General features: G+C 59.4%; 41 protein-coding genes (2 of these 41 running past the window's edge). 24 read left to right on the forward strand and 17 right to left on the reverse strand.

All coding sequences use genetic code 11. From position 1 onward, the window contains the following. Together M9Q49_RS35820 and M9Q49_RS25420 are read right to left on the reverse strand one after the other, a co-directional pair. Nucleotides 1-555, reverse strand: the 5' end (the start) of a protein-coding gene (locus M9Q49_RS35820; RefSeq protein WP_254512098.1) for a D-arabinono-1,4-lactone oxidase. The gene continues 861 nt to the left of window position 1, outside the view; the window shows 555 of its 1,416 coding nt (coding positions 1-555); the start codon lies at nt 553-555; its stop codon lies off the left edge, out of view. A 3-nt stretch (nt 556-558) separates the two neighbouring features. Beyond that, nucleotides 559-1,896, reverse strand: a complete 1,338-nt coding sequence (locus M9Q49_RS25420) for a Gfo/Idh/MocA family protein (RefSeq protein ID WP_254512099.1) — start codon at nt 1,894-1,896, stop codon at nt 559-561. 126 nt (nt 1,897-2,022) lie between these two features. On the opposite strand from M9Q49_RS25420, the gene M9Q49_RS25425 reads away from it, so the two are divergent. Further along, nucleotides 2,023-3,570 (forward strand): ABC transporter permease/substrate-binding protein, encoded by a 1,548-nt coding sequence (locus tag M9Q49_RS25425; RefSeq protein ID WP_254512100.1) that lies wholly within the window; start codon nt 2,023-2,025, stop codon nt 3,568-3,570. A gap of 2 nt (nt 3,571-3,572) precedes the next feature. Beyond that, the gene (locus M9Q49_RS25430; RefSeq protein WP_254512101.1) at nt 3,573-4,283 is read left to right on the forward strand and encodes a phytanoyl-CoA dioxygenase family protein; all 711 of its coding nucleotides are present in this window, start codon (nt 3,573-3,575) and stop codon (nt 4,281-4,283) included. Nucleotides 4,284-4,301: 18 nt separating this feature from the next. Here M9Q49_RS25430 and M9Q49_RS25435 read toward each other — a convergent pair whose 3' ends face one another. Beyond that, nucleotides 4,302-6,725: a VIT domain-containing protein gene (locus M9Q49_RS25435; protein ID WP_254512102.1), complete on the reverse strand. Its 2,424-nt coding sequence runs from the start codon at nt 6,723-6,725 to the stop codon at nt 4,302-4,304. 717 nt (nt 6,726-7,442) lie between these two features. Between M9Q49_RS25435 and M9Q49_RS25440 the strand changes: the two genes are divergently transcribed. The 3 genes from M9Q49_RS25440 (at nt 7,443) to M9Q49_RS25450 (ending at nt 13,486) form a co-directional block, all read left to right on the forward strand. Continuing rightward, nucleotides 7,443-9,044, forward strand: coding sequence for an OprO/OprP family phosphate-selective porin (locus tag M9Q49_RS25440; protein WP_254512103.1), 1,602 nt, complete (start codon nt 7,443-7,445; stop codon nt 9,042-9,044). A 74-nt stretch (nt 9,045-9,118) separates the two neighbouring features. Continuing rightward, nucleotides 9,119-9,817 carry a hypothetical protein gene (locus M9Q49_RS25445; protein WP_254512104.1) on the forward strand — a complete coding sequence of 233 codons (699 nt, stop codon included), beginning with the start codon at nt 9,119-9,121 and terminating at the stop codon, nt 9,815-9,817. 486 nt (nt 9,818-10,303) lie between these two features. Further along, the gene (locus M9Q49_RS25450; protein WP_254512105.1) at nt 10,304-13,486 is read left to right on the forward strand and encodes a S8 family serine peptidase; all 3,183 of its coding nucleotides are present in this window, start codon (nt 10,304-10,306) and stop codon (nt 13,484-13,486) included. 10 nt (nt 13,487-13,496) lie between these two features. Here the strand turns inward: M9Q49_RS25450 and M9Q49_RS25455 are convergent, their stop codons facing one another. Further along, nucleotides 13,497-14,558, reverse strand: a complete 1,062-nt coding sequence (locus M9Q49_RS25455; RefSeq protein ID WP_254512106.1) for a phosphotransferase enzyme family protein — start codon at nt 14,556-14,558, stop codon at nt 13,497-13,499. Between the two features lie 281 nt (nt 14,559-14,839). Here M9Q49_RS25455 and M9Q49_RS25460 point away from each other — a divergent pair, with 281 nt between their 5' ends. After that, entirely contained in the window at nt 14,840-17,494 is a 2,655-nt protein-coding gene (locus M9Q49_RS25460; RefSeq protein WP_254512107.1) for a zinc-dependent metalloprotease, read from the forward strand. A gap of 171 nt (nt 17,495-17,665) precedes the next feature. Then, nucleotides 17,666-19,180: a CehA/McbA family metallohydrolase gene (locus M9Q49_RS25465; RefSeq protein WP_254512108.1), complete on the forward strand. Its 1,515-nt coding sequence runs from the start codon at nt 17,666-17,668 to the stop codon at nt 19,178-19,180. Nucleotides 19,181-19,195: 15 nt separating this feature from the next. Here the strand turns inward: M9Q49_RS25465 and M9Q49_RS25470 are convergent, their stop codons facing one another. The 4 genes from M9Q49_RS25470 to M9Q49_RS25485 all read right to left on the reverse strand — a co-directional run bounded on the left by M9Q49_RS25470 (nt 19,196) and on the right by M9Q49_RS25485 (nt 25,887). Further along, nucleotides 19,196-19,495 carry a hypothetical protein gene (locus M9Q49_RS25470; RefSeq protein ID WP_254512109.1) on the reverse strand — a complete coding sequence of 100 codons (300 nt, stop codon included), beginning with the start codon at nt 19,493-19,495 and terminating at the stop codon, nt 19,196-19,198. A gap of 29 nt (nt 19,496-19,524) precedes the next feature. Then, entirely contained in the window at nt 19,525-21,474 is a 1,950-nt protein-coding gene (locus tag M9Q49_RS25475; RefSeq protein WP_254512110.1) for a DUF1549 and DUF1553 domain-containing protein, read from the reverse strand. Between the two features lie 263 nt (nt 21,475-21,737). Continuing rightward, the gene (locus M9Q49_RS25480; RefSeq protein WP_254512111.1) at nt 21,738-23,147 is read right to left on the reverse strand and encodes a DUF1501 domain-containing protein; all 1,410 of its coding nucleotides are present in this window, start codon (nt 23,145-23,147) and stop codon (nt 21,738-21,740) included. A gap of 94 nt (nt 23,148-23,241) precedes the next feature. Further along, nucleotides 23,242-25,887: a hypothetical protein gene (locus M9Q49_RS25485; protein WP_254512112.1), complete on the reverse strand. Its 2,646-nt coding sequence runs from the start codon at nt 25,885-25,887 to the stop codon at nt 23,242-23,244. A 376-nt stretch (nt 25,888-26,263) separates the two neighbouring features. On the opposite strand from M9Q49_RS25485, the gene M9Q49_RS25490 reads away from it, so the two are divergent. The 3 genes from M9Q49_RS25490 to M9Q49_RS25500 all read left to right on the forward strand — a co-directional run bounded on the left by M9Q49_RS25490 (nt 26,264) and on the right by M9Q49_RS25500 (nt 30,568). Next, nucleotides 26,264-26,800, forward strand: a complete 537-nt coding sequence (locus tag M9Q49_RS25490) for a shikimate kinase (RefSeq protein ID WP_254512113.1) — start codon at nt 26,264-26,266, stop codon at nt 26,798-26,800. Then, nucleotides 26,797-28,098, forward strand: coding sequence for a prepilin peptidase (locus tag M9Q49_RS25495; RefSeq protein WP_254512114.1), 1,302 nt, complete (start codon nt 26,797-26,799; stop codon nt 28,096-28,098). The genes M9Q49_RS25490 and M9Q49_RS25495 overlap by 4 nt, the downstream gene beginning before the upstream one ends. A gap of 1,348 nt (nt 28,099-29,446) precedes the next feature. After that, nucleotides 29,447-30,568 carry an SGNH/GDSL hydrolase family protein gene (locus tag M9Q49_RS25500; protein WP_254512115.1) on the forward strand — a complete coding sequence of 374 codons (1,122 nt, stop codon included), beginning with the start codon at nt 29,447-29,449 and terminating at the stop codon, nt 30,566-30,568. A 135-nt stretch (nt 30,569-30,703) separates the two neighbouring features. Here M9Q49_RS25500 and argF read toward each other — a convergent pair whose 3' ends face one another. From argF to M9Q49_RS25520, 4 genes are all read right to left on the reverse strand, one after another. Further along, nucleotides 30,704-31,624, reverse strand: a complete 921-nt coding sequence (gene argF / locus M9Q49_RS25505; protein ID WP_254512116.1) for an ornithine carbamoyltransferase — start codon at nt 31,622-31,624, stop codon at nt 30,704-30,706. A 51-nt stretch (nt 31,625-31,675) separates the two neighbouring features. Continuing rightward, nucleotides 31,676-32,908, reverse strand: coding sequence for an aspartate aminotransferase family protein (locus tag M9Q49_RS25510; protein WP_254512117.1), 1,233 nt, complete (start codon nt 32,906-32,908; stop codon nt 31,676-31,678). Nucleotides 32,909-33,076: 168 nt separating this feature from the next. Continuing rightward, nucleotides 33,077-33,958 carry an acetylglutamate kinase gene (gene argB, locus M9Q49_RS25515; protein WP_254512118.1) on the reverse strand — a complete coding sequence of 294 codons (882 nt, stop codon included), beginning with the start codon at nt 33,956-33,958 and terminating at the stop codon, nt 33,077-33,079. A 291-nt stretch (nt 33,959-34,249) separates the two neighbouring features. Continuing rightward, complete coding sequence (locus tag M9Q49_RS25520) at nt 34,250-34,477, reverse strand: hypothetical protein (RefSeq protein ID WP_254512119.1); 228 nt, start codon at nt 34,475-34,477, stop codon at nt 34,250-34,252. A gap of 390 nt (nt 34,478-34,867) precedes the next feature. Between M9Q49_RS25520 and M9Q49_RS25525 the strand changes: the two genes are divergently transcribed. Next, complete coding sequence (locus M9Q49_RS25525; protein WP_254512120.1) at nt 34,868-35,281, forward strand: hypothetical protein; 414 nt, start codon at nt 34,868-34,870, stop codon at nt 35,279-35,281. A 17-nt stretch (nt 35,282-35,298) separates the two neighbouring features. On the opposite strand, the gene M9Q49_RS25530 is transcribed toward M9Q49_RS25525, so the two are convergent. Both M9Q49_RS25530 and bioB read right to left on the reverse strand, forming a co-directional pair. Continuing rightward, nucleotides 35,299-36,504, reverse strand: a complete 1,206-nt coding sequence (locus M9Q49_RS25530) for a serine hydrolase domain-containing protein (RefSeq protein WP_254512121.1) — start codon at nt 36,502-36,504, stop codon at nt 35,299-35,301. 118 nt (nt 36,505-36,622) lie between these two features. Next, on the reverse strand, nt 36,623-37,651 hold the full coding sequence (bioB, locus tag M9Q49_RS25535) for a biotin synthase BioB (protein ID WP_254512122.1): 1,029 nt from the start codon (nt 37,649-37,651) through the stop codon (nt 36,623-36,625). Between the two features lie 138 nt (nt 37,652-37,789). Between bioB and M9Q49_RS25540 the strand changes: the two genes are divergently transcribed. Beyond that, nucleotides 37,790-38,341, forward strand: a complete 552-nt coding sequence (locus M9Q49_RS25540) for a PSP1 domain-containing protein (protein ID WP_254512123.1) — start codon at nt 37,790-37,792, stop codon at nt 38,339-38,341. Between the two features lie 109 nt (nt 38,342-38,450). Here M9Q49_RS25540 and M9Q49_RS25545 read toward each other — a convergent pair whose 3' ends face one another. From M9Q49_RS25545 to M9Q49_RS25555, 3 genes are all read right to left on the reverse strand, one after another. Further along, the gene (locus M9Q49_RS25545; protein WP_254512124.1) at nt 38,451-39,506 is read right to left on the reverse strand and encodes an Ldh family oxidoreductase; all 1,056 of its coding nucleotides are present in this window, start codon (nt 39,504-39,506) and stop codon (nt 38,451-38,453) included. A gap of 145 nt (nt 39,507-39,651) precedes the next feature. Beyond that, the gene (locus tag M9Q49_RS25550) at nt 39,652-40,266 is read right to left on the reverse strand and encodes a 3-keto-disaccharide hydrolase (RefSeq protein ID WP_254512125.1); all 615 of its coding nucleotides are present in this window, start codon (nt 40,264-40,266) and stop codon (nt 39,652-39,654) included. 239 nt (nt 40,267-40,505) lie between these two features. Further along, nucleotides 40,506-41,066 carry a M50 family metallopeptidase gene (locus M9Q49_RS25555; RefSeq protein WP_254512126.1) on the reverse strand — a complete coding sequence of 187 codons (561 nt, stop codon included), beginning with the start codon at nt 41,064-41,066 and terminating at the stop codon, nt 40,506-40,508. A 180-nt stretch (nt 41,067-41,246) separates the two neighbouring features. On the opposite strand from M9Q49_RS25555, the gene M9Q49_RS25560 reads away from it, so the two are divergent. The 12 genes from M9Q49_RS25560 to M9Q49_RS25615 form a co-directional block, all read left to right on the forward strand. Then, a complete protein-coding gene (locus M9Q49_RS25560; protein ID WP_254512127.1) occupies nt 41,247-42,494 on the forward strand; it encodes an ABC transporter permease in 1,248 nt (415 codons plus the stop codon). Further along, nucleotides 42,494-43,840, forward strand: a complete 1,347-nt coding sequence (locus tag M9Q49_RS25565; RefSeq protein WP_254512128.1) for an ABC transporter permease — start codon at nt 42,494-42,496, stop codon at nt 43,838-43,840. Before M9Q49_RS25560 ends, M9Q49_RS25565 begins: the two co-directional genes overlap by 1 nt. An 82-nt stretch (nt 43,841-43,922) precedes the next feature. Then, nucleotides 43,923-44,807: an FAD binding domain-containing protein gene (locus M9Q49_RS25570; protein WP_254512129.1), complete on the forward strand. Its 885-nt coding sequence runs from the start codon at nt 43,923-43,925 to the stop codon at nt 44,805-44,807. A gap of 94 nt (nt 44,808-44,901) precedes the next feature. Then, nucleotides 44,902-45,369 carry a (2Fe-2S)-binding protein gene (locus M9Q49_RS25575; protein WP_254512130.1) on the forward strand — a complete coding sequence of 156 codons (468 nt, stop codon included), beginning with the start codon at nt 44,902-44,904 and terminating at the stop codon, nt 45,367-45,369. A 60-nt stretch (nt 45,370-45,429) separates the two neighbouring features. Further along, nucleotides 45,430-47,694, forward strand: coding sequence for a xanthine dehydrogenase family protein molybdopterin-binding subunit (locus M9Q49_RS25580; RefSeq protein WP_254512131.1), 2,265 nt, complete (start codon nt 45,430-45,432; stop codon nt 47,692-47,694). A 6-nt stretch (nt 47,695-47,700) separates the two neighbouring features. Continuing rightward, the gene (locus M9Q49_RS25585; protein WP_254512132.1) at nt 47,701-47,964 is read left to right on the forward strand and encodes a MoaD/ThiS family protein; all 264 of its coding nucleotides are present in this window, start codon (nt 47,701-47,703) and stop codon (nt 47,962-47,964) included. Nucleotides 47,965-48,168: 204 nt separating this feature from the next. Continuing rightward, nucleotides 48,169-51,294 (forward strand): DUF2309 domain-containing protein, encoded by a 3,126-nt coding sequence (locus tag M9Q49_RS25590; protein WP_254512133.1) that lies wholly within the window; start codon nt 48,169-48,171, stop codon nt 51,292-51,294. Nucleotides 51,295-51,300: 6 nt separating this feature from the next. Continuing rightward, nucleotides 51,301-52,752, forward strand: coding sequence for a proton-conducting transporter transmembrane domain-containing protein (locus M9Q49_RS25595; protein WP_254512134.1), 1,452 nt, complete (start codon nt 51,301-51,303; stop codon nt 52,750-52,752). Further along, a complete protein-coding gene (locus M9Q49_RS25600; RefSeq protein ID WP_254512135.1) occupies nt 52,749-54,230 on the forward strand; it encodes a proton-conducting transporter transmembrane domain-containing protein in 1,482 nt (493 codons plus the stop codon). The genes M9Q49_RS25595 and M9Q49_RS25600 overlap by 4 nt, the downstream gene beginning before the upstream one ends. 213 nt (nt 54,231-54,443) lie before the next feature. Then, nucleotides 54,444-55,751 (forward strand): homoserine dehydrogenase, encoded by a 1,308-nt coding sequence (locus tag M9Q49_RS25605; RefSeq protein ID WP_254512136.1) that lies wholly within the window; start codon nt 54,444-54,446, stop codon nt 55,749-55,751. Nucleotides 55,752-55,870: 119 nt separating this feature from the next. Beyond that, the gene (locus M9Q49_RS25610) at nt 55,871-57,079 is read left to right on the forward strand and encodes a cofactor-independent phosphoglycerate mutase (protein ID WP_254512137.1); all 1,209 of its coding nucleotides are present in this window, start codon (nt 55,871-55,873) and stop codon (nt 57,077-57,079) included. A gap of 104 nt (nt 57,080-57,183) precedes the next feature. Beyond that, nucleotides 57,184-57,671: the start of an aspartate kinase gene (locus M9Q49_RS25615; protein ID WP_254512138.1), read on the forward strand. Its footprint extends 1,291 nt past the window's final position; only the first 488 of its 1,779 coding nucleotides appear in the window; the start codon lies at nt 57,184-57,186; its stop codon lies off the right edge, out of view.

The raw sequence follows: 57,671 nt of genomic DNA on the forward strand, positions 1-57,671 counted from the left end.
GATGAAATACTGCGGCCGAGGCCGAATGGTCAAGGCGACGATGATTCCGAGGCAACCGAGCGAACAACGCGCCGCTGCGAGTTCGACATCGCCGCTGACTTCGGTGATCGTCGGTTCGCCATCGGCGCCATAGTGCGCGATGCGAACTGTTTCGAGATAGTGCGACAAGCAATGCCGGCCCGATCCATGTGTGCCGGTGGCGGTCGATCCTGCGATCGTTTGTTCGCTGATCAGGCCGACGGCGGGAAGGGTCAGGCCCTGCTTATCGAGTTCCGCCAGAGCTCTTTTGATCTGGCAACCAGCGCCGAGGGTAGCGATGGGTTCGCCGGAGTCGCGCGAGACTTCGACCGAGTTCAGATGTTCGAGCGTGAGGTAGATGTCATCGCTCTGGGCTGCGGCGCTCCAGGCGTGCAAACTGCCGGAAGCGTGAATCCGCTGGCCGCGATGCTTCTTCAAAATCTCCAGCACTTCGGCTTCACTCCGCGGCGAATAATGCTGCCGCGGAGTAAAGGTTATGTTGCCGCCGAAGTTGGAAACCGTGGCAGGATCAGCCACGGATTACGACACCTTGGCGATCTCGAACCCAGCCCGCTGCTTGCGAGCCAGGAAGGCCGCGGCTTCATCGTCGCCGGTGATCTGCTCGGCCTTCGGGTTCCACTTGATCGCACGACCCAAGCGCGACGAAATCGCCGCGAGGTGGCAGGTGTTCATCATCTGCACGTGGCTGAAGACGTCCGACACTGGCAAGCCCCCTTCGCGGATGCAGCGGAAGAAGTTCGCCTTGTGCCCTTCGTGCGGCTTGCCTTTGAAGAGCTTCTGGACATCGGCGTCAGCGTACGTGTCCTTGTCCCAGTTCTCTTCGATCGGCTTGCCGGTGATTTTGCCGCGGTTCACGAAGATCCGGCCCTTCGTTCCTTCGAACAGCACGCCGTTGTCCCCTTCGCTGGTGATGATCATCTCGGTGCCGCTGGCGAACTTGCACTTGGTGGTGAATTCGTGCGCGGTGTTGTAGCGATCATCAACCGTCGCATAGCCCTTTTCATACGGGCAGGGATGCTTTGCGTTCGTACCATCGACCTCGATCGGGCCTTGGCCTTCGCCGTTTTCATTGATCGCCCAGGTGGCGATATCGACGTGGTGAGCACCCCAGTCGGTGAACTTGCCGCCGGAGTATTCGTACCACCAGCGAAATTCATAGTGGCAGCGCTTCTCGCGGTAATCGACCTTCGGAGCCTGGCCGAGCCACATGTCCCAGTTGAGATTTTTCGGCACTTCGGCCACCGGGAACGGTCCGCCGGTCGGGCTGCCGTTGATGCCGACGGTGATCGTCTTGATATCGCCGAGCAAGCCCTTCTGCACCATGTTTACCGCGCGGAGGAACAACCCCTTGGCATCGCGCTGCTGCGTGCCGACGGTAAAGATCTGCTTGTCGTACTTCTTGCACGCATTGCGGATCAGCTGGTTCTCTTCGATCGTCAGCGTGAGCGGCTTTTGGCAGAAGACGTGTTTGCCGGCCTGCAGCGCTTCGATGGCGATCTTCACGTGCCAGTGATCGGGCGTGACGACGCTCACCACGTCGATGTCTTTCCGCTCGAGCACCTTGCGATAATCTTCATACACGTCGGCTTTGCCCTTGCCGATCTTGTCGTCATTCTTGGCCCGTTCGGCATGCTTCGAATCGACATCGCACACTGCGATGATATCGCCGAAACCAGAGTGGCCGTGGGCATCGCCAGTTCCCATGCTGCCGGTGCCGATGCAGCCGATGGTGGGGCGGTCGTTCTTGGCTTGATTGGCAAAAGCCTTGGGCGACGACATGAAATAAGGAACGGCAGCCACCGCGGCGAGCGCGGACGACTGCTGCAGGAACCGACGACGTGACGACTTACTTTGCATGAGCGAATCCAGAGTGGAAAGGAGGGAGCAGGAGCAGGAACGCAGCCCAAAGTGTAGATGGTGGAACGAGCGATTTCGATAGTCGCCATATCGGATTTATGTCCGAGGGAAGCTATCTTTGTCGTCATGAAATGCCCCACCCGTTCGAGCCTATTTGTATTTCTGGCGGCGTCGCTGGCTGTTTGCTTTTGCGCTACAGAAGGAATCGCGACCGAGCGGATTGTCATCGGCAGCAAGTCTTATAACGAGCCGATCATTCTTGGTGAGATGGTTGCGTACCTGGCGCGACATGCCGGCGCTGAGGCCACTCATCGGGCAGAACTTGGCGGCACACGCATCGTCTACAACGCGCTCCTCAAGGGGGAGCTCGATTTCTATTTCGATTACACCGGCACCCTGGCCAAGGAAATTTTCTCAGGCGAAGAGATCAAGGATGACGAACAACTGCGCGCTGCTCTCGAGAAGAAGGGCGTGCGCATGGGAGAGCCGCTCGGCTTTAACAATTCATATGCACTGGGCATGCGCGAGCAACGAGCTGCCGAACTCGAGATTCAGACCATTTCTGATCTCCGTCGCCGAGCGGCAGAGTATCCCGCCGCGGCCAGGCTCAAATTCGGCGTGAGCGATGAATTCATTCATCGCAACGACGGCTGGCCCGGTTTGCAGGCGCGCTACGGTTTGCCCTTTGTCGTCCGCGGGATGGATCACAACCTGGCCTACCGAGGTTTGCAGAGCGGCCGACTTGATGTGACCGATGTTTATTCGACCGATGCCGAAGTGCAGTACTACAAACTGCGGGTGCTGGAAGATGATCTCGGCTACTTCCCCGTCTACTACTGCGTGCCGCTGTATCGCATCGATCTGGAAAAGAAAGCCCCTCAAGCTCTCGCCGAAATTAGCAAGTTGACCGGCAAGATCGACAATCCCGCAATGACTGCCATGAACGCCCGCGTGCAAATCGACCGCGCAAGTGAATCGGTCGTCGCCGCGGAGTTTATTAATGCTCAACTGGGCATGACCGTTCCCGTGCCGGTCGACAACTACTGGCAGAAGACCGGAGCGAGTCTCGTCCGCAACACCCTGCAGCACTTGCTGCTGGTGTCTGTTTCGCTGGCTGCGGCGATTTTGATTGCCGTGCCGCTGGGCATCATCGCCTTCCGTCGGCCGCGGATCGGCAGCATCATTCTTGGCGTGGTGGGCATCGTACAGACCATTCCCTCGCTCGCCGTGCTCGTGTTCATGGTGCCGCTGCTTGGCCTCGGAGCTTTGCCCGCAATTACGGCTCTGTTTCTGTACAGTTTGCTGCCGATTGTGCGCAACACGTATCAAGGGCTGAAGGACATCAGCGGCAATCTGCGTGAATCGGCGACCGTGCTCGGCTTGGACGATTACGCGCGCTTACGATTAGTCGAACTGCCGCTGGCTTCGCGGTCGATTCTCAGCGGCATCAAAACGGCCGCCGTCATCAATGTCGGCGCGGCGACGATCGGCGGTTTGATCGGCGCCGGTGGTTATGGCCAACCGATCATGACCGGCTTGCGGCTCAACGACACCGCGCTCCTGCTGCAAGGCGCCATTCCTGCCGCGTTGCTCGCAGTGGTAATCGACGGCTTCTTCGGTTACCTCGAACGTTTCTTCGTGCCGGCCGGTCTGCGGATCAAGGCAGGAGCCTAGCGATGTCTGTGGAGCAGATCGAAGCTCAAGGCTTTGCGCTGATCGAGCAAGTGATCTCCGCGGAACGAGCCGCTGCGCTGGCAAACCAGCTGACCGCGGCGTTGCAAACCGATCAGGAGCAAGGTGCGCCGCTCGCTAGTCGCGGTGCGGTCTATGCGGCTCGCAATCCGCTGGAGGTGATCGACAATGTCGCATCACTCTGGCGCGAAACATCGCTCGGGCCGTTGTTGACCAGCGTGCTCGGCACAGAATTCGGTCTCGTGCGCGGGCTTTTCTTCGACAAACCGCCAGGCCGAAGTTGGTGGTTGCCGTGGCACAAGGATCTGACGATTGCGGTTAAAGACAACCAGTTGCCGAGTCAGCACTTCAAAAGTCCCACCAACAAAGCGGGCGTGCCACATGTCATCGCGCCGATGGAGTTATTGCGAGAGATGCTGACCATTCGTCTGCACCTGGATGATGTGACGCTTGAGAATGGCCCGCTGCGAGTCATTCCAGGTTCACATCATTCTGCCGCCGAAATCGATAGCGGCCGCGAACCGGTAACGATACTCGCCCGGGCCGGCGATGCTCTCGCGATGCGGCCGCTGCTGAGTCACTCCAGCGGCGATTCGGCGCCGGAGACGAAACTGCATCGGCGCATCTTGCACTTGGAGTTTGCCAAAAGCGAAACGCTGCCCGACGGTTATGCCTGGCAGCGTTTCATTCGCTAGTTACTCTCGCCAGTAAACTTACTCAATCTGATACGCCTGCCCTCGCAGCGTGATGAGGAGCTCTTCCCCTTCGCGCTGATTGGCGAGCACCGCGTTTTCATCAGCCGTGTTGGCCTTCACCAGCGTGAAGTAGTCATCGCTGAAGCGTTTGACCTTCTTGATCTTGGCTTGATCCTTTTCCGGATCGATCGTTTGAGCATTCGCGGCGATCCACAACTTGCCGCGGCGATACACCGTTTGGCTGCCGATGTTTTGCACCGCATCGGCGGCGATTTCTCGATCGCTGTCGATGTCGCGATACTTGTTCACGCCCGGCGTGGGAGCACCGCCACCAGCCAAGCCGTATCCGCCGGCAGATGAACGGGGAGCCGCACCAACTGCCGCAGGTCCACCGGCTGGTTGTGCGCTCGGCGGCAGCGGGGCCGATTCGGCCTGTGCTCCGCGATACTCACGCACGCTGTTGGCGGCGAGATCTGCCGTTTGCAACTGCTTCTTTTCGGCCCGTTGCGAGACACCTGCCTTGCCTTCGGCTTCACGCAGGCGATCGACAGCGCGGCCCGCTTGTTCAAAGTGAGTTCGCGTATCGGCGAGCTGACCAGGCCGAGCCAGATCATCGGCGAGGAAAGATGTATACGGCGTGAGGATGCCGTGCTTTGTGGCCAGACCGACGAGTTCTTTCACCAGCTCGTCGTTCTTTCCTTTGAGATCGATCTCGTCGATGATCTCGCCGACGCGCCGCAGGGCCCAGAGCTTTTCGACGAACGCATACGTTTGATCGCCGCTCTTTTCGACGAGCGTGGCAGGGAAGTCGTACTTCTTTTCGTCGCTGCCGACCTTGCCGGTGATGCTCACCTTGGCATTGCCGGGCTTCTTATAACGGCCGACCATCACCAGCTGTTCGCCAGCGAAGAGGTCGTACACTTCCTTGGGATAAACGCGATTGACCGACGGTCCCGATTCGGTCGTGGCTGCATCGACTTCCACTTTCACGACCACGTTGTTCATGATCGGCGAGCTCATCTTGGCATACAGTCGGCCGACGCTGGTTTCGATGTTCTCATCGGGCCGCACGTATTCGCTTTGGCCGAAGTTCTCGCGGCCCAGGCGATCGAGCAGCCGGCTGTTCACGTCGTAGCCCACGCCGAAGTTGATGATCCGGGCGCGAATGTTGTTATTCGCCTTGGCATTCGCGGCGATCTTCCCTTCGTTCGTCTCGCCCGCGGTCGGCAGACCATCGGTGAGGAACAGAATGTAGTTCGGCCGCTTGTCGTCCTTGATCATCCCGAGCGCGGTGGTCATCGCGCCGTCGATATTCGTGCTGCCGCCAGCGTACAAACCTTCGACATAACCGAAGGCTTGTTTCTTGGTCTCGTCGTCAAACTTCTGCAGCTCTGGCTTGAACGATTCCACCGCGCTGTCGTAGGCGATGATGTTGAAGGTGTCTCCCTTGTTCAAGTTGTTCAGCACAAACTTGATGGCTTCCTTGGCTTGTTCGATCTTTTTGCCGCTCATGCTTCCGGATCGATCAGCGACCACGATCACCGTTTTCGCAGGGCGTTCGGTGTTCTCGGTCTTGATCTCGGGGCTGGCCAGCATCAGGAAAAAGCCCTCGTCACCTTCGGGACGATAGCTGATCAGGCTCGCGCCGAGTTTGCCGTCGATCGTGTTGAAGAAGAGGCGGAAGTCGGTGGCGGGAATTGTGTTGGTGGCTTCGTACTTCACCACGGCGTGAGTACTGTCGGGACGCTTCACTTCGATCGGATACGTCGGGCTGAAGACGCTCTTGATTTCGACATTCGATTCGATCGCAACATTGACCGAGACCTTCTCAATGGCCTGGCTGGTGTACTTGGCAGTGGCGAGCGGAATGAGGAAGTCGGTCAGCTGATGATCTTTGCGCAATAGCTGGCTGAACTTCAGCGACACCTTTCGTTCGGCGCCGGCGGGCACAGGAAAGACGCTCGTCTGAAACATGCCGGTGCCGACCCATTCGAGCAGGGCGGGATCTTGATTGCGGCGGACATAGCCCTCGTAAATCTCGCGGGCCTTTTTCGCTTCGAGCAGCTTGGCTTCAAATTCCTTGCCGTCGACCATGAAGGTCATGCGGTCGATGGCCCCTTCGTAGGGAATCGGGAAGACGAACTGCACCTGAGCCTGTTGGCTGCCGGTGTTCACAAAGGTCTGCTCGACCTGCACCTGGGCGATCTGGTCAGTGATCTTGGCGTTGTAGGCCAGCGACTTCACCTTGTACGAAACGGGCGGAGTCGGCGCGGGGCGCGAGATCGGCGGATGAGGCCAAGGTCGCGGCAGCGGCACTGGCTGGGGATGGTCAATAATGACCAACACCCCCTGGGCGAACGCAGCCGGCTGAACCGACGCCGCATAGGCCACGATCACCGCGAAAGAGCACAACCAAGACGCAACCTGCAGCACCCGTTTCATATCCTGCTCCCTATCCGCAAACCCCACCCGCCCAAGACGATCCGCTTCGGCGAGGTTTCCCTGTAGGTATGACGAATGACCCTGCCAGTCAGTTTCACGCATTCGGCGGCAGGAACAAGCCGTTGTGACCCGCTTGTTACGGTGTGAATTTGGGCAGGTTGGCAACGCCTCGGCGGCTCGCTGCTTTTACAACAGTGGTGGCGAATTTTAAAATGGCGCAAGACCTTACATCAAAAGACCTTGTGCTAAATTTACTCCGAAATACAACAACAGTTCGCTTTTTGCCCTCAATTCGTCGCAACCATCTGAAATAAAACGGCTTGTGAAAAATACTGTCGTCAATTCCAACAACAGATCACAACAGCGAGGGACAACAACTCCGAAGTAGGACGAACCATTGGTTCGTCCAAGAGCTGCGAAGGTAGAAAACCTGGCGCTGTACCCGCCTCATGGACGGACCAATGGTCCGACCTACGAAAGACAAGCCTCTCACGCCTCGCCGCCTCAATGCCTGGCAAGATTTTCTAATTATGACGATTCTGCCACGTCGATGAACCTTGCAGGTGGTAGCGATCGTTCTCGCTAGCCAAAGTCTGCGGCCGTCGGCTCAGACCGGCCTGCCTACCCGCAGCCCCAGAGAAACCAGACGGAATCAATTTCGCGTCGCCGACGGGAAACACCCGAGGCAACCGACCGCGATCATCACGGAGCGGATCGATGACACGGATCGTTCGTTGCCGGGCCAGTTTTCTGGTCCTCTTCACAACACTACTCACCTGCGCGCTCGCGCCTGGAGTGAGTCTAGCGCAAGGACAGTACGGCCCATCGCCGGGCCTGTATGCGCCGCCGGGAGCCTATGGTCCGCACCCGACCTACGGTCCGCCAGGCTACGCGCCGCCACCGAGTTATGCGCCGCAACAACCCGGCTATGCAGCGCAACCAGCTGCCTATCCGCAACAACAGCAGCCGCAGCAAACCGAAATCGAAGCCATTTTTCAACGGCTGCAACAGCAAGACAACGAGATCGAGCGCTTGCGGTCGCAGATGCAAAGCAATCAACCGTCAGCCGAAAATCCCGACGCTTCGCACGTCGAGCAAGCCAACTTGCTGCAATCGGGCACGCCCAATCCAAAGAAAGAAGAAAAGAAGGACGCCGGCTGGAAAGACATGTCGACCGACAAGTGGACCGTCAAGCTCGGCGGCCACGTGCAGCTCGACTACATCAACTGGGCCGATGCCAGTCCGCAAATCGTTGGCGACGACAACTACTTCAGCTATCGCCGTCTCCGCCTTGTCGCCGACGGCAGCGGCTATGGCCAGTTCGATTTTCGCTTGCAGATGTCGCTCGAGCCAGGATCGGGTTCCGATACCAATCCGTTGGCTTCGCCCGACGTCAAAGACGCTTACTTCTCGATGAACGACATTCCCTGGCTGGGCCGGGCGCGCATCGGTAACTTCTTCGTGCCGTTTGGTCTCGAGCAGGTGACGAACGATACGAACAACATGTTCAACGAGCGTTCGATTCCGACGCAAGGCATTTTTACTGCCGACCGCGAAGTTGGTTTTGCGTTCTACAACTGCAACGAAGCCCAGAACGTGACCTGGACCTGGGGCATGTTCTTTGACGACATCAGCGATACCGTCAAGAGTCGCCTCGACGACAACCAAGGCTATCGCCTGAGTGGCCGTCTCACCTGGCTGCCGTACTACGACGAGCCGTCGAACGGTCGTTACTTGGTCCACACCGGCATCGGCGGTTTGCACACCGACGACTACGACGATATCGCTCGCTTCCGCGCTCGGCCGCAAATCCAGCGTGGCCCGTTTCTGATCGACAGCGGCAACATCGGCGCCGACACCTACGACATCGGCAACGTCGAAGGAGCCGTAGTGTGGGGACCGGTGACGGTGCAAGGCGAAGCATATGTTTGCAATATCAACCGCAACGTCGGCGGCCCTGTGACGATCGGCGGTGCTTACACGCACATGAGCTACTTCGTCACCGGCGAAAACCGCATCTTCGAACGCTTCGGCCAACACGGCCCGCAGTTCGGCCGCAACCAACCCATCACCAACTTCTTTGCGGTGCCCGGTTGCTACGGCTCGGGTGCTCTCGAGCTCAAAGCCCGCTGGTCCTATCTCGATCTCACGCCGCTCGATCGCGGCGAATACAACGACTTCACGTTCGGCTTTAACTGGTATCTGACCGACCGCACCCGCGTCATGTTCGACTGGATTCATCCCTTCACGACGGCCGACGCCGTCTTCGGCACGGCGAACGCCGACATCATCGCCATGCGTTTTGACTTCAACTGGTAATTCATGCGTGCTTCGAAAGGCGAACCCGCATTCGCACTTTCCGAGCCACACAAACCCGACTCAGGAACCGACCCATGTTGTCTCGATTCTCCTTGGCCGCTCTGGCGGTGTTAGCCGTCGTGGCTGCCCACTCGTCAACCGTCTTTGGTTGCGATCACTGTGGCTGTGTCGACGCCTGTCAGAAGACTTGCCGTCTCGTTTGCGAAACCAAGAAGGTGGAAATCACCTGCTGGGGCTGCAAGTGCGAAGACTTCTGCGTGCCTGGACCGAGCAAGCTCTGCTCGCAACACTGCGAGATGGTTTGCGAAGAGTGCGACAAGACTCCCGATGCCAAGGGCGTTTGCTATCAGCCGCACAAGTTCGTCTGGAACGAATGGATTCCCGGCTGCTGCGCCAAGATTCACACGCGCAAAAAGCTGATGAAGAAAACCATCACAAAGACCATCCCCAGCTACAAATGGGTCGTCGAAAACCTTTGCCCCAACTGCCAGGCCCACGCGCAATCGGTCGCGGTACCACCTGGCACCGAACTGCCGCAGCTGCCGGTCGTCGCTGCCATGACCGTCAAACCGGTCGGCACGTTGCCGCCGAGCGCGATCGCACAAGTTTCGGCCGAGCTCGAAGAAGACGAGCTCTACAGTGTGCAACCCGCCGCCATGCACGCCGCGCCGCCGCTTCCGACGCCCCGCGCTGTTCCCGCGCCTGTTCCGGTTGCCGCACCACCAGCGCCCAAGAGCTGGAGCGATTCGGTCCGCGGTCTGTGGCTGCGGTAGCTGACGATCTGTCGCTGCCGATGAAATCGGTGCGCGATGATGGATTGTTGTGATCACTGCGGATGGACCTATGACAACCTGTGTCGTCCGTCCGCGAATCGGCGAGCTATTTCTTTAGCAACATAGCTCGTTCGGCGTAGTCGCTTATAAAACATGTGAGCGAATCTTTGATTGCCTCCCACTCTCAGGGAGCTGCCGCCATCGCAAATTTCGCGGCAATCGCACGGCGATTCAATCAAAAAAACTTCATCCGTTCATGTGTGAGATGGATCTTGCCTGCGCATGACAAACAATGTCATGACCCTGATGGACTAATAAGTTTTCCAATAAATAAATATTATAAGAATACCGCCCTCTGCTAATTGATTTTTGCGCGCGCGACTCGCTAGATTGCTCCCCGCTGCTGCCACAACTCTCCTGCCATCGGCGCTCCTCTGGTTCGGCACGCCGATGCTTTTCTCCTTGGCAGCCTAAAGGACTCAGGCCATGAAGCGCGCCTCTTTCGGTAATGAATCCGGTCGTCGCCCCCAACTCAATCGGCCTCACCCGAGCCGCAACCGCCGATTGTTCCTCGAACAACTCGAAGGTCGCGAGTTGATGGCAGTCGACTCGGTGCAGGTGCTCAACCCCCAGCCACTCGAGCGGATTTTTGCTACCGACACGCCCGCGCTGAATGCGGGAGCAGCGGAGAATTTCCCGACGAATCCGGTGTTGCTGGGTGGCGGCAGTCAGTTCGTTGCCCGCCCCTTTACGGCGCCTGCGGCGTATCAATCGACTCGGCTCAATCGAGATCTCGCGCAGATCGGCTACGACTTTGATCAATCTCGACTGCTGGGGAGCGCGGGCAAGTTTACTCCGCACCTGTCGAACCTGAGTGTTCGCGGCGACCAAATCCTGATCGAAGCCAACACGACTGGTTCGGTTTCGGTGCTGGCAAGCGATTTGAAGACGCTCGGGTCGGAAGGGCTGACCATCGCGGGTTCGAGTATCTCGGCCTGGTTGCCAATGAACCGCATCCGCGATTTGGCAGGACTATCCAGTTTGGCCTACGCCCAGGCAGCTCCGCTGGCGTATGGCTCGCACATCGGCGCCGCCAACACGCAGGGCGATATGTCGATCTACACCGACGCGCTCCGGACCCAATTGGGTTTTGATGGCACGGGAGTCGTCGTGGGTGTCATATCGGACAGCTACAACCGGAAGGGCGGAGCCATTCAAGCTCCCAACGATGTGACCTCCGGCGATCTGCCCGGCACGACGAATCCTTATGGCAATACCACTCCCGTCAGTCTGCTGGATGACACCTACGTCGGCTCGGATGAAGGCCGAGCCATGCTGCAGATCATTCACGATATCGCCCCCAAGGCGACGCTGAAATTTCACACGGGTTTTCCCACCAAAGCCAAGATGGTCGAAGCCATTCAGGATCTAAAGGATGCCGGCGCGACGATCATTGTCGATGACTTGATTTTCTACGACGAACCGATGTTCCAAGACGGTGCGATCGCTCAGAAGGTCGATGAAGTGGTCGCGGCCGGTGTCACTTACATTTCCGCCGCGGGAAATGCAGCCAAGCAGTCCTACGAAAGCACCGGCTTTGATGTCTCGGGAGTGCAACGCAACTACGGCCGCGGCAACATGGATTTGCTGGACTTCAACTTCGGCCTAGGCGTGGATGCCTTCCAGCAGATTACGATCCCAGCGAATCAAGAAGTGCGAATCACGCTGCAATGGCAAGAGCCGTATAAGTCGGAAGCGCCCACAAGCCTCGGCGCACAGCAGGATCTTGATCTGTTGGTCTACAACGCCGCCGGGACGATTCCACTTTACAGCAGCACCAACAATAACTACGCCGGCGACCCGTTTGAGTTCATCTATATCGACAATCGAGGGTCGGCTGCCTTCAATGCCAATCTCGTGATCGCCCGCGCCACGACGTTCTACGGCGCGATGACCATCAAGTACGTCATCGACAATCCCTACGTCACCATTACCGACTATCCATCCAATGCAGGGACGGCATTCGGTCACACCAATGCCGCGGGAGCGATCTCCGTCGGGGCTTCCACGCGCGACTCCACTCCCGCGAGTACGCCGCCGACACTGGAGTTCTATTCATCACGAGGCTACGTGCCGATTTACTTCGATAAGTTTGGCGTAGCATTGCCGGCGCCGGTCTATCGCAACACCCCAGACATTGTGGCCCCGAGCAACGTCGACAATACATTCTTCGGCACCGATGATCCGATGGATTTGGGATCGAAGCCGAATTTCACCGGCACCTCCGCAGCAGCGCCTCACATTGCCGGTCTGGTGGCGCTCATGAAGCAATCGAACCCAAATCTGAGTCCCGCGCAGGTGCTCTCGCTCCTCGAGCAAACTGCCAAGGACATGCAGTCGGATGGTGTTTACGACTACAACACCGGCTGGGGGTTGGCCAACGGTTTGGAAGCTGGATATGCAGCCGGTCAGCCGAGCCCGCCAGACCTGATCGCGGCCAAAGACGACGGCATGTCGTCGACCGACAATGTTACGTCCTTTACGAACCTGACACTCACCGGCACCGCCCGCGCCGGGAGCTTTGTGGGGCTGTTCAATAACGGAGTGCTCATCCAAACCCAGCAGCTCGGGGCAGGCGTGACGAGTTACACCTTCAATCCGCCCACCACGAATACTGTCGACACTATGCTCTATTCGGTCGCCATCAAACGGCTGTCGACGAGCCCGGCCTGGTCGATACGCTCAACCGTTTGCGACGTGTATGTCGATCCCATGGCGTCATTCGTGCCGACGATCACTCCCGATCTAGACGCTGCAAGCGATACGGGCGTCTACAACTGGGATAACGCCACGACCGACACGACACCCACCTTCACGGGAAATGTCGATCCGATTGCTGCCGGTTCGAAGATCACGCTCTTTATCGATGGCATTCCGCGGGCGATTCAGCAACTCTCACCTGGAGTAACGGCTTACAGCCTGACTCCGGGAATGCCGACCGACGGCTATCACACGGTGACGATGAAGATGCAGCGCAACAGCAGTCCGGTCCCGACCAACTACTACTCCACGCCGTCGATGAAGTTCTTCACCGATCGAGGCGCAGCGCCGGTTGCCACCATAACCGCCGTGACACCCGACCCGCGGAATGCGATGGTCTCGTCGATCGCGGTTACCTTCAGTCGGCCAGTCGCCTTCTTTGATCTGGCCGATCTGACGCTGACAATGAATGGCGGCTCGAATCGGTTTGGTTTTGGCACGTCGGCTGCGACGATTTCGAATCCGTCCTCCGACAACCGCACGTTCATCGTGGAGAAACTCAACAACTTGACGATGGCAGCCGGCAACTACAACCTGTCGTTTGCCGTCTCGCCCAGCGTGGTGAGTTCGGGCGGCATGGTCTCGGTAGTAGGAGCAACCGAAACGTGGACGCAAGGAAGTGCGACCTATCAGAACTCTGGCCGATATGCGGACGTGAACAACGACGGCTACGTGAACAACACGGACAAGACGATCGTTGACGACATGATCTTTATCTACGGAGCGCACACGTTGCCGTGGACCTATCCATATACCTATCTCGATGTCGATGGGGACGGCTCATTTACTTCGGCCGATCGGGATGCGGTGACTTACTTTGTGGCAAACTTCTCAGCGGGTCCGTACTAAGAGGGCCGTACTAAGCGTCCGCGGAAATTACGACCCCGGGCGGACCAATGGTCCGTCCTACCAACGTGGTGAAGCGTTCACGAACGGCTGGCAGTGATGGAAACTGCCGGCCGTCGACGTACAGCCATTCGAGCCAATTCCAGCCGGCGAGGATGGCGCCGGTGTGATCGAGCAGGTCGATCACGTCGCGGTCGGCGGCGGAGAGCGGGTTGGCTGCGGAGTAAGTGTCGATCGCAATCTGGCGGAGCGCCGGATCATCGCCGGCCAGGCTGCCGAGCAGGCGGGCGATGTCGGTGAGCGGAGTATCGATCCGCATGGCGCCGAAATCGATAAAGCCCGCGACGTTGTCGCCGTCGAACAGTACATGATCCCGCCACAGATCGCGAATGGCGGGCTGCAACGGCAGCGTTAATTTCGCCGCATCAAACAGGCGACTGGTCAAACTGACGGGCAGTTTTGCGTGGCGGGCCAGCCAGAGGGCGGCCAGATCATCGAGGGCGGGAATGCTGCGCCGCTGACAAGCCTGTTGGATCTGCTCGCTGCCGCCGCCGGTTAGATCGCGCCACCGAGCCAGGCGATCGGCGATTGCAGGCGCCGGCTGATTGGCGTTGCCGGACGATTGATGCACATCGGCTGTCGCTTGATGAAAGGCGGCCAAGGCCCGAAAGGCAGCCGTGATTCGCTGTGGCGACGGCTGGGGGGCGGTCTCTACTTCTCCTGGCAGCCAGGTCATCAATTCCCAGGTGGCGCTGTTCCATTCGCAGCTCGATTGGCCGCCGCGCGTGAAATACGGCTGGGGCACGAACGAAATTCCCCGCTCGCGGGCCTGCAGCAGGACCTGGTGAATCCAGGGCAACCGCGCCGGCGGTGGATGATCGTCGGGCCAGCGTTTGAGACAAAGGGGAGCAAGAAACCGGGGATCGCTGGCAACCACCTTCCAAATGCGAGCCCCACTGAACCCCTGATGTGCCACCGACTGCAGCTGAAATCGGGCACAGCAGTCGGCAAACTGCTGAAGCACGGTTTCGGCTTCGGCAGGCCCAACGACTGGAAATACGGTGTCGGAAGACATGGTTGGCAACGGTGAGCAGCAACGAGTTGAGACGCCGACGGTAGCGATTAGAACAGAATTGAGCCTGGTAACGTAGAAAAAGATTGTGCCCGCAACCGAAACTGCCTCCTTTTGCGGGAATCCATTTTCTGACCTATCTTGCCCGAATTCTGGCAAACTAAGCCAGCTGGGGTATATTTAACGGTCGCAAAAGGGTCGGTACTTCAAAATCTGATTCGTGATCGTCGCTCAGCGGCTCATCGCCGACTGACACGTTTCGCGGCAAACAAAGAGTAAGACAAATGCTTCGACGGATTCTGGCGGGTACGCTGTGCCTGATGGCGACAGTCGTCTTTTCGAGTGTCCTGTTTTGCAATTCGGCCAGCGCTCAAGACAAACCGGCCGCGCCTCCTTACGCCGCCGTGCTGAAAGACGCCAAGTCGGTTCCCGGTCTGCTGCAACTGCACCAGAAGGGAAACAGCCTGTTCGTAGAACTGCAGCCTGGCGACTACGGCTCGGAATACATCGTGCTGATTTCGATCAGCCGCGGTATCGCCCAGGGCCCGCTCCTCGGCGGCATGAGCTGGGGTTTTGGCGACGACTGGGTGTGGCAGTTCCGCAAGGTCGACGACAACGTTCACATCATTCGCAAGAACGTCCGCTTCAAAGCCGCGAGCAACTCGCCCGAAGCCCGCGCCGTTCGCAACGCTTACACCGACAGCGTCCTCTTCAGCATTCCGACGACCGTCAAAGGTCCGAAGGGTGGTGACCTGGTCGACCTGAGCTCGGTCTTCATGGGCGACCTGCCGCAAATCGGTCAGGTGCTGCAAGGCTTTGTCTTCTCGCCGTCGAAGAGCTCCTTCGCCGCCGTGAAAGGCTTTGATAACAACATGGAACTGGAAGTTGCCGCGACCTATGCCTCGAGCGGCACGCAAGACATCGACACCGTGCCCGATAGCCGTGGCGTGACGATCAACGTGCACTACTCGATCAGCAAGATTCCGACCGGCGGTTCGTACCAGCCGCGCTTGGCCGATGACCGCGTCGGTTACTTCCTCACGGCCGTGAAGGATTTCAGCAGCAAGAGCAACCGCGATCAGTTCGTTCGCTACGTCAATCGTTGGGATCTGCAGAAGAGCGACCCGAACGCCAAGCTCTCGCCGCCGACCAAGCCGATCAAGTTTTGGATCGAAAAGACCGTTCCGTATAAGTACGAGAAGGCTATCTACGACGGCATTTACGAATGGAACAAAGCCTTCGAAGCTGCCGGTTTCGTGAATGCGATGGTCGTCGAACGTCAGCCTGACAATGCGACCTGGGATCCGGAAGACATTAACTACAACACGTTCCGCTGGATCACTTCGAACGCCGGCTTCGCCATGGGGCCATCGCGGGTCAATCCTTACACCGGTCAGATTCTCGACGCCGACATTATTTTCGACGCCGACTTTTTGAGCTCGTGGAAAGATGAATTCGAAACCTTCACGCCGGCGACCGTCGCCGCGATGACTGGTGGCGAACTCGATCTGCCGCGTAGCGATGTCAGCGAGCAAAAGATCCGTCAGATCTTCAGCCCGAAGTTTGCCTTGCCCGAATGTGCTCTCAACCGCGGCATGGCCATGCAATTGGCCGGCGGCGAAGCAGCCATTCTCGCGGCTGAGAAAGATCCGAAGTTGACGGCTGAAAACATGGAGAAGTTCTTCATGCAGGCCCTCAAAGAAGTGACGATGCACGAAGTGGGTCACACCCTTGGCCTGCGTCACAACTTCAAGGCCAGCAAGTGGCTGAGCCTGAAGGACCTGAACGACCCGAGCAAATCGGGCGGCGCGATGGTCGCCTCGGTGATGGATTACAACCCGGCCAACATCGTCGGCAAGGGTGAGAAGCAAGGCGATTACTATCCGACCACGGTCGGTCCGTACGACGTGTGGGCCATCGAATACGGCTACAAGCCTTTCGGCAGTGGTACGACGGCTGAGTTGCCCGAGCTGAAGAAGATTGCTGCTCGCAGCGGTGAACCAGCCCTCGCTTACAGCACCGACGAAGACACTCGCGGCATCGATCCCGATCCAGACTCGAACCGCTTCGACTTCGGCGCCAACCCAATCGAATTCGCCCAGCACCGTTTGCAGATGGTCGAAGAACTGATCCCCGGCTTGATCGATCGCACGACGAAAGAAGGCGACGATTACACCCAAGCCCGTCGCACGTTCAACGTGGTGGTGGCCCAAGCTGGCCAGGGTTTGTTCTTCGCCTCGCGGCAAGTGGGTGGTTTGAAGACCAGCCGCAGCCACAAGGGTGACAAAGACGGCAAGCCGCCAGTGCAACCCGTCGATGCCAAGCTGCAACGCGATGTGCTCGATCTGCTCGACAAGAAACTGTTCAGCGACAAGCCGTTCGCATTCCCGCCAGAAATTTACAACCAACTCGGTTGGAATAACTGGAGCCATTGGGGCGCCACGAACACGATCCGCAAGGACTTCGGCGTGCATGACTTTGTATTGATGTGGCAGGAACGCGTGCTGTCGCAACTCCTCTCGGGTGTCACGCTCGAACGGATGCACGACGCCGAACTCAAGTCGTCGCCCGACGCCGATGTGGTCACGACGGCTGAACTGCTCGATCGTTTGACAAAGAGCATCTTCAGCGACGTCGAAGGCTTTAAAGAAGGCGAATACAGCAACCGCAAACCCGCCATCGGCAGCCTCCGCCGCAACCTGCAGCGGTCGTACCTCAAGAGCCTCTCGCAAATCGCGATGGGCAACACGAGTGCGCCGCAAGACTGCCAGACGGTGGCTTACATGCAACTGGGCGATCTGCAAAGCAAGATCAAGAAGGTGCTGGAAAACGGCGAAATGACCGGCAAGCTCGACACCTACACCCGAGCCCACCTGCAAGAATCGAGCAGCCGCATCCAAAAGGTGCTGAACGCCCGCTTGAGCCTCAGCAGCCCGTAGTTGTAGGCGAGGTCACTCCGTGACCCGCAACGCGCTTTTGGCGATTCGCTCCTAGAACCGCCAAAAGCCCTACTTCCCGCAATGGAAATTCCGACGTTCGACGCCAAACCGCCGTTGCGAGTCACGGAGTGACTTCGCCTACGGCGGTTTTTTCGTGACGTAAACTTCGTCATGAACCGAATTCTATTTTCACTCGCCGTGTTTTTTGGACTCTCGCTCGCTGCCCTGGCCGCGAACAAGGGTGAGCTCACGATCAAAGCCATCGATCGCGACACCAACCAACCGCTGGCTGTTCGCATGCACTTGAAGGACTCGCGCGGCAAGCCCGTGCGGCCACCGAAGATTCCCTACTACCACGATCACTTCGTGTTCGATGGCGAGATCACGCTCGAACTGCCGCTGGGCTCGTACACGTTCGAAATGGAGCACGGCCCGGAATACAAGATTCGCTACGGCAATTTCGAGATCGACCGCGATGCGGAAGATTCGAAGACCGTCGATCTGCATCGCGTCGTCAACATGCGCAAAGAGAACTGGTACGCCGGTGATTTGCATCTCACGCGCGAACCGGCCGACCTCGAGCTGCTGATGCGGGCCGAAGAACTCGACCTGGCCGCCGATGTCACCAGCTGGAACAAGAAAAGTCTATTCGACAAAAAGCCCGCCCCGAAAGAATCGCAGCTCAGCACTCCCGGCAATCGCTGGCAGTATCTGTTCGGCGCTCGCGATGAACGGGCCGGGGCATCACTGATTTTTCATCGTTTGACCGAACCGCTGAAGCTCGAAGATGCCGGCAAGGAGTTTCCGGGGCCGTTCGCCATCGCGCAGCAAGCTCGCGAGCATTCGCCAGCATTTGTGTGCGCTCGCAGCGCGACGCTCTGGGATTTGCCGGCGCTGGTCGCGGGTGGTCAGCTCGATGCCTTGATCATCGCCAGCGAAACGTTCGAGCGCGAAGATCTGCGCAGCGCTCCCGCTTGGGAAAAACCGCGCGAGGGATCCTCTTTCGGCGGTCCTGCCAACGTGGGTCGTTGGCCGCAGACGGTTTACTTTCATCTGCTCAACTGCGGCCTGCGCATCGCCCCCGCGGCTGGCAGTGGCAGCGGCATCGCGGCGAATCCCGCCGGTTACAACCGTGCGTATGTTTATTGCAATGAGTTTACGCCCGACAACTGGTGGCAAGGCTTGAAGGAAGGCCGCACCGTGATCACCAACGGTCCGCTGCTGCGGCTGCTGGTCAACGGCATGCCCCCCGGCCATGTCTTTCAAGCCGAGAGCGGCGTTGTTGAATTGAGCATCGCTCTCAACCTCGCCACGCGTGAGAAAATTGAATACCTCGAAGTGATTCAGGACGGTCGCGTCGTGCATGAAACTCGACTCGACGAACTGGCCAAAGCCGGCGGCAAATTGCCGGGAGTGAAGTTCGAACGGAGCGGCTGGATGGCCGTGCGCGCGGTGACGAATGCGCAGAAGACGTATCGCTTTGCACTGACCGCGCCCTACTACGTCGAGATCGGCTACAAACCAACCGTCAGCAAAAAGTCGGCGCAGTTCTTTCTCGACTGGCTGACCGAACGCGCCCGCCGCATCACGCTGACCGACGGCGATGAACGCCAAGCCGTGATGACGCCAATCCGCGCGGCCCGCGATTTCTGGCAGCAGAAGGTCAACGAAGCCAACGCGGAATAAGGCGCGCTGGATCTCTTAAACGACGCGCACGTGTTTCACGTCGTTGGCCAGCAGCCATTGCAACCAGGCTTCGTGCTCTTCGGTCAGCGGAATCTCGGCCTTCGCTGCTGCATCGAGGGGCGAGACGACGCAGACCACCAGGTCATCAAGCCACTGCCGCGCCTCGTCGTGATCGATCCAGTATTCGTTCTCACCCAGCTTCGCCGGTGCGCCGCGCTCGCCGGGGCACGTCATGAAATAGACGATCTCCAGCCGAAACCGCGCTGGCATTTCAAAGGGAGGAAGGGCGGGCTTGTCGACGGCGAGGATTTGCATGAGGAGTTCGCGAGCTTCTTACAGGTGGCTCAATCCAAGTAGATCATCTCACTGCTGTTGAGAAGCGCCAATGCGGCTTGCACCAGGGCGGCTGCGCGGGCGTCGTTCACTTGCGAATCGCGAGGAAGCGGCAGCGCGAGTGGTTCTTTGCGTTTTGCTTCGGCATTGGCGGTCGTTTGTTTCGCGACGAAGTCTTCGAGCGTTTGTGCTTCAGCGGCAGTTGCTGGCCGGCCGAGCGTGAAGAGAATCAGTTCAGCAGGCGACTGCGGATCAACCCGGCCGGCCGCGTGCTGAGCAAATTGCAGGACCTGGGCCGAGTTGAGCATGAGGAGCGCTTGCGGCGCAGTGGTCGAGCGAATCCGCGACGGGCAACTGGCATTCGCATCGGGACGATCGAAGGCATCGAAGAGCGGATACCGCAAATTGCGACGCGCGAAGATATAAACGCTGCGGCGATAAAAATCTCCCTCGCGCTTGCTAGTCGGCCATTGATGCCACAGCAGCGTCGTCGTCAGTTCGGGTGGCAACGGCGGTAACACTCCCGGTCCGCCGGCTGCCCGGTCGAGCAAGCCAGCCGCGGACAATAGCGAATCGCGGATCGCTTCTCCTTGCAAACGGCGACGCGGATAGCGACTTAAAAGGGAGTTCGTCGGATCAGCCTGCAGGCGCAGTTGCCAGGTAGTTTCTTCTTCAGCGCCGCGCAAGCTTTGTTGCCGATAAACGGCGGACGTCACGATCTGCCGCCGCAGATCTTTCATGCTCCAGCCGCGCGTGACGAATTCATCAGCGAGGTAATCGAGCAGTTCGGGATGCGAAGGCGAATCGCCGAGGGTGCCGAAGTCGCTCGGCGTAGCCGACAAGCCCCGGCCGAAGTGTTGTTGCCAAAGACGATTAACCATGACGCGGGCGGTGAGCGGATTTTCGCGCTGCGTGAACCAGCGGGCTGCTGCCGTGCGACGGAACGACGTCTTCTTTGTTTCGGGCAGCTCTTGCGGAGCGGAAGAGAGAAGCGCGACGAAAGATTTATCGTTCGCCGCGGCAATCCGCGGCATGTTTGGCTGCAGTTCTGTGCCGGGGCGACGATGATCGCCGCGGATCCACAGCCGCGCGGGGTCAACTTTGCCCACTTCCTTCAGCCATTCGGTCGATTTGTCCTTCTTCAGTTCGACGGCCGGCTCAAAGCAGGCCCGCAGGCGAAAAAAATCGGCCTGGCTAAGGGGATCGTACTTGTGATCGTGGCACTGGGCACAACCGACCTGCAAGCCAAGCACGACGGACCCCACCATGCCGGTCATTTCGTTGAGCAAGTTGTGTCGCCGCTCGGCTTGGTCGTTCACATCGGGCATGTCTGGCCCGGCGAGACAAAAGCCCGTCGCGATTCGCGCTTGCTCGTCATTCGGCAGCAGCTCATCGCCGGCGAGTTGCAGTTGCAGAAAGCGATCGTAGGGCAAGTCGCGATTCAGCGCGCCGATCACCCAATCGCGATACTTCCAAGCGTTCGGCCGCACGTGATCGTGCTCAAAACCATCGGTCTCGGCAAAGCGAGCCAGATCGAGCCAGGCTTGACCGACGTGTTCGCCATGCGCGGGCGAAGCGAGTAAACGATCGACGAGCCGTTCATAAGCATCCGGAGCCGCATCAGCGAGAAACTCCGCTCGTTCCTCCAGCGTTGGCGGCAGGCCGAGGATATCGAACGACAGTCGCCGCAGCAGCGTGCCGCGTTCGGCCTCGGCAGTGAAAGTGAGATTTTTCGCCGCGAGTTGCTGCAGAATGAATTGGTCGATAGGTTGCTGCGCTGATTTACCACTGACCTCTGGCAAGCTCGGCCGTTTCACCGGCACGAACGACCAATGCTCGCGATCGCTGGCCGTGATCGGCGGTTCGACGATCGGCCGTTCGTCGGGAACGATGGCGCGCTTCGTATCGGCGATGTCTTCTTGGGCGATGATGATCGAGCAAAATGCGAATAGAAGAGCCAAGCTAATCAACGGAATTGAAAACCGCCCCCACCGAGCTTGCTCGGTGGAGCGTTGATTCTGCACCAGATGTAACGCGAGACTTGCTTCGCCCCCACCCGCCTCGTGCGGGTGGAGCGAGTGATTGAGCACCGCAATCATGCGCTCTACCGACACAAGGTCGGCAGGGGCGGGATTTAAAACTTGCGTTATTAGTGCAAAATCACATTCACCACCGAGGCAAGCTCGGTGGGGTCTTTGCGTGAGTTCATTCGCGCGCCTCCAGCTCATGCCAGCACCTCGTGCACGACATTCGCTTCGGCGGGGCCGGTCAATCGCTCTTCCAATCCATTGTGATAATAGGTCAACTCGTCGAACTTCAAACCGAGCAGATGCAGGATCGTGGCGTGCAGGTCGCGCACCGGCAGCGGCTTTTCTTCCGCGCGCAAGCCAACCGCATCGGTCGCACCGTAACGCATCCCGGCGCGCACTCCGCCGCCGGCGAACCAAACGGTGTAACCCCACGGGTTGTGATCGCGGCCTTTGCCTTGTTCGCTCATCGGCATGCGGCCGAACTCGCCGCCCCAGATGACGAGTGTTTCGTCCCACAAGCCGCGGCGTTTCAAGTCGCGCAAGAGTCCCGCGACCGGCTTGTCGGTCGCTCGGCAATGTTGCGTGTGATTTTGCGTCACATCGTTGTGAGCATCCCAACCGTTCGTATCGCCGGAATAGACCTGCACAAACCGCACGCCGCGCTCGATCATCCGCCGCGCGAGGAGGCAGCGCTGACCAAATGACTTCGTGTGATTTTCATCAAGGCCATACAGCCGCTGCGTCTCAGCCGTTTCATCGTTGATGTTGACGAGTTCCGGCGCCGTGCTTTGCATGCGGAAGGCCAGTTCGTACGCGCGGACTCGCGCGGCGAGTTCATCGTCGCCGTCACGGGCGGTCAGATGTTCGCGATTGAATTGCTGCACCAGGTCGAGCGTGGCTCGCTGTTGGGGATCGCTGATCTGCGGCGGCGGTTTCAGATTGAGCAGCGGCGAGTTGCCGGGCCGCATGGTGATGCCCTGATAAGTGGCCGGCAAAAAGCCGCTGCCCCAGGCGGGCGGACCACCTTTCACGCCGCCGCCGGGATCGGGCAGCACGACGTAGGCTGGTAAGTCGCGATTCTCGCTGCCGAGGCCGTACGCCACCCAGCTGCCGACGCTCGGCCGGCCCATCAGAATGCTGCCGGTGTTCATCTGATAAACCGACTGCGGATGATTCACGCTGTCGCCGCACACGCTATGCAGCAGGCATAAATCATCGGCGACCTGTGCGGTCTCGGGGAGCAAATCGCTGACGTAATGACCACTCTCGCCCCGTTGCCGCAGCGGCATGATGGGGGGCAGGAGCGGGTTCTGTGCGACCTTGCGCCGCGTCATCACTTCGCCGAACGAATCAGGAATCGGTTTGCCGCCGAGCCGGATCAGCTCCGGCTTGTAGTCGAAGAGATCGACATGGCTAGGGCCGCCGTGCATGAAGAGCCAGATCACCCGTTTCACGCGCGGCGTGATGTGAGGCTGTTGTTTCGGCGACTCACTGCCGCGGGCTTCTTCGGCCAACAGCGACTTCAGCGCGAGCAAACCCAAGCCGCCGCCAGCCGTGGAGAGGAACTGGCGGCGCGAAGTCGCGAGCGGGAAGGTGGGAGCCATCGAACGTCACCGGCGGGGAGGGCGGATCGTTTTGCGATGGCTTGATTATGCGTGAAGGAAGGGGACGACGGCAATCGAAATCCCGCTCCAGCGATTAGCGCGTTTCGCCATCCTTCTGCTTGACCCGTGTCACGCCGATCGTCTTCCGCTCGGGATGCTTTGGTCCTAAGGCCACGCCCATCCAGCCGTCGTGAATCACCAGTTGCGTCACTTGCTGGTCACGCAGTTCCGGCGCGAGTGCGATCTGCTTGTTCACTAGGTTCAGCGTGCGGTTGCGCGACAGCACGCGGCTGAAGATGCCGCGGAGGGCAATCTGGTCGCCGACGCGGAGTCGTTCGCCGATCAATTCGATCACGCCATCGCGGGCCAGGTTGGCTTCGAGCTGATCGGAATAAGGCGCGTAGTAGCCGCGAACGGTGAAGTTCTGCCACTTGCTCTTGCCGTGCTCGAGTTGCTTGATGCGGATGGTGAGACGAACTCGGCCATCTTCGCAATCGACGCGAATCGGATCGCTTTCCATGAACGTGACGTATACGTCTTCTGGCAGATCGTCTGGCGGCGGAGGCGGATTGGCCGTGAAGATCGAGGTGACTTCTTTGTGCAGCTCACGTAGTTCGTAGCGTTTGCCGCTCAGGTTCAAGTGGTTGAGCAGATTGTTGAACGCCGATTCGTGCACCTGCACGCTCAGCAGGCTATCGCCCGGAGCTTGCGGCCGCGGCGTATGCGAGGCGAGTTGCTCGTGACCGGCCAAGCGGTAGCGAGCGATCAACCGATCGTTGGTCGTTTCCATATCCACCGGCGCGGGCTCGAGATTGAGCTTCCGCATCGGCTCGAGCAGTTTGACTTTGAAATTCTCTTGGCCCTTCTTCAGCTGTTCGGCGACGGCTTGATCGATGCGAGTCGTGGCGCGGCCGCGAATCTTGCCTTCGACCTCCGCGCGGGCGGAGTCCTGCGCGGCATCGTATTGATCGCGAGCAATCGCACGGGCAATGCTGCCGAGAATCGGAATACTGTCGTAGGAAGTCTCGTAATCGTTGAGGTGGTTATTCGCATTCGCTTCGGCTTCGGCATTGAAGAGCTTCACGCCGCGGCGATCGACGAGCAACATCTTTCGCACGCGATAGTGCGACGTGCCGTTTTGATAGAACGTTGCCGGGCCCTTCGTAGAGGAAGTGTCCGAAGCCACTTCACCTTGAGCTTCGAGCCCCAACCGCCAGCGGAGCCGATCGGGGAGCAGCACGAGCCGCAGCCGAGTGCTGGCTTCGCTATTACCTTCGACATACGCGCCTTGGATGTAGTCCTGCACGTACTCGGCCATGCGGGCTTCTTTGGGGAGGAAGCGGTTGACGAGTTCCGCCGAGATGGCCACACGGACGTTGCCGTTGCGGTAATAGCTGTTGATGGTGTCGCCCAGTTCGGCGAGCTTTTTATCCGGCGACCAGCGAATGTGCTGATAAAATTCGGCGAGCGCGGTGCTCTCTGCCGTCAGGTCTTGCCGTTCGTAATCTTCAATGGCTTGCAGCACGCTGGTGAGATTGACCGGTTCGTCGGCCCAGTTCTTAAGGCTGGCGATCAGCTCGAAGAAGACCGGCGACTCGGCGAAATCTCCCTGCTGCGGATCGAACTGCGTCGAATTCAAACGGCGGAGAATATCGCGAGCCAAGTCGCGGCGATCGGTGGCAGAAGTTTCTGAGTTCGATAGTTTGCGAGCCTGCGGCAGACGCAAGTAAGTGATCCACGGCGAGCCGCCAGGAATCGATTGCAACTTTTGCTCGAGCTGCGTGAGGCAAACGGTCCACTCGGTGGTGCTGGGCGTGGCCGTCTGGCGATGTTCCGATTCAAAAGCAACCGCGTGGGCCAACTGCCAAACGGCAATGCGGCGGACGATGGCGTAACCCGAGCGCAGGACGCGCGAGCGTTGATTGTCGGACTTCAGCGGCACGGCCAGTTCGCGGGCTTGCAGCGACAGGGCGTGGAGTTGATCGAGAATATTGCCGACCTGCGGGCTGGCGAGCGAGTTCACCTTGGCGAGGTCTTCGAGCTGCGTGATGGTCTGTTGTGCCCAGTGAGCCACGTTGGGTTCTTCGGTGGCGAGTTCACGCAACTGAGCTACGAGCGCGGTGGCATGCGGCCAAGCGCCAGCCGAGGCGTTTTCTGGCGCGGGAGCAACATCCGGCGGCACGCTCGGCTTGAGCGTGGAATGATTTGCTGCGTCGGGCAACGTGCGCGGCTCGCTCGGCGAGGGAGACGGCGAAGGCGAAGGAACCGGCACTTCGGCGGGCGTGGCTGGCACTTCGACTGGAGGAGTGAACGCTGGAACTTCAGCCGGCGGCTGCTCAGCGGGCTTTTCAAATTCGATGGCGGGTTCGACCTTCACCGCCGTGCGCGTGGGAGATTCGGGCAGCGAAGGATCGTTATCGATCTGTTCAGCGACGACGGGTCCCGTCTTGGCAACTTGCTTGGGTGTTTCAAAGGCTGCGAAGTCGTTGCGGACTGGCTCGATCGCGACCGGCGCGAATTCCGGCGTTTCGGCGGGGAGTTCTGGCAATTCAAAGGCTGGGAGCGATTCGTTGGTCAGCGATTGCGAGTGCGCAAGCTCGAGCGCAGCGAGTGCATCTTGCGACGATGCTTGCCGGGCCTGATAGCGCCGCCAGGCTTCGGGCGCACTCAGGCTCAGCGCAGCGAGGGCCACGACGAGCAAAAACAACTTCCAGGAAAAGCGACGGACAAGTCGGCTCATCACCCGGCTCCGGATCCAACAATCGCCCGAACAATGCAGTCCCACCAAGGCAGAACCGCGGCGCAGGGAAAGATGCGCCGGTTGGCGCACGGCGACGCCTTCCTAACAGTAAAATCGGTACGTCCGGCACGTCACCGTCAATTACAACGGCCCGCGAGGGGCAACCTCCGCGACCGGATTAAGTTGCCACGCTGATTTCACTGCAATGACAGCGGAGAGTGGTAAACTTTGCCGGCTAGAAAGAGATGAGGGCTGGGAACTAGGAACTGCGGGCTAGGGAAATGCGATGCCATTGAATACCGATGATGATTGGACCGCGTGATTGCCTCCTGTATTCCCCTAATCTCTGGCCCCTAACCTCTAACCCCTCTCCCCCATGTCGAACCTCTATCTCATTGGCTATCGCGGTTGCGGCAAGACGACGGTCGCTCGCTTGCTCGACGAATTATTGCGCTGGACCGCAATCGATGCCGATGAGCACCTCGAACAAGCGGCGGGCAAAACCATCCGCGAAATTTTCGCCGCCGAAGGAGAAGCTGGTTTCCGCGATCGCGAGAGTGACACCGTGCGGGAACTATCGCAGCGCACTGATCTGATCGTCTCTTGGGGAGGCGGCGTGATCTTGCGCGAAGCCAATCGCGCGGCACTGCGAGCGGCGGGAAAGATTGTCTGGCTGAAAGCCCGCCCTGAAACTTTGCTGCAACGCATCGAACAAGATCCAACGACTGGCGAACGTCGGCCGAACTTGACAGCGGCTGGCGGCATTGATGAAGTGCGCCACTTGCTGACGATTCGCGAACCCCTCTACACGGCGACGGCGGATACGATTGTCGAAGTCGACGATATTTCGCCGCCGAAGATTGCCGCCGTGATCGCAGACTGGTTTCAATCGCAGGAAGGCGACCGTTCATGATTCTCCTTCGCGATCTGCTGATCTTCATCGTCGGCCTCGGCGTTGGCTCGCTCATCAACGCTGCCATCTATGGCCTCGCTTACGATTGGCGACCGATCAGTCCTTGGCTAACACCAGCGAAAGGTAATCCAAAGCGCATCTGGCTCGATTGCTTGCCAATCGTCGGTTGGATATTGCTACGGCGTGAAGAGAAGATTCACGGCCGCTGGTTTTGGATTCGGCCGCTACTGATCGAGCTCGCTTACGCGGCGGGAATGGTCTGGCTGTTTCATTTTGAGACGAACAACGGTTTGCTCAGCGCGAACCATGCCTTTTTGGCAGTTGCCAGTGACTGGTATCCCATGTTCGCCGTGCATGCGGTGCTCATCGCGCTGCTGACGGCGGCGACGTTCATCGATTTCGATGAGCTGATGATCCCCGATGCCATCACGCTCTGGGGTGCGATCCTGCTGCTGATCATGACCACGGCGATGCCGACGTCGCATCTGCCGAGCGTGTTCAACAAAGGCGGATTGGTGATGGAACCGCTGCTGTTGCATTCCAAACCAGAAGTTCTCTGGCCGAATATGCTCGACGAGTGGCAGGGACTGGCGATCGGCTTGGGAATTCTTTGGCTCTGGTGGGCCGCCATTCAGCACGGCACGGCGACGCTGCGTTACGGCTGGCTCAAGTCGGTCTCTCTATATATAGAGAGCCTCGTTCGCCTGCGGCCCAAGCATCGGCCGAAGTATCGCAACTTGTTGCCAGCACAGATTTTATTGTTCGTACTCATGTCGGCTGCCACGGCAGCGGTGTGGTTCTACGGCGGAAAGCACTGGCACTCGCTATTAACATCACTCGTCGGCCTCGGCACGGCGGGCGGCTTGGTGTGGGCCGTGCGCGTCGGCGGCTGGATCGGTCTGCGCAAAGAAGCGATGGGCTTCGGCGATGCCACGCTCATGACGATGGTCGGCGTGGCCCTCGGCTGGCAAGCATCGCTGCTGGTCTTCTTCGTCTCGCCGTTCGCTGCCGTGATCATCGCCGTCTTGAACGCCATCATCACCCGTCGACCACACATTCCGTTTGGTCCGTACCTTTCTCTCGCTGCCGTGATCGTCATCGTGGCGTGGGTCGCGCTGTGGGAACATTACTCGCGCGATTTCTTCGCGATGCCTGGTCTCGTGCCCAGCATGCTCGTCTCGTTCATTCTGGCAATGACCGGACTCCTCTGGCTCTGGCGACTCATCAAGCCGTACGTCCTCACGCTGATCTTTGGACCCGAGATCGATGACGATTCGGAGTCGAAACACGCGCGCTGAGTTGCCACTTGCACTGTTCGTGATTTGAAAATGCGCAAAGTAGCGTTGCCCAAGTGACCACGAACGAACAAAAAATCGCGCGCACAAAAAAATATTTTTGCGATCGCGCATCGAGCGCGCGCTGGCGACGAAACTTCGCGCGCCGCGCATCGCCAAGCGCGCTCTGCGCGACGCCGATGAACATCACGCAGCAAGAATGAGCATCACTCCACAACCGCAAACGCACCGCGCGAATCAATCGCCATGAACATCGCGTGCGCGCGTTCGCTCACTACGAACGCGACGATAGAAATTTGCGTAATCACCGGTGATTATTAATATTTTTGCACGCGAAGAAGATGCGCAGCGCAACCTAGTGCGAGCGCTGCACGAGTGTGCGCAGAGATCTTTTCACGCTTACGAAGATCAGCGCGACGGCGATTGAACATGCCTCATCGAGTCGTTGCGCGCTCACCGTTTTTTATCGCGCGAGTAACGCGCGCTGCGCGTCGTTCAACGCGCGCGATGAGCAGTGCGCAACCGAAATCTTGCTCGATGTTGTCGCGCTGCGCGAGAATTCCTCTTGACGTTTTGCTATCAACTCGCAACATTAATACCAACTCGCGTGGAAAAAATGTCGATGACTCAGTCAACGACACTTGACCACAAAAAGTTGAGCTGAAGGAAACCGAAAGGGATCAATCAGCACGACCAAGAGTGACGAGAGAACTTGCTTCTCGAGTCCGCGAGTCACTAACGCAGGGAGTTATCAGACGCCCCTGCTTGAGTGCGAGTGACAGACGGGATGTCGCAAACACTCAAGCCCCGTTGCGACGGGTCGGGCATCTGTAGATCGGTGAGTTTCCAGCGGTCCGAACTGTTTCGGTCGCCGCCCATGCTCACCAGTATTTTCCTTAAGGGAGGATGTAGCTGTGGCCAAGAAGAAAGCTGCTAAGAAGGCTGCCCCGAAGAAGGCTGCCAAGAAGGCTAAGAAGGCTTCGAAGAAGGCTCCTGCGACCAAGAAGGCTTAAGTGCTTTTCCGGTCCGTGCCCCTCGGCTAAGCCAGCCGCCTGAACCCAGCAGACACGATGTCCCCGCTGCTCAGATGCCGGCACTCTAGCTAACGATAACAACGAGAAAGAGCCGCTACGACGCAATGTCTACAGCGGCTCTAATCATTTCTTGGGGAAGGAAAGGCGACGGGCGGGAGACGAGGGCAGATGGAGTGCGGCGAACTCCCTCTCCTCGGTACTCCGGGGAGAGGGTCGGGGTGAGGGGCCGAAGAGGAAAAGATTTGCTTGCGGGCGCAAACTCGTGCACAGTATTCACAGCCTTTCCCCAGCCCCTAGTTCCTAACCCCCAGCCCCCAATGCTCTATCGCATCGCGCTGTCACTCCTTCTCTTTCCTCTCGTCGCCACTGCTGCTGACACGGCAACAATCATCGACGCTGCCAAGGCCAAGCGCGATGAGGCCGCCAAGATCGATTGGTACGACGCGCGTGCGATCGGCCTCGAAGGGCAAGCCTTCAGCGATGTGAAAGCTCCCTACGATCGCTTGCCGGCGCGGGCCGAGGGGAAGGTTCGCGATGCGGTCTGGAGCTTGAGCCGCAATTCAGCGGGCATCTGCGTGCGGTTTCGCACCGCATCGCCGGCTATTCATTGCCGCTGGACGAACACTTCCAACCGTCTTGCCATGCCGCACATGCCGGCTACGGGTGTGAGCGGCGTCGATCTGTACGTGCGCGATGAAAAAGGAACATGGCGCTGGCTGAGCGTCGGTCAGCCGAAGGAAGGAACGACGCACACGGCAGCGCTCGTGACGGGCTTGCCGGCGACGGAGCGCGATTACTGTTTGTATCTGCCGCTGTACAACGGCGTATCGCAAGTCGAAATCGGCGTGGCTCTGGATGCGAAGATCGCGCAGCTTGTTCGCGATGAAGCCCATGCGCTACCAATCGTGTTCTATGGCACCAGCATCACGCAGGGCGGCTGTGCGTCGCGGCCAGGCATGGTGCACACCGCCATCATCGGCCGCCGCCTCGATCGGCCTGTCATCAACCTCGGCTTCTCCGGCAATGGCAAGATGGAAGCCGAAGTCACCAACTGCCTCGTCGACATCAAGGCTGCCGTCTTCGTCATCGACTGCCTGCCGAACATGACGGCAGCGGAAGTGACTTCAAACACCGCGCCGCTCGTCGCCACGCTTCGCAAGGCTCATCCCACGACGCCCATCGTGCTCGCCGAAGACCGCACCTACGGCGATGCCTTTCTGAAGAGCGATCGCGCCCAGCGCAACGTCACCAGTCGGGCTGCACTTAAGAAGATCTTCGCTGAACTCCAGCCGCAGGATAAGAACCTGCATTACCTCGCCGGCGACAACCAACTCGGCGTCGACGGCGAAGACACCGTCGACGGCTCGCACCCCACCGACCTCGGCTTCCTCCGCATGGCAGATGAGTTCAACAAGATCCTCGGCCCACTGGTGAAGTGATTGCGGCGAGTGTGTAGGCCGGAACAAGCGGTACTCCGCGCAGTTCCGGCAGGAGCTGCAACGTAACCGGCCATCGCCATCTCTGCCGGAACAGCGCGACGAGTACGCTTGTTCCGGCCTACGGTAGATGTTGCTCTAGGGCCGTTCGCCAAGCAGCCAGGCAATCAGGCCCTTTTGCACGTGCATGCGGTTCGCGGCTTGCGGAATCACCGCGCTGTAGTGGCCGTCGATGACGTCGGCGGTGACTTCCTCGCCGCGCTTGGCGGGGAGGCAGTGGAGGAACACCGCGCCTTCGGGAGCGCCTTCCATCAGGGCGACGTCGACCTGGTAATCCTTGAAGGCGATCTTGCGCTGTTCGCTTTCGGCTTCTTGCCCCATGCTCGTCCAAACGTCGGTGTAGACACCGATCGCATCGCGGACGGCTTCGCGCGGCTTGGCGGTTTGCGTCAGCTTCGCGCCGGGCACTTCGCGTTCGAGTTCAGCGAGGAACGGCTTATCGAACGTGTAGCCGCTGGGCGAAGCAACGGCGAACTCCATACCAAGCTTGGCACAGCAAACGGCGAGACTCTTGGCGACGTTGTTCGAGTCGCCGATGAAGGCCAGCTTTTTCCCTTCGAGCTTGCCGTGGATTTCTTCGAGCGTGAAGAGATCGGCGAGGGCTTGGCAAGGGTGGGCGCTGTCGGTGAGACCGTTGATGACCGGGCAGGTGCAGTACTGCGCGAGTTCTTCGATGCGCGAATGCGCGGTCGTGCGGCAGACGACGACGTCGACATAGCTGCTGAGGACCTGCGAGAAGTCAGCTGCCGATTCGCGTTTGCCCCAACCCACGTCCTGACCGAGGAAGAGCGTCGAGCCGCCGAGGTGGGCCATAGCCGTTTCGAAGCTGACGCGGGTTCGCAGCGATTGCTTTTCAAACAGCATCGCCATGACGCGGCCCGGCAGAATCGGCTCGCGGATGCCGGCGGCCAGATCGCGTTTGAGTTCGTGCGAGAGAGCAAAGACCTCGTGAATTTCTTCCGCGGTCAATTCAAACAATGTCAGAACGTGTCGTTTCACAAAACGCCTTCCTCAAGAAAAGAGGATGAGGACGAAAGACCAAACTAAACGCTAGGCACGCGGCAGGTTCAACAAGACATCGGCGAGGATGTCGCAGCCTTCTTCGGCTTGTTCTTCGGGCAGGTTCATCGCCGGCAGCAGACGAATCGTCGTTCCCTGCGTGCAATTGATGAGGAGTTTGCGCTCGAGACACTTCGCCACGGCGGGACTGCCATCGATCGTCAGTTCGACGCCGATCATCACGCCGGCCACGCGGACTTCCTTGATGAGATCGCACTGCTGTTGCAGCTTCGTCAGGCGGCGCTGAAAGAGAGCGCCCAGTTGTTTGGCGTTATCGAGTAAGCCTTCTTCTTCGATCGTTTCGAGCGTGGCGATACCAGCGCGAGCCGCAATCGGATTGCCGCCGAAGGTCGCCGCATGCATGCCGGGACGGAGGGCTGGCGCGATCTCGCGCTTGGCAATCAGCGCACCACCAGCGATGCCGGCGCACACGGCTTTGGCGAGCGTCATCGCATCGGGCGTCACGCCGTACTTTTGATAAGCGAACCAATCGCCAGTGCGGCCGCAGCCGGTTTGCACTTCGTCGAAAATGAGGAGCAGACCGCGCTCATCGCACAGTGCCCGCAGGCCTTGCAAGAAACCGGCCGGCGGCAGCTTTACACCACCTTCGCCTTGAATTGGCTCGAGCATGATTGCGCAGGTGTCTTCATCGACGAGTTTCTTCGTCGCTTCGAGATCGCCGTGCGGCGCGTAGATAAAGCCGGGCAGCATCGGCTCGATGCCGTGGTGATACTTGGGCTGCGCGGTCGCGGTGACCGAGCCCATCGTCCGGCCGTGAAAGCCGCCGGTGAACGTGATGATCTTGTGCTTGTTCGGCTTGCCATTCGACGAAGCATGCAACCGCGCGAGCTTGATGGCCGCTTCGTTAGCTTCGGTGCCGCTATTGCAAAAGAACGCCTGCCCGCCAAAGCTCCGCTCGTTGATCGCCTGAGCCCAACGCCCTTGCACATCCATGTGCCAAGTGTTCGGCACGTGGATGAGCGTGGCAACCTGCTCTTGCACGGCGGCGACAACCTTCGGCGGGCAATGGCCCAGCAGATTGCAGCCCCAGCCAGGAAAGAAATCGAGATAGCGGTGCCCTTCGCTGTCCCACACAAACGAGCCTTCGCCGCGAACCAGATTGACCGGATAGCGGGTGTAGTTGCCGATAACGTGTTGCTTGAAAAGAGCAACGGTCTCGGCGGAACTGAGGCCAGCTGTGGTGGAACCAGACGATGAAGCCATTTGCGATTCTCCCAATCTCAATCTCTCGCTCCCCTCGCCCCGCTTCGGGGAGAGGGGCGGGGGTGAGGGGTGTGCTGCAATGGATGCAACCACACCGCTTCAGACCCCTCACCCTAACCCTCTCCCCGAAGCGGGGCGAGGGAACAGGAAATCTTTAAGTCAAAATTCTTACTGCGCTTTCACCAACTCCGTTCCAACACCGCTCGTCGTATAAATTTCCAGCAACAACGAGTGACGCAGCCGGCCGTCGATGATGTGAACTTTACGCACGCCGCGGTCCAAGGTTTCGAGGCAAGCTTCGACTTTCGGAATCATGCCAGCATCGACAACACCGGTGCGAATAAGTTCGCGCGCTTCGACATCAGTGAGCGAATGAATGATCGAATTGGGGTTGGCTTTGTCGCGCCTAACGCCATTAACGTCGCTCATATAGATGAGCTTCTCGGCGCCTAGGGCCTGAGCAACCGCAGTCGCCGCCGTGTCGGCGTTCACGTTCAGCTTGCCGCCGTTGGCTGCGAGGGCCATCGAGGGGATGACCGGAACCTGGCCGGCGTAGCAGAGGTTTTCGATGACGTTGCGATCGACGCGCGTCACCTTGCCGACGTGGCCGAGATCGATCTGTTCGCCATTCTCGCCGGGGAGCGTGATCTTTTCGCCGAAAAGGACGTTCGTCGTCTTGAAGTTGAGATTCATCGCCCGGCCGCCGAGTTCTTCGATCTGGCGAGCGATCCCTTCGTTGATTTCGCCGGCGAGCACTTCCTCAACGATGCGCAGCGTGTCGTCGTCGGTGTAGCGGCGGCCCTTGATCTTTTTCGGCACCAGGCCGGCAGCATCCATCGCGCGGTCGATGGCAGCCCCGCCGCCATGCACCACGACTGGTCGCATGCCCACCGTCTCCATAAAGACAATGTCGAGCAGCACGTGCCGCAGGGCGTTTTCCTGCTCCATGATGCTGCCGCCGAGTTTGATCACGGTGATCTTGTCGCGGAACCGGCGAATCCAACCGAGGGCTTCGATCAGCACATCGGCCTTATGAATGGCTTCTTCCAACTCAGGAGGCTCTCAAATAGCAAGGGAAAGCACGGAAAAACACCGGCACAGAAACGGCTAAACGCCGCGACCTGCCAGCGGTCGATCTAACGACCGGACTGGCGGGGAGCGGCGTCTCGCAAACCGCAAATTGTTCTTTGAACGGGCCCCCCTGTCAACGCTCGCTAGCAGAGAATTTTTGAAGAAAAGCCGCTGAATGGCGGTGGTCCCGGGCAGAAAGGAGCCAGGAATCGGCGAGAAAACGGCCCGGTGGCCAGCAAATCTGCCTGCGGCGGGCTCCCTCACCGGCGTTTACGGACTATCGTCTGGGCCGGTCACAGCCGGGGGCGGCGGCAATCGCTTGGGCTTGATTCCCTTGATCGCTTTTAAAGAGAGACTCGTTTGTTTCTTGGCAAAGGCGTGCTTCGTTGCCTGCTCTTCGCGCCAAGTTCGATAGGCTTGCCAGTTGGACCAACCGAAAGCGCAGAGCGGCCCGGCGACGAGCATGAGAATCAACAATGATCGCAGAGAGAAACGCATCACCTGAGTGTAATTGCCAGTGTCGCCGATTTCTCTAAACGCAGACACTCCGCAACAACATTCACTCGCCGAAGGGCCGAAAGTCGCGGGGCTCTTTCGGCGGTGCGCGGCTGGTTAGCCTCAACCCATCGATCACAGAGTGATCGACGACAATGGGACGCTTGCGCTGCAGCCGCTAGCGACTTTTCGCCGCAGCGTTTTCGCGATCGCTACAGCTTCTCGCCCGGTTATGCCGGATTCTCCAAACTTCCGGCGTTTGTCAATTTTCCGGTAGGCAGCGCCGATGAAGACGGTACCAGTCGTGCCCATGCCGCGCCCGCAACGTGGCTCCAGCGCGATTGCTGCGAACTCGCAGACAGCCCGCGACCCAGAATCAAGGACGACCTCGTCATGCGCAATCTACTCTTCCTGGCCCTCCTGGCCATGGCTGCCCTGAGCACGGGCTGCAACGGAATTCATAAGCGTGGCGGCTGCCCCGGCGGCATGTGCGGCGGTGGCGCCGGACAATGCGCTGCCTGCAGTGGCGGCCAGTATGCCGGCGGCCAATACGCTGGTGGCGGCGGGGGCGGGTACGACGGCGGTTACTGCGAGACCTGCGGCGACGGACGCTTCGCTGGTAACAACGGCTACGACAACGGTGGCCACTTCGGCGGTCAGCGCGGCATGGCTGGCGTGCCGCATCACTTCAACCGCGAATACAACGGCCCGCAAGGACCGGCCGCGGCCCAGGTTGCTTATCCCTACTACACGACTCGCGGCCCGCGCGATTACTTCGCCAACAACCCGCCGAGCATCGGCTACTAACTCGCCTGCGTCGCGAGTTACTTCACGATCGTCACCGCCGCGTCCTGCAGCGCTTTGCGCAGCGGTGACGCGTCGGCGTTTGCCAGGCCAGTTCGCTGGATGAGAAGAATCACGAACAGTTTCTTCTCCGGATCGATCCAGCCTTGCGTGCCGAACGCGCCGCCGTGGCCATAGGTTCCCTTCGATGCCGTGGCGTGCACGCCTTGGGGCTCGCGTGTGAACTGCCAGCCGAAGCCCCAGCCCATGCCATCGGTGAAGCCTGTCTTCAGGTCGCCTGTTTGCAGCGACGTCATTTGCTTCGCCGCTTTCTCTGAAATGATCCGCTGGCCGTCGAGCCCGCCTCCGTGCAGCATCATTTGATACAGTCGCGCCAGGTCAGCCGCCGTTGAATACAAACCGCCGGCAGGAATGGGATGCTTGGCACCCTTCACCGGCCCGAGCAACGCGTAATCGACAAACGTCAGCCGCCCTTCTTTGCGATCATACAAACCAGCGAGCCGCTGCAATTGCTCTTCGCTGGGATAGGGCGTGGTGTCGACCATCTTCAGCGGCTTGAAGACCCGCTCCTGCAAAAAGTCTTCGAACGACTTGCCGCTCTTCACTTCGATGATTCGGCCCAGCGTGTCGATCCCCGCATTGCAATACGACCACTTCGAGCCCGGCTCGAATTGCAACGGCTGCTTCGCCGCGACCGCCGTCGCTTCGGCCAAAGTGTGCTCCCGATCGAAGTACAGATTTTTCATCTCGCCCGGATAACCAGCAGGCATGCCCGAGGTGTGCGTCAGCAAATCGCGAATCTTGATCGGCCGCGACGGCGCACGCAGTGTTGTCTTGCCATCCTTTTGTTCGGCGAGTTGCAGCCCTTTGAACTCCGGCAGATGCTGCTCGACGTCATCCTCGACCGACAGCTTCCCTTCGTCCTGCAAGATCATGATGCCGATGGCGACGACGGGTTTGGTCATCGAAGCAATGCGAAAGAGCGAGTCTTTCTTCATCGGCTGTTTGAGCGCGACGTTTTGCGAGCCGAGTACCGACTCTGCCACGATGCCGTCCTGATTGCCGACCACCGCGACCAGGCCAGGGACTTCTCCTTCTTCGACAAAAGGGAGCAAAGCCGCGTTGAGCTTTGTCGCCGCTTCGTCGGCCGATTTTTGGGCAAAGGCAGCGTTGATGCTGCCGGCGCAGAGGAGAGTTAAGAGAAAGAACTGGCGCGGGAATGACATGAGAGGGCTCGCCTTGCAAACTTGAACAAGCTGTTCGTTTGCTGCGATCCTATCGCGATAGCGCGGCTACTTCAATTCGGCAACCGCGCGCAAGACGCTGACACTGTCCGGGAGGGCTCTACGTGCAGCTGCCGCTGTCTTCCGTCTTGGTGACGACGAAGCCGAGCTCGCTGATCATCTTGTAATCGGCTTCGGGGAGCTGCCCCTTCGTCGTGAGATAATCGCCGACGAAGATGCTATTGGCAGCGTACAAGCCGAGGGCTTGCAGCGAGCCGAGGTGGAGTTCGCGGCCGCCGGCGATGCGCAGTTCGCTGGCAGGGTTCGCCAGGCGGAACATCGCGAGGGCCTTCAAGCAATACCGCGGCGTGAGGCGGGCGTTCTTTTCCAGCGGCGTGCCGTCGATGGCGTTGAGGAAGTTGAGCGGGATCGATTCGACTCCCAGGTCGCGCAGCTCGAAAGCCATTCGCACGACGTCGATGTCCTTTTCACCCATGCCGATGATACCGCCGCTGCAGAGCTTCATGCCGGTGGAACGAACCGCATTGAGCGTGTCGACGCGATCTTGATAGGTGTGTGTCGTGCAGACTTCGGAATAGAACTCGCGACTGGTGTTCAGATTGTGATTTACCTTGTCGACGCCGGCCGCAGCCAAACGCTGGGCTTGTTCGGGCGTGAGCAAACCGAGGCAAGCACAGACATTCAAGCCGTATTGGGCTTTGATCTCCGGTACGATCGTTTCGACGGCGCGGATCTCGCGCTCACTCGGTCCGCGAGCGCTGATCACGATGCAATACGTGCCGCTGTTTCGTTCAGCCGCTGCTTTGGCACCGGCCATCAGCTTGTCGCGGCTCAGCAAGTTGTACTTTGGAATCTCGGCTTCGCTCACGCTGCTTTGCGAGCAGTAATTGCAATCTTCCGGGCACAGGCCGCTCTTGGCGTTCATCAAGAAGTAAAGCTGCACCGAGTTGCCCCAGTGACGGCGGCGAACTTGATAAGCGGCCGACAGGATGTCGAGCAGTTGCTCATCGGGAGCCTGCAAAATGCCGAGGGCGTCTTCCTCGGTCAGTTTGTAGCCGGCGAGGACCTGGCGGCCGAGCTCGGTCCAATCGGTAGTGAGTTCAACGGCGGTGGAAGAGGGTTGAATCATGGTCGTCTAGGCAGCGGGCAATAACTCGATCAAGATGGACGCTCGCCTTTCGTTACGATTTCGGTACGAAAGGCGACTGCAAATTTTAACCGCAAGCGGGGCAGCGTGTTAGGCCAGCACTGGGTCAGGTACGGCGTGATGGGACAAGTCTCGCGCTTCGGCGCGAGCGATGGGCATTCCTATGCTCGTGGCACGCGCGTCGTCTGCCGGACCGAACGCGGTCTGGAGGTGGGCGAAGTCCTGTCCCCCCTCAACGAAGCCGGCGAAAACCGCTACGTCGGCGCGACTCCCGGCTCGATCATTCGCCGCGTTACGGTCGAGGACGACCTGCTCCTCGCCCGCCTGGAAAAGAACCGCCAGCAAGCGTTTGCTGATTGCGAACGCTTGCTCGCCGAACATGACATTCCCGCAACGTTGGCCGAGGTCGAACTGCTGTTCGACGGCCAATCGCTGCTGTTCTATTTTCTCGGCGAGACAACTCCCGAGATCGATGCCCTCACCGCGCAACTCGCCGAGACCTACGCGGCCGGCGTACAGTTTCATAAATTCGTCGATCTGCTGACCACCGGATGCGGCCCGGGTTGTGGCACGCCGGAAGCCGAAGGCGGTGCTTGCGGCACGGGTCCCGGTGGCGGTTGCGCCGGCTGTGCAGTCGCAGCGGCTTGCAGCCCGCGCGTGCATGCTCACTAAGTAGGCCGGAACAAGCGGTACTCCGCGCTGTTCCGGCATGAAGTGCAGAGGAACTTTCGCTCTCCGATCCCTGCCGGAGCTGCGCGAGTACGCTTGTTCCGGCCTACGCTCATGCCACGGTCGGCGCTGCCACACCGAACTTTTGCCCAGCGGCCACAAGTGCGTTCCAGTTTTCGGTATCGAGCGTCAAGCCATTCGCCATGCGCCGTTCGGCTAGTTTGCGTTCGGGGTCGCCGGGGAGGAGGATTTCCTCGCAGCCGTCCATACGGGGCGAGCTACGGATGTATTCGACCAGCTGCTCGACCTCGGCGCGGAAGTGCTCAGCGCCGCCGTAGAGGGCGGGATCGATGAGCATCATGAAGACGCAGTTCCCCTTTTTCTCATACGGCTTGGGACGCGCCGTTACGCCCCCCGACATCGCGCCGGTGAAAATCTCGATCATCAAACCCAGGCCGAAACCCTTGTAGGCCTGCGTGCCACCCATCGGCAGAATGGAGCCAGGGGGAGTGCCATAAAGTGTGTTGGGATCGGTCGTCGGTCGGCCTTCGTTGTCGAGGAGCCAACCGTCGGGAACCTTTTCGCCGGCAATCTTTTTGACGCGGACTTTTCCTTCTGCGGTCGCGCTGGTGCTGAAATCGAGAACCAGCGGCGAGTTTTTGTGCGGCACGCCGATGGCGAGCGGGTTGGTGCTCAGCCGCGGCGCCTTGCCGCCCGGCGGAGCGACCCGCACGGCAGCGCCGTGCGAGTTGACCATCAGCATCGAGACGAGTCCTTCGCCAGCCATCATCTCGCAATATTCGCCCAGCCGGCCAATGTGCCCGCAATGGGTCATCGTGCCGATGCCCTGGCCCGTTTCATGAGCCTTGGCAGCGAGCAGCTTGAGCATGCGCACGGCCTGCACCTGACCGACGCCCCAGTTGGCATCGGCGACGACGCGACTTGGTCCCTCGCTAATCACCGTCAGCGGCGCACCAGAAACCACCTCGCCATCTTTGATGGCTTGGATGTAATACGGAATCCGCATCACACCGTGCGAGTCGTAACCACGCAGATTGGAATCGACCAGCGACTTCGCCGTGACGTTGGCTTCTTCGGCCGAAGCGCCGCCAGCGAGGAGAAGTTTTTCAGAGAAGGATTCGAGCGCGGCAGGAGTGATGGTGGGCATGGCGGGAGGAGGCTGGGAACTGGGGGCTTGGGACTGGGAAAAGACAGGAGGGAAGTATCAGGCCAGGCGTTGCACAGGAGTCAAAGGAGCTGAGAAAAACTTGCCTTCCCCAGCCCCCAGTTCCTAGCCCCCAGCCCCTACCGTCCTACGGCAGACGCTTCACTTGCAAGTTACGGAACATCACCGTGCTGCCAGGATCGTGAGCTTGCAGGGCGAAGGTGCCTTCGCTGAGCTTCACCGTGCCGGGCTTGTCGGCTGGTTCTTCGAAATCGACGACGGTCTTGTCATCGATCTTGATGGTGACGTGCTTCCCTTCGACCTTGATGTAATAGACAAACCACACGTTGTCCTTGGCCGGAGCTTCGAGCACCTTCACCGTGTTGTACAGACCGCCGGTCTTCTGCGGGTCCTTGTTGTAGCTGTTGTTGACCTGGCATTCATAGCCGATCTTCGGCCAGTCTTTTTCTTGAAACTTGGTGTGGATGAAGATGCCGGCGTTGCTGTTTTCCTTGGTCTGCACTTCGGCTTTGAATTCAAAATTCTTGAACGGCTTTTCGTCGCCGACATAAAACAAGTGCGAACGATCGCCGTGCGAAACAATCGCGCCGTCAGCAACCGAGAAGCTCTTTTCGTTCTCGTTGACCTTCCAGCCGTTCAACGTCTTCCCATCGAACATCTGCACCCATTCCGATTTTTCTTCGGCTTGCAGCACATAAGAGGAGAGGATCAAACCAACGATGGCCAAACAAAACGTACGCATGAGAGGCATTCCTTGTTGTGAAGCGAGCAGAGAAAAACCGCGAATTCGCGAACGAATAGTGTGACAACGCCGCGAGCCATTGTAAATCGGCTCATGTAGGCGAAGTCACTCCGTGACTCGCAACCGCAGTTTGGCGAGGAATGGCTGATGCCCAAGCCTGAACGCGCGAATGGGCACTCCGTTCAAGCAGTTGGCTTTTAACTGCCCAAGACCTATTGCGAGTCACGGAGTGACTTCGCCTACGTGGAAGAGCAGAGGCACTCGAACAGCAACGTGACGGCGGCGAACAGGATCACGCCGTAACTAAACGCCGGCGAGATCGTTTTTGCGCGCCGTCCCAGGCCGAAGTGCTGCCCTTGGTTGTGCAAGAGATAGAAACCAACGGGGATAGTGAAAACGCCAAAGAGCCAAAGGGTCCAGATCGGAGCGCCGTGGCGGAGCAGATCGCCGCAGTCACCCACACCATCGAAAGAACCGGCAGCCAGGTACAACCCGTTCGCCAGCAAGCAGAATCCGGCGAAAAACCGAAGCAGAAAAGCCCCCGACCATTTCGCGACGGTAGCAATCGTCCACAGCAGCATCGGCAATAAGCAGCCTGCGATTGGGCCGGCCCAGATGACTACCAACGGTTGGCGACTACCCTGCACATCGGTGCGGGAGATCGCGAGAGGCTGGAGAATGACTCGCTCGACTTCACCGCCTGTTGCCCAACCGCCCAGAACATGGCCTAGCTCGTGGAGGATTTGCATCCAGAGCCAGGAAGTGAGGAGGAGGGCGATCAGGAAGAGATATCGCAACATTGGGAGAGCCCTAAGATTACGGTCTAGTGTAAACTGATCCGCGATTGGTTGAGTTACATTGCGGGTCGGCCCCTCACCCCAACCCTCTCCCCGGAGTACCGAGAAGAGGGAGTTCCCGTCGCGAATCAACCTGCGATTGCATTTCCCCCAGATCCCAGTTCCTAGCCCCAGCCCCTCCCGATGAAATTCCTCCTCCTGATGTTCAAAAACGTCCGCCGCAATTTGTTGCGGTCGTTCTTGACCAGCATGGCGACGATCATGCTGGTGCTGGTCATCACCATGGTCTGGTCGATTCTCGATTTTCTCGACGAAGCAACGCGCGAAAAAGAAAAGGATCTCAAAGCGATCATTACCGAGCGCTGGCAGATCCCGAGTCGCATGCCGTTTGCCTATGTATCGGAACTCGAACGGGGCGGCGCGCGGAACCCGGGCGATGTGCAACCAACCGACAGCATGACCTGGCAGTTCTACGGTGGTTCGCTCGATAAGAAGACGGTCGAGCGGAACAACCTGCTGTTCGCCATCGCGATGGAGCCCAAAAAGCTCGAGACGATGATGGACGATCTCGACAAGCTGCAGGGGCAAGAGAAAACCGACTTCCACGAAGTGGTGCTCAAGCTGGCGGCGAACAAGCAAGGGATTATTCTCGGCCGCGATCGCCTGGCGAGTTTGAACAAGCGGATCGGCGATAAGTTCACGCTCTATGGTTTGAATTATCGCGACATCGATCTGGAGTTCACGATCGTTGGCAAGTTTCCTGAGGGTGGCCGTTACGATCAGTCGGCCGTGATGAACCGCGACTATCTCAACGACGCGCTCGATGCGTATCAGCGCGAGAAAAAGAAAGCCCATCCCATGGGCGACCGCAGCCTGGCGCTGTTTTGGGTGCGGGTGAATAGCAAAGCCGATTTTCAACGGATCGCCGAGCAGGTGACGTCGTCGCCGGCCTTCACCAATCCTGCCGTGAAGTGCGAAACAGCCGCTTCGGGCGTGGCGAATTTTTTGGATTCGTATCGCGATATCCTCGCCGGCATGCGGTGGATGCTCACGCCCGCGGCGATCATTTCGCTGTGCGTGGTGAGTGCCAATGCGATCGGCATTAGTGTGCGTGAACGGCGACAAGAGCTGGCCGTGATGAAGGTTCTCGGCTTTCGGCCGTTGCAAATCATGATGCTGGTTCTCGGCGAATCGATGTTGCTCGGCATGGTGGCCGGCGCGATTGGTTCGTGGGGTGCTTGGTACCTTATCAACGAACATTTGGGCGGCCTGGCGTTGCCAATTGCGTTCTTCGGCAAGTTCTTTATCTCGAGCAACGCACTGTGGTGGGGGCCCTGCATCGGGCTGTTTGCGGGCTTTATCGGCAGCGTCTGGCCCTCGTGGTCGGCGTGCTCAGTAAAGGTGACCGAAGTGTTTTCGAAGGTGGCTTGATGTTGTCCCGATTGAATATCTCGGCGCCGATGTTGATTCCGCTGGTCATCAGCATCGGCATCATGGTGCTCCTGTCGTTGTGGGGTCGCGTGCCGCTGCGCTATAACGTGCGCAATCTGTCGACGCGTTGGCTCACCACCGCGCTAACCGCACTTGGTTTTACGCTGGTCATCGGCGTGCTGGTGGTCATGCTCTCGTTTGTGAACGGCATGTATGTGCTCACGCAATCGACGGGTGTGCCCGGCAACGTGCTGGTGATCTCCGAAGGTTTTCAGGACGAATCGATCAGCAACTTGCCGAACGACACCGTGACCGATGTCGTGCTGCAGCCGGGTATCGTGCGCGACGACAAAGATCGGCCGCTGGCGAGCGCCGAGACCTATGTGATTGTCGTGCAACCAATCGAGAATCACGACTCAGGCCGGGCCGCAGGTCGGCGGTTTTTGTCGGTGCGTGGTGTCGACGATGTGGAACTCGCCGCGCAGGTACATGATATGTCGCTCGGTTCAGGCCGCTGGATTTCGAAGGAAGGCGTTACCAGCCTGGGCGAAGGGCGCGACGCGCTCGAAGCCGTCATCGGCGTGGGCATGGCTCGCGAACTGGGCAGCACGCGCACCGCGGCTGAGTTGGCCGCGGCGAAAGACAAAGAGCAACTCGCCGAGGGAGATTTCTTCACGCTGGGCGAACGAAAGTTTTTGATTGTCGGCGTGATGAAAGCGACCGGCTCGACGTTCGACTCCGAGATCTGGGCCAAGCGGAGCATCATTGCCCCGATGTTCGGCAAGGATTCGTATTCCTCCGTCGTGCTGCGAACGGCTGGCGCCAAGGAAGCCCGCCAGCTGAAGAACTTTCTCAACAATGGTTACTCGAAATCGGTGCAGGCCTACGTCGAGACCGAATACTTCGCCAATATGCAGGAGACCGGCAAGCAGTTTTTGTACGCCATCATTGTCTTTGCGGCGGTCATGTCGATCGGTGGTTTGTTCGGCGTGATGAACACGATGTTTGCCACGGTCGCGCAGCGCTCGCGCGATATCGGCGTGCTGCGGATGCTCGGGTTCACGCGGCTCGAAGTGCTCGCCTCGTTTCTAGTCGAGTCGCTTTGCCTCTCGTTGCTCGGCGGCGCTATCGGTTGTCTCGGCGGCGCGTGGTGGGCCAATGGTTACACCGTAAAAAGCATCGTCGGCGGTGGTGTCGGTGGCGGCAAAATGGTGACGCTCGACATGATCGTGAGCGGCGACATCCTTGCGGTCGGCTTGAGTGTGGCGCTGATCATCGGCGCGGTCGGCGGGTTGCTGCCGGCGATTAGCGCGATGCTCGTGAAGCCGCTCTATTCGTTGCGCTAAGTCAATGCGGTAGAAGCGGGTGCGCGAGAGCGGTATAATCCGCGCGTCTAGGTAACGAACCGCCCTCTCTCAGGAGCTTGCCTTGAACGATTTTGCCTACGCAGCCCCCACCTCGCTGGCCGAAGCGACGAAGTTGCTGCAGGAATCCAGCGGTTCGGTGAAGATCCTCTCGGGCGGCACCGACATCATCGTGCAACTGCGCGAGGGAGCCCGCGAAGCCGACCTGGTCGTCGATGTGAAAAAACTGCCGGAGCTGCAAGAGCTCAATTTCTCGGCGACACATGGCTTGCGATTGGGAGCAGCGGTGCCCTGCGCGCAGGTGTACGACGACACTCGAATCGCGGCGGCTTATCCGGCGTTGGTCGATGCCGCCAAGATCATTGGCGGCTGGCAGATTCAAAGTCGCGCGAGCATTGGCGGCAACTTGTGCAATTCGTCGCCAGCCGCGGATTCCATTCCGGCGCTGATCGCACATCATGCGTACTGCGAAATCGTGGGCCCCGCCGGCAAGCGAAACGTTCCTGTCGAACAGTTCTGCACTGGCCCGGGCAAGAATGTGCTGCAGAAGGGCGAGTTGCTGGTCGCGCTGGTTTTTCCGCCCGATTTGTCGCATTGTTCGTCGGCCTACGAGCGGTTCATTCCGCGCAACGAAATGGACATCGCCGTGGTCGGCTGCGGCTCGCGCGTGCAGTTGAATGCAGCCTGCGACACAATCGAGTTCGCTCGCATCGGCCTGGGCGCCGTGGCTGCCACTCCGAAGTATGCCCAGGAAGCCAGCGAATGGCTCGCCGGGAAACCGGCCAACGAAGACAGCTATACCCAGGCGGGTGAACTGGCGAAAAAAGTCGCCACGCCGATCAGCGACATGCGCGGGACGGCTGAGTATCGAACGCATCTGGTCGGCGTGCTGGTAAAGCGAACGCTGACGACGGCGGTCGAACGGGCCAAGTCGTTCAAGAATCCGTAACAACACTGTAGCTGAATTCGCCAGAGTTCAGTTGCACGAGCGTGGTCTCTGAATTCTGGCGAATTCAGCTACTTTGAATATCAAGGATCGGTCTGTGGCCAAGAAGACAGTCGTCACGGCGGAAATTAACGGCAATAGCACGGAGTTTTTGTGCGAGCCGCGGCAGAGTCTGCTCGAAGTGCTCCGCGACACGTTGCATCTCACCGGCAGCAAAGAAGGTTGCAACAACGGCAACTGCGGTGCGTGCACCGTGCTGCTCAACGGCAAGCCCGTTCTCAGCTGCCTGGTGCTCGGCGTGGAAGTCGAGGGTGCGAAGATCGAAACGGTCGAGTCGCTCGCGCAGAATGGTCAGCTTGCGCCGGTGCAGCAATGCTTTCTCGAAGGGGCCGCACTGCAATGCGGCATCTGCACTCCGGGCTTTCTCGTCGCGACGAAGGCGTTGCTGGAAAAGTATCCGCAGCCCAGCGAGCACGACATCCGCTTTCACCTGGCCAACAACCTCTGCCGCTGCACGGGCTACGACAAGATCGTGAAAGCCGTGCAAACCGTAGCCGCTCAATAACAACCGCCACCGGGCTTGCCCGGCATGCCTCGGTGACGGTGGAAATAAAGGATTGAATCGATGCAAGATCTCTACCTCGGCAAGACGAACTACAAAGTGATCGGTCAACGCCCCGTGCGACACGACGGCGCGGACAAGGTCACCGGCAAGGCGATCTACACGGCCGACTTGCACCTGCCGAATATGGCCCAGGCGCGGATGGTGCGCAGCCCGCACGCGCATGCCAAGATCGTGCGCATCGATACTTCCGCAGCCGAAAAGATGCCGGGCGTACTCGCAGTCATTACCGGCAAGGACTTTCCTGATCTGAAGGAAAAAGTCGCCCTCATGGGCGAAGCCGGCGCGGTGAATCTGCAGCACCTCTCGGCTAATTGCCTCGCGCATGACAAGGTTCTGTACAAGGGACACGCCGTCGCTGCCGTAGCGGCAAAGACCATTCATGAAGCGGCCGAAGCAGCGAAGAAAATCGTCGTCGAGTACGAACCGCTGCCGAGCGTCACCTGGGTGCTCGATGCGATGAAGCCCGACGCGCCGCTGCTGCACGAAAACAATCGCACCGACGAAATGGGGCAGAAAGGTGATAAGCCCAGCAATGTGACCGTGCATATGGCGTTTGAGCAGGGCAACATCGCCGAAGGGTTCCAGCAGAGCGACATCGTCATCGAGCGCGAGTTCAAAACGGCGAGCGTCCATCAAGGTTACATCGAACCGCACGCCGCCGTCGCCATGTGGAATGAAGACGGCCGACTGAAGATCTGGACTTCGACGCAGGGCTCGTTTGTTTGTCGTCAACAAACGGCAGAACTGCTGCAGATTCCGGTCTCGCGCGTCCTCGTCGTGCCGTGCGAAATCGGCGGCGGCTTTGGTGGTAAGATCACCGTTTATCTCGAACCGGTTGCAGCCCTGCTCAGCAAGAAGTGCGGCCGGCCGGTGAAGATGACGATGCAACGCAACGAAGTCTTCGAAGGGACCGGCCCGACGCCAGGCTCCTACGTGCGCGTCAAGCTTGGCGCGAAAAAAGACGGCACGCTCGTCGCCGGCGAGGCTTGGCTGGCCTACGATTGCGGCGCTTATCCGGGCGGCATGATCGGGCCCGGCTCGATGTGCGTCTTCAGTTGCTACAACATTCCGAACGCTCGCGTCGACGGCTACGACGTCCTCAACAACAAGCCGAAGACGCAGGCCTATCGCGCGCCGGGGAGCACGCAGGCGGCATTCGCGACCGAGCAAGTCATCGATGAACTCGCGCTGCAACTGAAGATGGATCCGATCGACATTCGTTTGAAGAACGCTGCCAAGGAAGGAACTCGCCGAGTCGATGGTCCCGTCTATCCGCGGATCGGATTCATCGAAACGCTCGAAGCCGCCCGGAACAGCGATCATTGGAAATCGCCGCTCCCCGGCAAGGATTGTGGCCGTGGTCTCGCGAGTGGTTTTTGGTTCAACATCGGCGGCGCATCGAGCTGTGCCGCGAGCGTGATGGAAGACGGCAGCGTTTCGCTCATCGAAGGCTCGACCGATATCGGCGGTTCGCGCACGAGCATCGCGATGCAACTCGCCGAATCGCTGGGGATCACGGCGGAGGATGTTCGTCCTCAAGTGGGCGATACCGATAGCGTTGGTTACACATTTCTCACGGGCGGCAGCCGCGTGACGTTCGCGACCGGCCTGGCTGCGTACAAGCTGGGGCTTGATCTACAGGCTCAGATGCAAGACCGCGCTGCCCGGCTGTGGAAGTGCAAGCCAGAAGACGTGAAGGTCGATGGCGGCGTGTATTCGCACAACGGTGACAGCGCGACGTTCAAAGAACTCGCAGTGAAGATCTCGCAATCGGCGCTCGAGCCAGTCGTTGGCAAGAGCAGCGTATCGCCCGAAGGTTCGACTAACGGTTTTGGTACGCACATCGCCGACGTGCATGTCGATCCGGAAACGGGCAAGGTTACCGTGCTCCGTTACACAGCGGTGCAAGACGCCGGCAAAGCGATTCACCCGAGCTATGTCGAGGGCCAGATGCAAGGCGGCGCGGTGCAAGGGATCGGCTGGGCGCTGAACGAAGAATACTTCTTCGACAACAAAGATCAGATGCGCAACGCGAGCTTTCTCGATTACCGCATGCCGACGTGCCTCGATGTGCCGATGATCGAAACGATCATTGTCGAAGTGCCGAATCCGGGACATCCGTATGGTGTGCGCGGCGTGGGTGAAACGCCGATCGTGCCGCCGCCGGCGACGGTCGCGAATGCCGTGCAGCGTGCGACCGGTGTGCGGTTCACCGAGTTGCCGATGTCGCCGCCGAAGGTTTGGAAGAAATTGAGCGAGAAATAGTTCTCGATGGCAACCATCTTCATTCCAGCGCAGTTGCGAAGTTTGACCAGCGGTTCAAACACCGTTGTCTTGCCCGCTGCGAATGTCGGTGAGGCGATCGAACTCCTAGAGCAGAGTTATCCCGGCATCCGCGCGCGGTTGTGTCAGGGAAATGATCTGTTGCCTGGATTTCAGTTGTCGATCGATCATCGCTTTACCCGGCAGGGATTATCGGCCGAGCTCGCGCCTGACAGCGAAGTTCATTTCTTGCCCGTGATTGGCGGCGGGTAATGCCGAACTAAGAGAGTCGCCACCGATTCATTTCTGTACGAATCGTTAGCTTTGCACCCACACTTTGGAGGTGCGAGCAACCCGCAAGGCATTCGGTGTGGGCTGCTTAGGAATTCTGTAGTAGTTGTAATGTGAATGCTGGTATACCCACTTTCGATCTGATTGTAGAAGTGATACACGCTTCGATAATCAGCGAGACCTGCGGTGTCCGTCAAGATGCATTTGCCCCCGGCTACGAGCCAATCTCTCCCGCCCGAAACGCCCGCCGAACACTTGGAACAGATTCGCCAGCAGATCACTGCCATCGGTGATTTATTGCCGCCGCAGGGACCTATCTCGGCGTTTGTGTTTCTCAACGCATTGCAAGCCCTCGAGGATCTGTCGTTTGAACAAGGGCTGAAAGAAGGGGCCCGGCTGTTTCGTTGCCAGCCGTATCTGAATGAAGAACGCTACCGCGAACGGCTGACGCCGGGACGGATTCGCACGATCGATTTGCAGCAAGCGTTGCTCGACGATTTGAACGGCCGCGCGAGTGAAGTGGTCTTCGGCAAGACGACGCGTTACGACTTGCGACTGGCCATGCTCAAGTATCCGCTGCGCACTGGCACCGCGGAAGAGTTGCGGTGGTATATCGACGAGACCGACGCGCTGGAAAAGATGCGTCCCGAAACGCCGACCAGTTATCGCGAGCAGTTCTTGCGCGATAGTAAACACTGGATCATGCGCGACGCGCGAACGGCTGGTGTGGCGGAGAACTATCAACCCGATGTCGGGGACCAGCGGACTCAGCAACTGCTCGCCGATCTGCTGGCTCGGTATGGCACAGCGAACATGGAGAGCTGGACGCCGGCGACTTGGGAAACGGTGTCGCTGAGCGTGCTGTGGCGAGTTTGCGAAGCGGGCGTGCGCGGTTTGCCGGCGCCGCAAGCTACCGATCTACCGCCACTACGGCATCGCGATATTCTGCTCGCGGCCACCGGTGAGGATAGCGACATTCTGGTGCACGAAGTTCTCATTCGCTTTTGTGCGTCATTCGCCGATCAAGGCTTTGCCGAATGGCTGCTGCCCGAACGGGGCGAAGGGTTCTTCCGGTCGTTTTGTCGGCTGTATGGTCAGAGCGGCGGCCCGCCCAATCAATGGCTCGCCGGCTTACCGAAAGAATTGCAGCGAGCACTGGCCATCGAGCAATCGCCGCTCGAGTCGATTCGCGAATCGCTGCAGTTGCTCGGTGTGTCGGATAAGCATCAGAAGGATTTTCTCACAGCCGATATTCTCGCGCTGCAGGGCTGGGCGGGGTTGCTGTGGAACATGGAAGTCCGCGGCGATCGCGTCGCGATGCCTTCGCCGCCGGGCACGCTCATCGAGTTCGTCGCCGTCCGGCTGATTCTGGTTCGTTTGGCGCTGGCCTCTATCGCGCAGCAAAAACTGGGTTATCGCGGACCGCTGGCCGATTTGTATGACTGTGATTTCGTGAAGGAGTTGCAACGGCCGAAGTATAGCGCTGAGCAGCGGGCTTTTTATCCGTTTCAGCTCGCGCAGGTGTTGGGATGGAACACGCAAGAGCTGAGCAGCCTGGCGCGGAGCGAGTGGGATCAACTGATTCGCGAGATCGAATCGTTTCACAGCTTTGATCGGCGGCGAATTTTTCACCAGGCCTTTGAACGCCAATATCGAGTGCAGGCGCTCGATGCCTTTTCGGCCCATGCTCATCAAGCCGCGCGGCGAGTCGAGAAGCCTAGGTTTCAAATCACTTGCTGCATCGACGCTCGCGAGGAATCATTTCGTCGGCATCTCGAAGAAGTTGCGCCCGATGTAGAGACCTTCGGCGCACCGGGCTTCTTCGGGGTCGCCATGTATTACCGCGGCCAGGCCGATGCCAACTATGCAGCTCTCTGCCCGATCGTGGTGCGGCCGAAGCATTGGGTCATCGAAGAAGTGGTGCTGCCGTTTCAAGAAACGAGCGATCGCAAAGCCAAGACGCGGAAGACCATCGGCGTGGCTTCACTGCGGATGCACCGGGGCAGTCGCAATCTGGCCAGCGGCGCGCTCCTTACTGCCAGTCTCGGCGTGCTGGCTTCGATTCCGCTGGTGGCCCGCGTCCTCTTTCCGCGCTGGACCGCGCAGTTCAGCAAGAAGGCAAGCGACTTTGTCGCGCCGCCGACCGTGACTCGCTTGCGACTCGAACGGCAAACGGAATTGCCCGGCATGGACGACGAATCGCTCGGCTTTTCGCTGACCGAAATGGCGAACATGGGCGAGAAGATGCTCCGCGACATCGGCTTGACCGAGAACCTCGCTCGGCTGGTGATCTTCCTCGGGCATGGCTCGTTTTGCCTCAATAATCCGCACAAATCGGCCTATGACTGCGGCGCTTGCAGCGGCAGTCCCGGTGGACCAAACGCGCGAGCCCTGGCGACGTTTTTGAACGACCCGCGCGTTCGCGAAATCATCGCCAGTCGCGGCTTGCAGATTCCCAAGGACACGTGGTTCCTCGGCGGCTTGCACAACACGGCGCTCGATACCGTGACGTTTTCAAATCTCGATTTGCTGCCGAATTCGCATCGCCGCGACTTCGAATCGATGCAAAAGACACTGGCCGAAGCGATGCAGCGGAATGCCCACGAACGTTGTCGGCGGTTCTTTTCGGCGCCGCTCGACATCACGCCCGCCGGTGCTCGCCAACATGCGGAAGAGCGAAGCGAGGACCTGGCTCAGACGCGGCCTGAGTTCGGCAATGCGTCGAATGCGATGTGCTATGTCGGCCGTCGGAGTCGCGTTCGCAATTTGTTCATGGACCGCCGCTGCTTCATGCATTCGTACGACATTACTGCGGACGATGCGAACAGCACGATCCTCGGCCGGATCTTGGCGCCGGTGGTGCCGGTCTGCCAGGGGATCAACCTGATGTACTACTTCTCCGCCGTCGATCCGGTGGGCTGGGGATGCGGCACGAAGCTGCCGCACAATGTGGTTTCACTGCTCGGTGTGATGGATGGTTACGCCAGCGACTTGCGAACCGGCTTGCCGGTGCAGGGAGTGGAAATTCATGAGCCGATGCGGCTGCTGTTTATTATCGAAACCACGCCGGAGCGAATCTTGGCGATCATGGAGCGCGACAAGCTCGTCGGCCGCATCTTGAAGAACGGCTGGGCGCAACTCGCCGTGCTCGATCCCGACAGCAATCAATTGCAGATCTATCAAAATGGCCAATTCGAGCCGTATGTACCGGAAGTGACCGGCTTGCCACACGCCACGTCGAGCGTCGATTGGTATCGCGGCTGGCGCGAGCATCTGGCCTTTGCCTCGATTCAACCGCAAGAAACGACGTAAGCATCGATGCCCACCGAAGAACAAATATTCCGCGCGCTCGGGCTGATCGTCGTTGCCGCGCCGCTGTTGCTGACGATCATCATGGGGCTGCTGACCTTGGCCAGCACACCGCTGGGCGAAAGGGCGTCGAGTCGTCTCTGCCAACTCAGCACCGTGATCGGCTTGCTGGCTTCGCTCGGCATTCTGGGTTGCATGCTGGCCTGGGGACCGCGCAACGTCACCGTCAATCTGGGCGAATGGGTTGCCGTGCACGAGTTTCATTTCTCCGTGAAGTTTATTTTCGACCGACTGTCGGTGCCGTTTGCGATCTTGATTTTTGTGCTCTGCGGCGTGATCGGCGGCTTTGCGACGCGCTACATGCATCGCGAACCGGGTTACAACCGCTTCTTTGTGTTGTTCTCGGTGTTCATGCTCGGCATGATCATCACTTCGCTGGCTGGCACGATCGAAACGTTGTTCACGGGCTGGGAACTGGTCGGTGTTTCCTCCGCGCTGCTGGTGGCATTCTTTCATGAACGAGCCGCGCCGGTGCGGAATGGTCTGCGAGTGTGGATCGTTTATCGCGTTTCCGATGCCGCGTTGTTGACTGCCTCGGTTGTCATGCATCATTTGCACGGCCATGGCGACTTTCAGGAATTTCTCGGCGTGGGTAATGGTGTGAGTTGGCCGGCGGGGCAAGTCATTGGGCTCGATGCGCAAAGCACGTTGCTCGTCGGTTTGTTGCTGTTGATCGCCGCGGCGGGCAAGAGTGCACTCGTGCCGTTCTCGGGTTGGTTGCCGCGGGCGATGGAAGGACCGACGCCTTCGAGCGCCGTTTTTTACGGCGCGCTCTCGGTGCATCTTGGCGCATATCTGCTGCTGCGTATCAGTCCGCTGCTGGACGATTCACTCGCGCTTTCGCTGGCCGTGATGACCATCGGTCTGGTCACGGCTGGCTTTGCGTCGTTTGCGGGTCGCGTGCAGACCGACATCAAATCGGCGCTCTCGTTTGCCTCGTTGACGCAGGTTGGTTTGATCGTGGCCGAGATCGGCGTCGGCTACTTTTGGGAACCGCTGCGCTACGTCGCGCTCGTTCACATCCTGGGTCATGCCTGCTTTCGCACGCTGCAGTTTATTCGCGCTCCTTCGTTGCTGTACGACTATGGAACGCTGGAAAATGCGATCGGCAGCCGCTTGCCGGCCGCGGGGCGCGGCGCATGGTTGCCCTCAGCGACACGCACTTGGCTGTATCGATTGGCGCTCGAAAAAGGTTATCTCGACGCCTGGCTGGGAATGCTATTTGTCGACCCCATCCTGGGTTTGCTACGGCTCTGCGACGCGCTGGAGCGCCGCTGGTCAGGTCTGTTTGAAGGTGACCCGGAGCAGCCTGCGCCGGTCGCTCGTCCCTCGTCGACGATTGTCGCCGAAGCGCCTCCTGCCAAGACGCTCGCCGGCCAATTGCTGGAGAAGTCGCGATGAGCGAACTCCATCTTCCCTGGCTGGAACTGTGCGTTCTGTTGCCGCTGATCGGCTCGCTAGTGGCGTTTCGCTACCGCGAACCTTCCGAAGCTCACACCGTGGGCGTCGGTTTTTCGTTAGCCACGTTTTTCTTGGCGACGGGCGCCTGGTTCGATTTTATCTACATGCGCGCCAGTGTTGCCGAGGACAAGTTCCACATCATGACGCGACTGCTGGGTCGCGAGTTTTTTCAACTCGATGAAATCAGCGCACCGCTACTGCCGCTCGGTGCCTTGCTGTTTGCCCTGGTGATCATCGCGACGGTGCGCTCCAAGGCTCGGCGGTTTTCGTTCTTCTGGACGTTGCTGTCGGAAGCGATCGTGCTGGCGACGTTCTCTTGCAAAGAGCCGTGGCTGATCATTTCGCTCCTCACGCTGGCCACGCTGCCGCCGTTTTTCGAAATGCGTGCCCGCGGGCGAGCTACTGGCATGTATGTCTTTTACATGGCGATCTTTATCGTCTTCATGATTCTCGGCTGGGGAATTGTGATGATCGAAGAACGATCGACGAAGCATGTACACACGCTGTATGCGATCCTTCCGCTCCTCGCCGCCGTGCTGATTCGCAGCGGTGTGTTTCCGTTTCACAGCTGGGTGCCGGACTTTTTTGACAAGTCGTCGTTCGGCACGGCGCTGCTGTTTGTCACTCCGCTCACCGGTGTCTATGCAGCCGTGCGACTGGTGTTGCCGGTCGCGCCCGATTGGGTGATGCGCAGCCTGGGGCTGATGTCGCTCTTCACCGCGGTCTATGCCGGCGGCATGACGCTGGTGCAAACCGAAGGACGGCGACTCTTCAGCTTTTTGTTTATGAGTCACGCTGCCGTCATCCTTGTCGGGTTGGAAATGGCGACCGTGCAAGGCTTGACGGGTGCGCTCTGCACTTGGATCTCGGTGAGCTTGTCGCTTACCGGTTTTGGTCTCGCGATGCGCGCTGTCGAAGCCCGCCGCGGCCGGTTGCAGCTGACATCGTATCAAGGGCTGTATGAGCAGATGCCGCTCCTCGCGGTTTGCTTCTTACTGACGGGCATTGCCGGCGTGGGCTTTCCCGGCACGATGGGTTACGTCGGCTCGGAGCTGCTCATCGACGGCGCCGTAGCGACCTATCCGCTGGTCGGGATCGCCGTGGTCATTGCGTCGGCCCTCTGCGGCATCGCGGTGTTGCATGTTTACTTTCTGCTCTTCACCGGCGCTCGGCACATTTCCAGCATTTCGCTCCGCATGGGACGGCGGGAGAAAGTGGCCCTGCTCACGCTCGTGGTGATTCTGTTTGCCGGCGGCATCGTACCGCAGTTAAACATTGCCTCGCGACATCACGCTGCCGAGGAACTGCTGAATCACCGCGGCATCGATATCGTCAACGCCCGCCCGCCGTGGTTGCAGGACGGCACGGCGGGGCCAGCGCCGATTCGACCGGCACATCGGGCGGCGAAAGGGCGATAGCGAGGCAGTCATCTCGGCTTCGAAATTCCGGCTGTTCTGGCCCAATCGATCGGCCGCAAACTGCTGCCTCCATTCCACTTACTGCGTGCGTGGCTCTTTTCTAGCTATTTCACCCGCGGTTGACGGCTTGCGGGGGGGCTGAATAGCATGGGAAGTTTGTTTTCCGCTGCTATTTCCAATTTTTTCGGCCCATTTTTCGGATTGTCGCCACAGATGCTCGTTACCAAAGTCGGTCTCGTGGGAATGGGGACCGTCGGCGCTGGTGTGGCCCGACTGCTGATCGAACATGGCGACCGCACCGCCCGGCACGCGGGACGCGTCCTGTGGGTCGAAGAGGTCGTCGTCGCCGATCCCAAAAAGGCCCGCGATTTCGCCTTGCCGAAAACCGTGACGCTGTCGGATGATCTGACGCGGATCACGAAGAATCCAGACATCAAAATCGTCGCGCACCTCGTCGGCGGTCTGGAACCGGCGCGGACGATCATGCTTAAGTTGCTCGAGAGCGGCAAGGATGTCGTGACGGCGAACAAAGCCCTTCTCGCCGAGCATGGCCCGGAGATTTTTGACCGGGCCCGCGAACTGGGTCGCGCGATCGCCTTCGATGCTGCGGTCGCCGGCGGCATTCCGATTATCACCAATATCAGCCAGTGCTTCTCGGCTAATCAGATCCTGTCGCTCCGCGGCATTTTGAACGGCACGAGCAATTTCATCGTCTCGCAAATGGATGGCCAAGGTGAGACGTACGCCGAAGCGCTGAAGGAAGCTCAGAAGCGCGGCTACGCCGAAGCCGATCCGACGATGGACGTGAGCGGCGCCGATGCCGCCCAGAAACTGGCGATTCTCGCGCATCTCGCCTTCGGCGCGCAGGTGCATTGGAACGACATTCCGCGCGTCGGCATCGATACGCTCGACGCTGCCGATCTGTACTACGCCCGCGAGCTCGGCTATCGCATCAAGCTGATCGCCGTGGCTCAGCTGCGGGACAGCGGCCTAGAGTTGCATGTCACGCCGAACCTCGTAAAGATCGGCACGCCGCTGGCCGAAGTTCGCAGCGCCTACAACGCCATCAGCGTCGTCGGCGACGCCGTCGGCCCGATCTTTTTCCACGGACTTGGCGCAGGTCAGATGCCGACCGCCTCGGCCGTCGCTGCCGACATGATCGACATGGCCGTCGGCCGCACCCCGATCACGTTCCGCACGCTCGAACTCTGGTCGAACAAAGAAGCCCGCGTGCAACAGTGCGACCACAGCTTGCTGCCGAGTCGCTACTACATCCGCCTGACCGTCGAAGATCGCCCTGGCGTGCTGGCAGAAGTCACTGGCGTGCTTGGCCGGAACCAGATCAGCATTGCTTCCGTAATTCAACATGAACCGAGCGAAGAAGATGGTGGCCAATCGATCGTGCCGCTGGTGATCATGACCGCGCAAGCAACCGAAGGGGCAGCGCGAAAGGCAATGGAAGAGATTGGCAAACTCGCGGCGGTACGGCCGAATGCGGTGCGCATGAGGGTTTTGGACTAATAACGGACCAAATCACTTCGGCTTAGCCCCCGGCTTTAGCCATTCCAGATCGACGGCTAAAGCCAGACAAACTTAGATTCGAATTCACCAGCTAAAGCTGGTGGCGAAATGAAAACAAAATGAAGTACGCGATTGTTATTCCCGACGGCTGTGCTGACGAACCGCAAGAGAGCCTCGGTGGCAAAACGCCAATGCAGGCCGCGCGCACGCCGGCCATGGATCGCATCGCCAAGATGGGTGTCGTCGGCCGCGCCAACAATGTGCCGCCGCATCTCCCCGCTGGTTCCGACGTCGCCAATCTGAGTTTGTTCGGCTACGACCCGAATGTTTATTTCACCGGTCGTGCTCCGCTCGAAGCTGCCGCGCAGGGGATCAAGCTCGGTGCCGACGATTGGGCCATTCGCTGCAATCTAGTTTGCGTGCAAGACAACATCATGAAGTCTTTCACGGCGGGGCACATCTCGTCGGAGGAAGCCAAGCTGTTGCTGGCTGCGGCGCAGAAGGAACTGGGCGCGGACAATCTCGAGTTTGTTCCCGGCGTGAGCTATCGCAATTTGCTGCTGTTTCGCGGCGGCAAAACGAACGCGCCGTTCAGCAAGGACACGCGGGCGACTCCGCCGCATGATCTTACGGATAAAAGCGTCGCGAATGATCTGCCGAGCGGCCCTGGCAGCGAGTTGCTCAACACGCTGATGGGTTTCAGCCTGCCGTTGTTTGCCAATCATCCGGTGAATCAAAAACGAGTCGCTGAAGGGAAGCTGCCAGCCACGAACATTTGGCTGTGGGGTCTCGGCAAGACTCCCAGTCTCACGCCGTTCTTCGATCTGCACGGCAAACGCGGCAAGATGATCACCGCCGTCGATCTGCTCCGCGGCTTGGCTGCGCTGATCGGCTGGGATCGCATCGAAGTCCCCGGCGCGACCGGCTACCTCGATACCGATTACGCGGCGAAAGGCCAGTACGCGATCGATGCTCTCGATAGCACCGATGTGATCTGCGTCCACGTCGAAGCCACCGATGAGGCTTCGCACGAAGGTCGCGTCGACGCCAAGATTGCCGCTCTGGAAGCGATCGACGAAAAGATCGTCGCTCCCCTGCATGCAGCGCTCGAAAAACGAGGCGACTATCGCATTCTCGTCTCGCCCGATCATCCCACGCCTTGTCGCACCAAGACGCACAGCCACGGCTTCGTGCCACTGGCGATTTGCGGCAACGGCGTGCAGGCCGATCAAGCCACTACGTACGACGAAGTTTCCGCGGCTGCATCCTCCCTATCCTTTGAAGAGGGCTGGAAGATGATGTCGCACTTTTTGGGGGCTGGGAACTAGGAACTGGGGGCTGGGGAATCAAAATACTATTCCCTCGCCTCCCGCACCTCGCCTCTCGCCTCCTCCACAATTCACTCTCCATTTCCCACCCAAAGTTTGAAGCCATGTCACTCATCGTTCAAAAGTTCGGCGGCAGTAGCGTCGCCACTCCGGAAAAGATTCTCGCCGCCGCCCGCAAAGCCATTCGCGCCAAGCTCGAAGGCCATCAGGTGGTGATGGTCGTCAGCGCGATGGGCGATACGACTGACGATCTGATTGATCTCGCCAATCGCATTACCGACAAACCGCCGGCCCGCGAAATGGACATGCTCCTCTCGACCGGCGAGCAACAAAGCTGCGCTCTGATGGCCATGGCGATCACGTCGCTCGGTCACAAAGCGGTGAGCCTCACCGGAGCGCAGATCGGCGTGAAGACCGACGCCACGTTCCGCAAAGCCCGCATCAAGAGCATCGAAACTGCCCGGCTGAAGAAAGTGCTCGACGAAGGAAACATCGTCATCGCCGCTGGCTTTCAGGGGATCGACGACGACTTCAATATCACCACCCTCGGCCGCGGCGGCAGCGATACTACCGCCGTTGCACTCGCGGCTGT

This window comes from Anatilimnocola floriformis (assembly GCF_024256385.1).
In the GTDB taxonomy this organism is placed as follows: Bacteria; Planctomycetota; Planctomycetia; order Pirellulales; family Pirellulaceae; genus Anatilimnocola; species Anatilimnocola floriformis.

Coding starts and splice junctions, on each gene's coding strand:
- M9Q49_RS25565 (WP_254512128.1), top strand. CDS start 42,494: ATGTTGTCCCGATTGAATATCTCGGCGCCGATGTTGATTCCGCTGGTC.
- M9Q49_RS25430 (WP_254512101.1), top strand. CDS start 3,573: ATGTCTGTGGAGCAGATCGAAGCTCAAGGCTTTGCGCTGATCGAGCAA.
- M9Q49_RS25490 (WP_254512113.1), top strand. CDS start 26,264: ATGTCGAACCTCTATCTCATTGGCTATCGCGGTTGCGGCAAGACGACG.
- M9Q49_RS25555 (WP_254512126.1), bottom strand. CDS start 41,066: ATGTTGCGATATCTCTTCCTGATCGCCCTCCTCCTCACTTCCTGGCTC.
- M9Q49_RS25425 (WP_254512100.1), top strand. CDS start 2,023: ATGAAATGCCCCACCCGTTCGAGCCTATTTGTATTTCTGGCGGCGTCG.
- bioB (WP_254512122.1), bottom strand. CDS start 37,651: ATGATTCAACCCTCTTCCACCGCCGTTGAACTCACTACCGATTGGACC.
- M9Q49_RS25545 (WP_254512124.1), bottom strand. CDS start 39,506: ATGCCCACCATCACTCCTGCCGCGCTCGAATCCTTCTCTGAAAAACTT.
- M9Q49_RS25540 (WP_254512123.1), top strand. CDS start 37,790: ATGGGACAAGTCTCGCGCTTCGGCGCGAGCGATGGGCATTCCTATGCT.
- M9Q49_RS25480 (WP_254512111.1), bottom strand. CDS start 23,147: ATGGCTCCCACCTTCCCGCTCGCGACTTCGCGCCGCCAGTTCCTCTCC.
- M9Q49_RS25605 (WP_254512136.1), top strand. CDS start 54,444: ATGCTCGTTACCAAAGTCGGTCTCGTGGGAATGGGGACCGTCGGCGCT.
- M9Q49_RS25470 (WP_254512109.1), bottom strand. CDS start 19,495: ATGCAAATCCTCGCCGTCGACAAGCCCGCCCTTCCTCCCTTTGAAATG.
- M9Q49_RS25455 (WP_254512106.1), bottom strand. CDS start 14,558: ATGTCTTCCGACACCGTATTTCCAGTCGTTGGGCCTGCCGAAGCCGAA.
- M9Q49_RS25520 (WP_254512119.1), bottom strand. CDS start 34,477: ATGCGTTTCTCTCTGCGATCATTGTTGATTCTCATGCTCGTCGCCGGG.
- M9Q49_RS25435 (WP_254512102.1), bottom strand. CDS start 6,725: ATGAAACGGGTGCTGCAGGTTGCGTCTTGGTTGTGCTCTTTCGCGGTG.
- M9Q49_RS25525 (WP_254512120.1), top strand. CDS start 34,868: ATGCGCAATCTACTCTTCCTGGCCCTCCTGGCCATGGCTGCCCTGAGC.
- M9Q49_RS25420 (WP_254512099.1), bottom strand. CDS start 1,896: ATGCAAAGTAAGTCGTCACGTCGTCGGTTCCTGCAGCAGTCGTCCGCG.
- M9Q49_RS25585 (WP_254512132.1), top strand. CDS start 47,701: ATGGCAACCATCTTCATTCCAGCGCAGTTGCGAAGTTTGACCAGCGGT.
- M9Q49_RS25485 (WP_254512112.1), bottom strand. CDS start 25,887: ATGAGCCGACTTGTCCGTCGCTTTTCCTGGAAGTTGTTTTTGCTCGTC.
- M9Q49_RS25560 (WP_254512127.1), top strand. CDS start 41,247: ATGAAATTCCTCCTCCTGATGTTCAAAAACGTCCGCCGCAATTTGTTG.
- M9Q49_RS25440 (WP_254512103.1), top strand. CDS start 7,443: ATGACACGGATCGTTCGTTGCCGGGCCAGTTTTCTGGTCCTCTTCACA.
- M9Q49_RS25500 (WP_254512115.1), top strand. CDS start 29,447: ATGCTCTATCGCATCGCGCTGTCACTCCTTCTCTTTCCTCTCGTCGCC.
- M9Q49_RS25550 (WP_254512125.1), bottom strand. CDS start 40,266: ATGCGTACGTTTTGTTTGGCCATCGTTGGTTTGATCCTCTCCTCTTAT.
- M9Q49_RS25460 (WP_254512107.1), top strand. CDS start 14,840: ATGCTTCGACGGATTCTGGCGGGTACGCTGTGCCTGATGGCGACAGTC.
- M9Q49_RS25510 (WP_254512117.1), bottom strand. CDS start 32,908: ATGGCTTCATCGTCTGGTTCCACCACAGCTGGCCTCAGTTCCGCCGAG.
- M9Q49_RS25450 (WP_254512105.1), top strand. CDS start 10,304: ATGAAGCGCGCCTCTTTCGGTAATGAATCCGGTCGTCGCCCCCAACTC.
- M9Q49_RS25610 (WP_254512137.1), top strand. CDS start 55,871: ATGAAGTACGCGATTGTTATTCCCGACGGCTGTGCTGACGAACCGCAA.
- M9Q49_RS25600 (WP_254512135.1), top strand. CDS start 52,749: ATGAGCGAACTCCATCTTCCCTGGCTGGAACTGTGCGTTCTGTTGCCG.
- M9Q49_RS25465 (WP_254512108.1), top strand. CDS start 17,666: ATGAACCGAATTCTATTTTCACTCGCCGTGTTTTTTGGACTCTCGCTC.
- M9Q49_RS25445 (WP_254512104.1), top strand. CDS start 9,119: ATGTTGTCTCGATTCTCCTTGGCCGCTCTGGCGGTGTTAGCCGTCGTG.
- M9Q49_RS25530 (WP_254512121.1), bottom strand. CDS start 36,504: ATGTCATTCCCGCGCCAGTTCTTTCTCTTAACTCTCCTCTGCGCCGGC.
- M9Q49_RS25580 (WP_254512131.1), top strand. CDS start 45,430: ATGCAAGATCTCTACCTCGGCAAGACGAACTACAAAGTGATCGGTCAA.
- M9Q49_RS25495 (WP_254512114.1), top strand. CDS start 26,797: ATGATTCTCCTTCGCGATCTGCTGATCTTCATCGTCGGCCTCGGCGTT.
- M9Q49_RS25595 (WP_254512134.1), top strand. CDS start 51,301: ATGCCCACCGAAGAACAAATATTCCGCGCGCTCGGGCTGATCGTCGTT.